Source organism: Variovorax humicola (assembly GCF_037889915.1).
In the GTDB taxonomy this organism is placed as follows: Bacteria; Pseudomonadota; Gammaproteobacteria; order Burkholderiales; family Burkholderiaceae_C; genus Variovorax; species Variovorax humicola.
Genome location: NZ_JBBKZV010000021.1, coordinates 1 through 56,773, shown reverse-complemented (window position 1 = coordinate 56,773; position 56,773 = coordinate 1). Strand labels below are relative to the sequence as shown.

Here is a 56,773-nt window from a genome sequence, read left to right as displayed (position 1 = left end):
GGGCAGCAGGTCGGCCTCCCAGACCGCCGCGGGCGCCTCGTAGCCCTCGAGCTGCGACAGCACGCCCGAGAGCGCTTCCGGCCCGCTCACGCGCGTCCCTGCGCCGACGTGCTGCCACTCGAACAGGAAGCGCATGAAGTCGCGCGGCTCGACGGGCTCGATCTCGCGGCGCAGGCGCTTGAGCGTGTAGCGATGGATGCGCGCCAGCAAATGACGCTCGCACCATTCGACGGTGTCGATGCCCGGTGTGAAGCGCCCTTGCAGCACGCTGCCTTGGGCCTGCAACGCGAGCAGCGCGGATTGCACTTCGGCGTGCGGCAGCATCAGCGCGTCGGCCAATGCCGCCACGTTGACCGGGCCGAGGCCGCCGAGCCGCGATCGCAGCAGTTCGCGCAGTGCGGTGTCAGGGTCGGCCGGGCGCTCTGCATCGAACGGGGCGGCGATGGCGGGCTGCATGCGCGCGTCGGGCGCGATGGCCTGCCACAGCGGCAACCGCTCGGCCGCCACCCACACGCCGCGTGCGCCGCGGCCCTTGCCGTCGAGCAGCAGTCGAGTCGCGCGACCAGCCTTGGCGAGCGCCGCGAGCCAGTGCTTCCAATCCGCTGCACGCGTCGCCTCGCCGTCGCTCACCGCGCCCAGCATGCCCAGCGCCTCGTGCATCTCGTCGGTGCTGCGCGGTTGCGGCCAGGCTTCCTCGCGCACGCTGGCGATGGCGTCGGCGTCGAGCTCCCCGACGTCGTCGGCGCTCTCCGGATCGGTGTAGCGGCGGTTCTGCACGGCCATGGTGCGGCGCTCTTCCAGCGGCGCATCGTCGAGGAAGGCGTAGGGGCGGGCGTTGAGCGCTTCCATGGCCAACGGCGACGGGGCGGGCAGGTCCAACGCCACCACGCGCACTTGGCCCGCCTCCATGCGCTGCAGCAAGGCGAGCCAGCCGTCGGCATCCATGGCCTCATGCAGGCAATCGTCCAGCGTCTGCGCGACCAGTGGATGCTCGGGGATCTCGCGCTCGCCGGCCAGGTTTTCCGCACACGCCACCTGGTCGGGGAACACTGCCGCGAGCAGGTCTTCCGAGCGCATGCGCTGCAACTGCGGCGCCACCTTGCGACCGCCGGTGAAGCGCGGCAGCGCGAGCGCCGTGGTCGCGTTCCAGCGCCAGCGCACGCCGAAGAGGGGCGCGTCGAGCAGTGCCTGCACCAGGATGTCCAGCGCGGTGGCGGAGTGCAGGTAACGCGCCACCTCGTCGAGCGGAAAGCTGTGGCTGGTCGAGAGCGACAGAACGATCGCGTCCTCGGTCGCCGCCGCCTGCAATTCGAAGTTGAAGGTTCGGCAAAAACGCTTGCGAAGCGCCAGGCCCCAGGCGCGGTTGAGCCGGCTGCCGAACGGCGAATGGATCACCAGCTGCATGCCGCCGGAGGCGTCGAAGAAGCGCTCCATGACGAGGGTGCGCTGCGTCGGCAGCGTGCCGAGCACCGCGGCGCCGTGCGCGAGGTGCTCGACGATCTGGCGCGCCGCTTCTTGCTGAAGGCCGATGGATTGGATCAGCCGCTTCATCGCCGCATCGCGCCCACCGGCGGCCAGCGCCTGCGCCACTTCCTCGCGCAGTCTTGCAACGCCGAAGGAGAGTTCATCGCTGCGGCCCGGCGCCTCGCCCAGCCAGAAGGGAATGTTGGGCGCGGCGCCATGCGCGTCTTCCACGCGCACGCGGCCCGGTTCGATCTTGAGGATGCGGTAGCTGGTGTTGCCGAGCTGGAACACGTCACCGGCCAGGCTCTCGACCGCGAAGTCTTCGTTGACCGTGCCGATCTTCTCGGCCTGCGGCTCCAGCATCACGGTGTAGTCACCGGTGTCGGGTATGGTGCCGCCCGAAGTCAACGCCGTCATGCGCGCGCCCTTGCGCTCGCGCAGCAGGTGGTTCACGGCGTCGCGGTGCACATAGCCGGCGCGATGTCCCTGTCGCGTAGCGAAGCCTTCCGAGACCATGCGCACGACCTCCATGAAGCGCTCGCGTGTGAGCTGCGCATAGGGCCACGCGCGGCGCACCAGCGCGCAGAGATCGTCTTCCTTCCATTCGCGGCAGGCGGTCTCGGCCACGATCTGCTGGGCCAGCACATCGAGCGGCGCGGGCAGGATGCGCAGCGTGTCGAGCTCGCCGCGGCGGATGCAGTCGAGCAGCGCGGCGCACTCGACCAGCTCGTCGCGCGACTGCGGGAAGAGCCGCGCCTTCGGCACGCCGCCCACCGCATGTCCGGAACGCCCGGCGCGTTGCAGGAAGGTCGCGATCGAGCGCGGCGAGCCGAGCTGGCAGACCAGGTCCACGTCGCCGATGTCCAACCCCAACTCCAGCGAGGCGGTCGCGACCAGCACCTTGAGCTCGCCGCGCTTCAGGCGCTGCTCGGCCGCGAGCCGCGTTTCCTTCGAAAGGCTCCCGTGGTGCGCGGCCACCGCTTCCTTGCCGAGGATCTCGCCCAGGTGCCGCGCCGCGCGCTCGGCCATGCGCCGCGTGTTCACGAAGACCAGCGTGGTGCGATGCAGCCAGACCAGTTCGGCGATACGCGAATACACCTGCGTCCACTGGTCGCCCGACATCACCGCCTCCAGCGGCGTGGGCGGCAACTCCAGCGCGAGGTCGCGCTCCTTGGCATAGCCGATGTCGACGATGTCGCATTCGGCCGTGCCATCGGACCGCAGCGCGCCTGCTCCTACAAGGAAGCGCGCCACCTCGTCGATGGGTTTTTGCGTGGCCGACAGGCCGATGCGTACGGGCCGCCCGCCCCAGCCGGACGCGCAGAGCGATTGCAGCCGCTCCAGCGAAAGCGCCAGGTGGCTGCCGCGCTTGCTGGCGGCGATGGCGTGGATCTCGTCGACGATCACGCTGCGCACGGTCGAGAGCATCTTGCGGCCCGACAGGGAGCCCAGCAGCACGTAGAGCGACTCGGGCGTCGTCACCAGGATGTGCGGTGGCTTGCGCAGGTTCTGCTGGCGTTCGCGCGGCGGCGTGTCGCCCGTGCGCACGGCGGTCCGGATTTCGACATCGCGCAGCCCAAGGGACGCCAATTCAGCCCGGATGCCGGCCAGCGGGGCGTCGAGGTTGAGGCGGATGTCGTTGGACAGGGCCTTGAGCGGCGAGACGTAGACGACAGCCGTCTCATCTGGCAGCCCGTCCGGTTCGAGTCCCTGGCGCACGAGGTCGTCGAGCGCGGCCAGGAACGCCGTGAGCGTCTTGCCCGATCCGGTCGGCGCTGCCACCAGCGTGTCCCGATGCGCGCGCATGCTCGGCCACGCGGCGGCCTGCGCCGACGTGGCGGCCGGGAAGGTCCGCTGGAACCAGCGGGAGACGGCAGGGTGGAAGGAACTGGTGGGCATGACTTCCAAAGGCCGACGCGGGGCTGGCTTCATTGGAAACCAGGGCGGCCCTGAAGACGATACATACGGCTTGATTCCCGCAGGTCAAGCGGGTTCTAATTAAACACCCCCGAAGCGCCTGCGGCGCCTCCCCCTCGAGGGGGCGCACCCAGCGGCCCGGCAAAGCCGGTTCCGCGGGTGCCCACGAGCAGACCAGGATGACTCCCCCCGAAGCGCCTGCGGCGCGTCCCCCTCCAAGGCCTCCAGGGGGCGCACCCAGCGGCCCGGCAAAGCCGGTTCCGCGGGTGCCCACGAGCAGACCAGGATGACTCCCCCCCGAAGCGCCTGCGGCGCCTCCCCCTCCAAGGCCTCCAGGGGGCGCACCCAGCGGGCCGGCAGAGCCGGTTCCGCGGGTGCCCACGAACAGACTTCGACTGCTCGTCCTGGTTTCATGCGTCGCGGATCACGCGATAGGTGATGGAAGACCGATACGAATCGACAGCTAGCGCACCTTGCCCTTGCCGTGCAGGATCTCCGCCAGCACCTGCTTGACGGTTTGCTCACGGCACTGCCCACATCCGGGTCGGACGCGGCATGAAGTTCTTCGCGTCCTTCGCAGTAGCGCGTGGTGGACGGTGAATCGGGACTATTGCAAACCAGGGGGCCTTGGCGGCGCGAATGGCCTCAAGCCGCTGGCTGGCTTGAGGCGCCGGCGAGCTGCTCCAGCACCGCGTCGCGCTTTCGGTGCAGGTGTTGCACAAGCAATTCGCGCAAGGCCGGACCGTCACGCGCCTGCAGTGCCTCGATCATGCGGGCGTGTTCCTGCAGCGCCTGGGCCCACTTGGTCTCGTCCTGGTTGGAGCGAAAGCGCAGTGCGTGCATGCGGGCGTTGAGCTGCTTCCAGGTCTCACGAAGCACCGGATTGCGTGAGGCCGTGCTCAGCACATCGTGGACGCGAGCGTTGGCCTGGTAATAGTGCGGAAGGTCGTGGCGCTTGAAGGCGGCCTGCATTTCCTGCTGCAGCTCCCGCAGTTCCGCCAGCTCGGCATCGGTGATCTGGCTGGCGGCCAACTCGGCGGCCAGGCCTTCCAGCGCGGCCAGCACGTCAAAGGTATGGGCCACATCGGCTATCGAAAACACAGGGGCGAAGGCGCCGCGGCCGGGGTCCAGCGTGATCAGGCCCTCGGCCGCCAGCAGGCGGATCGCCTCGCGCAGCGGCGTGCGCGACACACCCAGTCGCTCGCACAACTCGCGCTCATTGAGCTTGGCACCTGGCGTGAGGACGCCCTGGATCAGTAGTTCGCGCAGCCGCACCGCCACCCGTTGTTGCAGCGTGTCGCGGGCGACTTCGATTTTGTCGTTCAGAGCAGCGTCCATGATTTGTATTATGTATGCAAAACTAGGGTTTATCGCTAGGTGACTCAGTTGTTGGCGTGGCAATATTTGGTCCATTGTATTTTGTATACCAACCAAAGGAGTACCACTCGACATGCCAAACCTGAACTTCCACCCTTCCGGTCGCCACTTCCTGCAGATCCCCGGCCCCAGCCCTGTGCCTGACCGCATTCTTCGCGCCATCAGCTACCCGACCATCGATCATCGCGGCCCAGAATTCGGTGCGCTGGGCCGCCAGGTGTTGGCCGGCATCCGGAAAATCTTCAAGACAGATCAGCCGGTCATCATTTATCCGGCCTCAGGGACGGGTGCCTGGGAGGCCGCGTTGTCGAATACCCTGAGCCCTGGCGATAACGTGCTGATGTTCGAAACCGGCCACTTCGCAACACTCTGGAAGAAGATGGCCGAAAGCCTTGGCATCAAGCCCGAGTTTCTGGGGCAACCGGGCATTGAAGGCTGGCGTCGTGGAGTCCAGGCTGACAGGATCGAAGCGCGCCTGCGGGCCGATCCCCAGCACCTAATCAAGGCTGTGTGCGTCGTGCACAACGAGACCTCGACCGGCGTCACTTCGAACATCGCCGCCGTGCGCAAGGCGATCGATGCGGCCGGGCATCCGGCGCTTCTGCTCGTCGACACCATTTCGGGTCTGGCATCGGCCGACTATCAGCATGACGCGTGGGGGGTCGACGTCACCGTTTCCGGTTCCCAGAAAGGGCTGATGCTGCCGCCTGGCCTTAGCTTCAACGCGATCTCGGCCAAAGCCATTAACGCCAGCAAGAGTGCGAAGCTGCCGCGCAGTTTCTGGGACTGGACCGAAATCATCGAGATGAACAAGACCGGCTACTGGCCCTACACGCCGAGCACCAATCTGCTTTACGGCCTCGCGGAGGCGCTCGACATGATTTTTGAAGAGGGCCTGGAGAATGTGTTCTCGCGCCATCAACGGTTGGCCGAAGCATGCCGCCGCGCCGTGCGCGCCTGGGGCCTGGAAATCCAATGTGCCGATCCCGCCGTCTACAGTCCCGTGCTCACCGGCGTGATGATGCCGGACGGTATCGATGCAGATGCGGTGCGGCGGACAATCTACGAACGCTTCGACATGTCGCTCGGCGCAGGGCTTGGCAAGATGAAAGGCCGCATGTTCCGTATCGGCCATCTGGGCGACTGCAACGACCTGACGCTGATGGCGACCCTGGCCGGCTGCGAGATGGGACTGAAGCTTTCTGGCGTTCCCGTCAAGGCCAGCGGAGTCTCCGCTGCCATGGACTATCTCGCGTCACATACCGTTCCATTGGTAGTCAAGGCTGCTGCCTGACACCGCAGCGCGCGCCCGAGGCCAATCTGCAGTCCAGCATCGTTGGGCCACGGCTGGGCTTCTGCATCGGGCGCGCTTGCGAGCATCACACCTTGCACAGCGCAACAGCATCCACGTCGCACCACGAAATTTAAGGAGACATCTTGGAAACTGCCATTGAATCTGAAAAGCCTGAGAAGGCTGGAGCGGTCAGGAGTTACGAAGACGCGGTCTATAGCAAGGTCAGCTGGCGGATCATTCCTTTTCTGATGATCTGCTTTCTGATTGCCTATCTTGATCGTGTCAATGTCGGCTTCGCGAAGCTGCAGATGTCCCAGGACCTGGGCTTCAGCGAAACCATCTATGGCTTGGGTGCCGGGCTCTTTTTCATCGGCTACTTTCTGTTCGAAGTGCCAAGCAATCTGTGCCTGCACCGCTTCGGCGCGAGGATGTGGATCGGCCGCATCATGATCACCTGGGGGCTGCTGTCGGCCGGCTTTGCCTTCGTCACAACCCCCAACCAGTTCTATGTGCTGCGGTTCTTGCTGGGCTTGGCGGAAGCCGGGTTCACGCCAGGCATCGTGTACTACCTGTCGACCTGGTATCCAGCGCACCGGCGGGCCAAGATCACGGCGATCTACTGCATGGGCTCGCCGCTGTCCGGCATCGTCGGCAACCCCTTGTCAGGTTTGTTGATGGGCAGCATGGCGGGTGTGTCAGGCTGGAACGGCTGGCAATGGATGTTCATGCTCGAAGCCATTCCGGCGGTCGTGCTCGGGATCATGTGCATCTTCTATCTTGACGATGCGATCGACAAGGCCAAGTGGCTCACAAGCAGTGAGAAGCGCATCCTGAACAAGGCCAAGGAAGAAGAAAACAGATTGACCATTCCGGATGCCCGGGTCGGCAAGATTTTCACGGATCCGCGCGCCTGGCTCATCAGCCTGATCTGTTTCTGCTATGTCACCGGACAGTACGGCATCACGTTGTGGATGCCGACCTTCATCAAGTCGACGGGGGTCAGCGATCCCTTGCAGATCGGACTGTTGAGCGCGATCCCCTACATCTGCGCCATTTTCAGCATGTTCTTTTTCGCTCGCAGCGCGGACAAATACCGTGAACGGCGGTGGCACCTGATCGTTCCCTGCATGATGGGTGCGATCGGATTTCTGGCACTGCCCTGGGTTACGCAAAGCACCACGTGGTCGCTCGTTTTCCTGTCCATTGCGGCTTCCGGCATCTTGACCTGCACTCCGCTGTTCTGGTCGTTGCCAACCGCCATGTGGAGCGGAGTGGGATTGGCCGCGGCGATTGCAATGAGCAATTCGATTGGAAATCTGTCTGGCTTCACCAGTGGCTATGTGGTCGGCTACCTTCGGGATATGACCCAGAGCAGCAATGCCGCCTTCTACATGATTGCCGCCATGTTGACGGTCGGGGCGATCGCTATCTGGACCATCCCTGCCAAGCTGGTCAATCGATGACCATGGGAAACGGTGCGCCAGCACCGCACCGCTTCCCCGCAGGCCATCGGCTTGCGCGTCCATCGCGGGCCCTTGAAAGACTCCCATGAAAAGTGCATTCGAATCGAAATCGGACGGACCCGGCAGTCAGGCGCCGTTCAACTTGATGGAGGCCACCGTTGCCACTGCGCATGCGGCAATGCGTGAAGGCCGGCTGACGGCGCGGCAACTGGTCCGCGGGTATCTGGACCGGATCTGGGCCTACGATCAAAACGGTCCCCGCATCAACAGCATCCTCCGTCTCAACCCGGAGGCGCTGGCAGAGGCCGAACGTATGGACGCCCAAGCCGCAGCGAAGCCGTCGCAGGACCCGGGCCCCCTCCATGGCATTCCGGTACTGATCAAGGACAACATCGAATGCGGCGGCATCGAAACCACCGCAGGCTCACCTTGCCTCCTGGGCAATATGGCCGTCGAAGATTCCTTCGTTGTCCAGCGGCTGCGCAGGGCGGGCGCTGTCGTTCTGGCAAAGACCAACCTGCATGAACTTGCCTCCGGGGGCGAGACCGTCAGCACGGTGCATGGCCAAACCTTGAATCCCTATGACCTGACGCGAACGCCTGGAGGCTCCAGCGGAGGTACCGGGGCTGGCATAGCTGCCAATTTCGGCTTGCTCGGGATCGGAACGGACGGGGTCAACTCGATACGCTCGCCGGCCTCGGCGAACAGCCTCGTCGGCCTGCGTCCCACGATGGGCCTGGTCAGCCGCACAGGTCTCGTCCCCTGCGGCCTTACGCAGGACACTATCGGGCCGATCACGCGAACCGTCGCGGATACCGCGGTACTGCTCGACGTGATAGCAGGGCACGACCCGGCCGATCCGGTGACCAGCCAGGGCTCGCCCCATATCCCCCCGAGCTATACGGCCTTTCTCGACCCCGAAGGGCTCAAGGGCGCACGCATCGGCGTACTGCGCCGTTTCTTCGGCAATGGCCCCGAGCATCAGCCCGTCAACACCGTCATGCTGCAGGCGCTCGCCATCATCGAAGCACAAGGCGCGGAGTTGGTCGCGGTAGATGACGCCATCGACCCAGAGGAACTCCTGGCGACCACGCTGGTGCATCACTACGAGATGGCGCATGACCTCGATGCCTATCTGGTCCGGCGCGCGCGCGACGTGAAGGTGCGGTCGTTGAAAGACATCGTCGCTTCGGGAAATGTGCACGCCAGCGTGGCGGGAACGCTGACCACGGCAGTGGCGCTGGCAGGCAATGAAGCGGAATACCGCGAGCGCTTGCAACGCCAGCAGGCATTGCGCCAGCGGCTGCTGGATCTGATGGATGCGCGGCGGATCGATGCGCTGGCCTTCCCGCACCAGCGCCGCCTGGTGGCGCCGGTCGGCGCGCCACAAGCCGAACGCAACGGCGTGCTCGCATCTGCCACAGGATTTCCGGCGATCGTGATTCCGGGCGGGTTTTCTGCCGCGAACCGCGATGCGCCACAGGGCGTTCCGGTAGGACTGGAGTTCTTTGGCCGTCCCTTTTCGGAACCAGAACTGATACGGCTGGCCTATGCGGCCGAGCAGGCCCTGCGAGCGCGCCGGGCACCGCATGAGGCACCGGCGCTCGAATAGGCCGGGAGCAGATCTTCATTGCCGCACGACGACCGCCCGCCGCAAGGCTGGCGAGCAAGTTGCGGACAAGCATCAACAAACCTCAAACGAGGAGGAGACAAACATGGGCGCAGGAGTGGTAGTGCAATCATCGAGTTCCCCACAGCAGCACGAGCTCGACCGGGCAATGGATGCGATCGGGGTGACGGCTTCGCACAAGAAGATCATCTTCATGATCATGCTGGGTGTGATGTTCGACGTCTTCGAGCAGAACGCGGTCGGCTTGATCGGCCCCATGTTGCGGGAGCAATGGGGCATCTCGGTCGCGCATATCGGCTTTCTCAACACACTGACATTCAGTGCCGCCGCGCTGGGCCGCATCGGCTCGGGCTATATCGCGGATCGTTACGGCCGGCGCACCATGCTGAGCGCAAACCTGCTGCTATTCACGCTGGGTGCCCTCATCTGCGCGCTGGCGCCGAACTATTCGGTGCTGGCCGCGGGCCGCTTCATCGTCGGCATCGGCCTGGGCGGGGAGATCTCCATCGCCGTGACGATGCTGGCCGAATTGTGCTCGACCCGCTTCCGCGGCACGGCGGTAGGCTTGGTGAGCGTGGGCAGCGGCGGCCTTGGCAACATGCTGGCGCCTGCCTTCGGCCTGGCCGTATTCGCCATGTTTCCGGGACCCGACAGCTGGCGTTGGCTGTTCGCCTGCCTGGTCGTCCCCGCGTTCTTCGTCGTGTTCTATCGCCGATTCATTCCGGAGACACCACGGTACCTGTTGTCCAAGGGGCGGGTAGACGAGGCCAACCGCGTGCTGTCGGTACTGGCGTCCGGCCGCCTGGGCAAGCTGGCAGGTGAGCCGACCCCATACATCAAGGCATGGACACCGGATGCAGCGACGCACGCCAACGTGCGGCTGAGCGATGTATTCAAAGGCCGTCTGGGACGACGCACGATCGCGCTCGGCATCGCGGTCTCGATGACTTATGGGGCGCAGATTTCCGTACTGACGCTGATGCCGACGATCCTGATGTCACAGGGTTACACCATTTCCAAGAGCTTGCTCTTCACGATGGTGATGCAGAGCGGCAGCCTGTTCGGAGCGCTCGCGGCTTCGTACTTCGGCTACCACTTGCCCCGCAAGCGCGTGCTGACGGTGGGCGCCGGGCTGGCATGCACGGCTGGACTGTGCTTCGGCTTCCTGACGTACAACGTGGCCTTGGTACTGCTATTCGGAGCGGCCTTCACGTTCTGTGTCGTGTTGCTCAACACCTCGATCTGGATCTTCGCGCCGGAGCAATATCCCACCCACGTTCGCGCATTCGGTACTTCTTTGATCCTTGCACTCGGCACGCTGGCCGGAGCACTGACGCCACTGATCAGCGGCCGCGTGTTCGAAACCTATGGCGTCGGCGGCATGTTCACCATGCTGGCAGCGATGTACGCGGTTTTCGCACTGAGTGTGCAGTTTGCGCCGGAAACCTTTGGCCGCGCCATGGGTGAAACAGCGGCCGACGACGACGCCGATCTCGCGGTCGGTGGTCGTTCGGCCGGCGCAAGCGTGTCGTGAAACGGCGCGTCGCGATGCCCCACATCCTGCTGATCAATCCAAATACGTCGCGATCGACCACACAGATGATGGTCGACATCGCGCGTGCCACCCTTGGCGACGACCTGGAGATCCGCGGCCTGACGATGGCTCGCGGTGTGCCGATGATCGTTGAGGAGGCTGATCTGCGCGCCGCCGGGGACGCGGTCGTTGCCATGGATCTGCCCAGCCCCGGTCCGGCGGGTGCAGACGTTCGCGGTGTGATCGTCGGTGCTTTTGGCGATCCCGGCGCGGACGCGCTCCGGCGCAGGCTGGCCGTGCCGGTGGTGGGTATCGGCGAGGCCGCCATGCGAGAAGCGGCACAGCATGGGCGTCGATTCGGTATTGCCACGACGACGCCGCTCTTGGCGCCGTCGATAGAAGCCAACGTGCGGCGCCACGGGCTCGAAGCGAGCTTCAGCGGTGTGCGTTTCACCCGGGGCGACCCTCGCATGCTTGGTCTTGACCCGGCAGCGCTGGAAACAATGCTGGCAGATGCGGTCCAGGCCTGCGTGGACGCCGACGGAGCACAAGCCGTGGTGATCGGTGGTGGTCCACTGGGCAACGCGGCCCAGGCATTGAGCAGGCGGCTTGCCATTCCCGTCATCAGTCCGGTGCCGGCAGCGTGCCGCAGCCTGCTGCGTGTGCTTGCCGGGAGCGGGTCGCCGAGTGATTTCAACCCTCCATTCAAGGAATTTCCCGAATCATGACCTCAACCAACATCGATGCGGTCGCGCAGGCGCTTCTCTGCGCACGGCGCGAGCAGCGTTGCGCCGACGCGGAGCGCTTCGCCACCGCGCTTGACAATCCGGACCAGGCCTACGCAGTCCAGTCGGTCGTGGCCCGCTCGCTTGGCTGGAAGGAGACAGGCATCGGCTACTGGAAATCCGGTGGGCCTTCACGCGAGGCGCAACTGACGCATGCCGAGCTCCCCGCCGCCGGGGTGTGGGCCAGTCCCGCGCAGGCCGGCGACTGGCCCTTCACCTGGCGCGGCATCGAGGCCGAGATTGCGCTGCGACTCGGGCGCAGTGTGGACGCGGCGCAGGCGGCCGCCCTCGATCGTCCGGGCGCGGCCGCACTGATCGACGCGATGGCGGTTTCCATCGAGGTCGTCGACTCGCGCTGGCAGCAGTACGTCGCCGCACCCGCGTTGCTGAAGTTGGCCGACCTCCAGGCCCACGGAGCGCTCGTGCTGGGCGAGTGGCGTGACTATGAAGCGCGAGACTGGACGCTACAACACTGCCGGGTGCAAATTGGCGCGGAATCGACCGAGCGCCGTGGCACCCATGCGTTGGGCGATCCGGCCTATGGACTGGCGGACTGGCTGCGCCATGCCACGCGCGCCGGCCGAAGCGTAAAGGCCGGTACCGTCGTCACCACCGGCACCTGGGTCGGAATTCTGACTGCGTCGGCTGGAGACCTTGTGACAGCCGAATTCGAGGGCATTGGCCGGGCCTCGATCCAGTTCTGAGGATGTCCTCTGATTCGAGGGTCGAGAGGAACGAGGCCATGATGGCCGCGATCGGCATTCCCGTAGGCCCGTCCAATCGGCCGGCGCGGCCTTCCGTCTTTGCGGCAGACTTCACGCAAGGATCAGAGACTCAGGATATGACTGCGTCAGCCCGAAGGAGCGCGCTCTGCGGGATGGACAAGCCAATTGTCCTGGCAACCTTCAGGTTGACGACGAACTCAAGCTTCGTCGGCTGCTCCAACGGCAGGTCGCCGGGCTTTGCGCCATTGAGTATCTGCACCGCGAACTCTGCAACGCGACGGAACGTCGCTGCGTGGTCGGGCCGTATGACAAGACATTCAAAGCCGCGATAGTCTGCCATCACAGGCACCCGATGCGCCGCCTCGAAGGCAACCCAGGCATCCCGCAGCTTCTGGTTGATCTGGTGTCCGACGAGAAGTACTCCGTCAGCCTGATGCCTCTCGATCAATGCGATCGCCGACGAAAAATCAGCGGCCGCATTGATGTCCAGGGGGACAGGGCGATTCCAAGTGATCGCGCGCTTGCACGGTAGCTCTCGAAAGCCGATTCGATACTTGCGCTGGTAAGGCCGGTCAGCCGCCCCATGCCTATCCCGATACGTTGGGGTCAAGGAGGGCCATGGAGTCGGCTGCAATTCTGCGAAGGTGGTCGAGCATTTTGCGCAAGGTCGCAGGACTGCATCGAGCGACGCGCGCATAGTGCGCGAATGCCGGTCATGGGTGGATGATTTGGTGCAACATGTTCGACACCATGCGGGCGACATCTGGTGGATTTCTCGATGCGATTCCTGAGCTTTTTTCCGCGTAGCCGTCGCGACCTGCGCTTGTGCAGCGGTCTGGTGCTTTTCACCTATGTGGCCTTGCATCTGTTCTGTCACGCGTTGGGATTGGTTTCCTTGAGCGCAGCGGAGGAAGCATTGCGATTCACGGTGATCTTCTGGCACAGCTTGCCCGGCACAGTCCTCCTTTACTCGGCTGCGGCGGTTCACGTATCGCTGGCGCTTTTCGCTGTCTACGAGAGGCGAACCATGCGCATGCCACCAGTCCAGTTGCTGCGTATTGCGCTCGGGCTTGCGATGCCCATTGGATTGATCGGGCACTTTGTCGCGACCCGCTATGCGTTCGAGAAGTTCGGCCTTCCGGCCGAATACTCGCGGATTGCGGCCGGTATCTGGGAAAAGGGCGCGTCTGGTCTGTCGCTTGGCCTTTTGGCGCCCGGCTGGATTCACGGCTGCCTTGGGCTGCGATTCGCGTTCGGGCACCGGGTCGCCTCGCAGCGCATCAAGCTCGCAATATTTGGAGCCGCGCTACTGCTCCCGGTTTTGGCCGCGGTGGGCTTCGTCACCATGGGCAGGGAGCTGTCCGCCCAGCAGGCTCAACGCCTCGTCCCGGTTCAAGTCGGGCAACCCGCTCAAGAAGCTCAACTGGCTCGGTCGCAGGATGACGCACAGTTGACCTATGCGGCCGTATTGATCCTGATCGTGCTTGGCCGCGTGGCGCGAACCTTGAACGAGCGCAGGCGCAAGTCGGTGGTCTGGATCTCGTATCCGGGGCGGACCGTCAGCGTGCCGCGCGGCTGGACAGTGCTCGAAGCGAGCCGCAGCTTTGGCGTTCCACATCAGGCGATGTGCGGCGGCCGGGCCCGTTGCACGACATGCCGGGTTCGAGTTGTTGAAGGGGCATCGCATTGTCCGGAACCGCAAGTCGACGAAGCGCGGGCATTGAGCCGACTCGCCTCATCAAAAGGAGTCGTACGGCTCGCATGCCAGTTGCGGCCAACCGGCGATGTGCAGGTGGAGCCGATCCTGCGCGGCCCGGTGGTGGGACGACCGGTGGTCCTGCGAGCGTCGGATGCGACGGAACTCGACGCGGTTCTGCTGCTGCTGGATGTTCGGATAGACGCTGGCGTCGGGGCGCAGAGCGCGTCCGCACACGACACGATCTACGCGCTGGGCCGCTACCTGGCCATCGCGGAGGCAGCGGCGATTTCCCGCGCAGAAGTCTTCAAGCACTCCGCTTCCAGCTGGATTCTCCTGTTCCGGGGAGGCAACGATCGGCTCTATGGCAGTGCGGTATCTGTCGCTCGCAAGATCGATCATGAGGCAGCGAGCTTGTGCACCACGCTTGCCAGCGACTTGGGACTGCACGCAGCATCGTCGCTGGTCATGCACGCCGGCAAGGTGGTGGTCGGAACCATCGGCGCAGGAACGATGGCGGTTGTCGGTGGACCGGTCGAGGACCTTGAACTCGTTCGCAAGAGATTGCCCGCGATCGGCGCCAGCTTCATCGTTTCCAGGAGTGCCGCCATCGCCGGAGCCGTATCAGACGAAGGCCTTCTCTGGGAATCTGCGCAGCCTGGGGACAGTGTGCAAGCGCACGGCGAGGCGTGGGCCGCAGCCCGGCTGCCGGCAGCGGTCGCGCAGTCTGGTGTTGTCCGGGGGTAAGCTGGTCGTCAGACGGTAGGCACTCTCCGACACGCGTTGGCGGCCCAGACCGCCGCGGCCGTGACCTGGGCCGTGCAGACTGGCCTCCATTCGCAGCAACGGAGAGAGAACATGTCTTTTGCCCTCTACATGATCGGGTTCCTGATCTTCCTGGCTGGCCTCATCTGGGGCGCTTCAGTCGCGGGCGTACCGACGCTCTACATCGGCATCGGGACGCTGGTCGTGCTGGGTATCGGGATTTTCAGCGCGGTGGGGCGTACGCGCGGCAAGGATCCATCCTGAACGCAGCCGCGCGCGGCGCGAGCGGCATTGCGCTCAGCCTGCACATGCCGCGCCACCCCTGGCTGAGCGCCCCGGGGCGCGCCGTCCTCGAATCCCAACATGACTTTCGTCCCATTGGCGTCCTGGTGAACGACGCCGGCTATTGAGCGAGACAGACCGGGCCAAGGGAGGAGTAGCCTGCCTCCTCGAACACGACGGCCTTGCCGAGAGGCCGAGGCCGCCCAGCGCATGCAGCCCGATTTCATTCATGCGAAATCGGGCTACCGGTTGGCCCATCTGCATGCACCTCGTAGGTGAATCTGCAGACGGTAAGTCTCCCGGGACACTCGGTCAATCGCTGCCTGGGCAGCAAGCCTTTGCGCGCCAGAAGCGCATTGACCATGCTCGAGGATGTGAATCGGCAGCATCGCGCTTTTTCGAGGAGTGCCGGAAGCTCAGGATCGTTGTCTCATCGGACAGTGGATCGCTCAGCTTCAGCGGCCGCGATTGGCGTCCGCTACTTCGATGGCCGTCAAGAAATGCCGGCGTCGGACCCAGGCTGGCCAAACAGAAGCCTCGGCTGAAACGGACTTCGTTGGAAAATCGTCCAAAGAAGGTCACGAGGGTGTTCACGCCGACTGTGGGGGTTTGCAGACCCCGCGCAGCGCGAGTACTGTGCGGGCTTCCTTCGTGCCTTCGACGTCTGGATCGCCCCCAACTACCCCACGACCATGACCGACTCCATCCAACCCGACCTGAAAGCTGGCGTTCCGCTCGAACACGTTGCCGACGGCGCGATGCTGTCCGGGCAGATCGACGGCGAGGACGCGCTCCTGCTGCGCCAAGGCAATGCGTTCTACGCGATCGGCGCGCAGTGCACGCACTACCACGCGGCGCTGGCCGACGGCCTGATCTGCGGCCATTCGCTGCACTGCCCGATGCATCACTCGCAGTTCGACATCCGCAGCGGCTCGGCGCTTTGCGCGCCGGCACTCGACGACCTGCCCACCTGGCGCGTCGAGCAGGTCGACGGACGGGTGTTCGCCCGCGAACGCATCGTTGCTGCACCGCGTTCGCGCAAGAACGCGCCGTTGGACGACGTGGTCATCATCGGTGGCGGTGGGGCCGGCTTGGCCGCCGCCGACAGGTTGCGGCGCGAAGGGTACGAAGGCCGCCTCACGATGCTCAGCGCCGACGTCGATCCGCCGTATGACCGGCCGAACCTGTCGAAAGACTTCCTCGCCGGCACGGCGCAAGCCGACTGGATGCCGCTGAAGCCGGGCGACTGGTACAGCGAGCAGCGCATCGACCTGCGGCTGAACACGCGTGTCGAGGCGATCGACGTAGCCGCACGCCAGTTGCGCGTGGCCGACGGCCCGGCATGCGTGTTCGGGGCGCTGCTGCTCGCCACGGGCGCCGACCCGGTGCAGTTCGTGGTGCCCGGCGCAGCGATGGGCCAGGTGCTGAGCCTGCGCAACTTCGCCGACAGCCGTGCAATCGTTGCTCGGGCGGCATCGGCCCGCTCGGCGCTCGTGATCGGTGCGAGCTTCATCGGCCTCGAGGTCGCGGCATCCCTGCGCGGTCGCGGTCTCGAGGTTCACGTCGTGGCCCCCGACGCGGTGCCGATGCAGCGCGTGCTCGGCCCGGAACTCGGCACATTCGTGCGCGACCTGCATACGTCGCACGGTGTGATCTTTCATCTGGGCACGACAGTGACGCGCGTGGATCGCGAGCGCGCCAGCCTGGCCGACGGCACCGTGATCGAGGCCGACCTGATTGTCGCGGGCGTCGGCGTGCAGCCGTCGGTCGTGCTGGCCGAGCAAGCCGGGCTCGCGGTCGACCGCGGCGTCAGCGTCGATGCCTACCTGCAGACCAGCGCGCCGGGCATCTTCGCGGCCGGCGACATCGCGCGCTGGCCCGATCCGCATTCCGGTGAACGCATTCGCGTCGAACATTGGGCGCTTGCGCAGCGCCAGGGCCAGGTCGCCGCGCTGAACATGCTCGGTCGGCGCCAGCCCTTCGACATCAGCCCGTTCTTCTGGAGTCAGCACTACGACGTGACCATCCAGTACGTGGGCCATGCCGAACGCTGGAATGCGATCGAGATGGATGGATCGCTGTCGGCGCGCGACTGCAGTGTGCGCTACAGCCAGGGCGACCACGTGCTCGCCGTCGCGACGATCGGCCGTGACCTGGCCAGCCTGCGTGCCGAGCGCGAACTCGAGAACGCTCTGGCACCGGGCCAGCCGTGATGCAGCAACCTGCCGATACTCGTTGGGTCAGGATGCAAATGATCAGACCGGCAAGGGCGCTGCAATACGAATCGAGCACGACGGGCTGGGATCGCTGGCACGATCAAGCGGCCTTGCTCACCGCCTTCGCCCACCCATGACTTCAAACTTGGACGGCGCCAACTGGTTGAGCGCGTCATGTCTCCACGACGCAGAACCGGTCGTCGATTTCGAGATCTTCGCCGCACCTTCCGCACGCTTGGGCACGGTAATCCGCGCGTACCCGTCGACCATCGGCGCCTTGGCAAACTGAACCGTTGCCTCAACTACGCGTTGGCGCGTTGCGCGCCTGCCCACGACATCGAGTGCGATGGAAATCTTCTCGGTCTGGCAGCCCCTGCCGGCCGCAATGTCTTCGAGCCGCGAGCGACCAGGTCGCCAGGGATCTTGCCAGAATGCCGTTCTCTGTGTAGAAGGTCATGGAGCAGCATAGCGATCCACAGGAGGCGCATGTGGCATCCGCGCCAATGGAAATCAGACGGCATCGCGTCGTGAGTCTGATTGACTATGTTTGGGGTGCCATCCTGCTGGTGCCAGCCCTGTCGACCTTCTGGTCCACGCACGTGTGGGATCTCGGGGCCACCTATCTCGTTGCTGCAACCGCAGCGTTCTTTGGCTTGCTTCGGGCGATCCTGGGGCTTCGAGTATTCCTGGTGCTGACGTATGTCCCGGCGCTATTCGGCGTTCTAGCCGTGGGAGCCGATCGTCTACGCGATGTCAACCTTCTCGAGGCGGCCTTGATTCGGCCGGACCCCCACGAAGCGTGGCCAGTCATTCAGCCTTATGCCCAGTGGATAGCCCTGGCCGCGGTCCTGTTCGCCGCGCCGATCTGGGTGTTGTTCCGCATGCCATCGACCCGGACGGCGCGCCGGAAGTGGCCTTTGGCTGCCCTCGCGACAGTCACCGTCGCCTCGGTCATATTCGGCGCGATCTTTCGTGACACCGTGCTGAGGGCGTGGCCGCTGAATGTGATTTCCGTGGCCGCGGCTTCTGCGATCGGCCGTGACGACTTCATCTCGACGGTGTCGCCCTATGCGGCCATCAACCCCCGGTCGGCGTCCGCGAGTTGGGGCGCCTCGCGGTTGCCGGGCCTTCACCCGCAGAACGAGACATACATCCTCATCATCGGGGAAACAGTGCGTGCCGACCGGCTCGGCGCATGCGGCGGCCAAAAGCAGGTCGGCATCAGCCAACTCGACGCGATCATCTATTGCGACGTCACGTCCGGCTCCAGCAGCACGCATACGTCGGTCCCTCTGCTCGTCTCGCGCGAAATGCCTGGCGGTGCATTTCGGGTCAGCAAGGACGCAACGTTCATGAAGGCTTTCGAGGAGGCTGGATTTCACACCTACTGGCTTGCCGTCCAGGAAAGAGGCATAGCGTGGCCTGACGCCAACACCGACATGTTCGTATCAATAAAGAGGACCGATCGAGAAAGCCTTCTGCCATCGCTCAGATTGATGCTCGCGCAGAACGCGCCCAAGAAATTGATCGTGGTGCATGTCTACGGCGCACACTTTTCCTACTGCGATCGCTATGACCCCGCAACAGCTGCCTTCCAGGCCGACTGCTCGAAGCTTTCTGAACTCCCGGATGATTCCACGCTGCCGGATTTCCTCCGCGCCTTCGACAACGCCGTAGCCGAATCCCTCCGATTCGTCGATGCCGTGATCTCGGAGGCAGCGCAGGCGGGCGGCTCGTCCTTCGTGATGTACACGGCTGACCATGGCGAGAACCTGCTTGACGACGGGCGAAAGCTCTTTCAGCACGCGCTGAAAGACCCGACGCAATGGGACACGAGAGTCCCGGCCGTCATGTGGGCGAGTGATGAATGGCGCGCCAACAACTCCGCGCGATGGGAACGGCTTCGCGCCAACCATGAAGCGAAGGTGATGCATGCCGACCTTGTGCCCACCCTGCTCAATTCAGCAGCCATCAGGTATGTAGACGAGCGGCAAGCCGCTGTCGATCTCGGAGCGATGTCACCGGCTGCCGATAGAACCCGGTGGGTGATGCGACGTCTCGGTGAGAAGGTAGATGGCGATCAACTGCGCCGAGTAGAGCCCGGCAAGCAATAGGCGTGGGGCTGGAACAAGTCCCTCGGCCGCAGCGGTGAAGGAGTCCGGAAGAGATCGACCCGTCGACCGAAGTCAAAGAGGAAGCACATGGAATCGCCACTCGCACGATTTGGCCTGCAAGACCTCGGGCTCTCGAGACTACCGGATCTCGCGGGCACTATTACCGCGCGTCAACTCGATGCCGCGACCGCGGCGCTATTGTCAGTCTCGAGGTCGAGCTTCAACGCTTTGCTGACCGCGGGCACTCCGAGCAGTTGCGCCGAAGATCCTCGACTGGTTTCATCTCGGTATGAAGCTGCATGCGGTGAAGGGACCATCTTCGCGCGGTGGTACTTCCTACCGAACGCCCATCCACCGTTGATGACCCGATGCGAGCGGCTATGAAAGAAGATCCGCAATGCGCTGGTGGAGGGCAGGGGAGAAGGCGCCATTGAGATGACACGAACACTGGCGATGGCGCCGCAGCATCACGCACGTCTGGACGCGGGGTTGAATGTGCGCGTAGTCAGTGGTTATGCGCCCTGTCTGTTCATGGGAGAGGCGGCTGTTCCGCGCATGCACGGGAAGACGCGCCGACGCCAGGCGGGCGGTCCAAACACAACGAATGGCGTGCCCTTGCCTTCTCGTAATGCAAAGAGACTGGAAAATCGTCGGGGCCTGATGGCCCATCATCCGTGAACCATCCCGCGAGCCACGCATACGCGAGCACCGCCACCGAGACCGCCATGAACGCGCCGATTAGTCGAATTACGAGGTTCATTGAGTCACTTTTTTCGACAGTGCGGCGACCCCGCGGGCGGACGACCGACGGCTCAATCGCGCAACTGGCAGTGCCGATTTTGTCTGAAAATGTGACTATTTGTTACGTAAATTCCGAGCGCCGGAGGCGGGGTGATCTCGGTTTTCGTGAATTTTGAGGCGCTTGAACCGATTAACCTCAACCAAATCAATGAGTTGTCAGACGCTCTGATTGGCGGCAGGGTGGGTCTCGTGTATTTTTTGGCGCTGTGGAATTGCCGAGTCGCGAAAAGTATCCGCCGTTCCGGGCTCGCCGGTACGGGTTAATGACTTGCTCGGGCCTCTGGTAGAAAAGCTGCGTGCGGGCGGGCGTCGCCACGGTAGCCGAGGACTGCGAGCAGGTTGCTCTTGGAGTTGACGCCGAAGGGATGCTTCACCTTCCGGCAGTTGACGGCGCTGCCCGACAAGAGCGAGCCACGCCGCTTGCGCGACCTCATCTACAGCGAGGCGCTCCCGGGTCGCCGCGTAGAACGTTTAAGCCGAGCAAACGAATCCGGCAATGCGGTGGCAAAGTTGTGGGCTTCGACTGTGCCCAAGTCTCCGAGACCTTGCCGAGCGCAAGTAGTATCTGCCGCCGGGCATGGCCTTCCCGCAGGGCATCGAGCGCGCGACGATCAAGCGGGTGTCGCACAAGGCGATTCATGCGGGATGGGACGAGTTGCTGCGCGTGGTGGCGTCGATTCGCGTGGGCAAGATCGGCGCCGAGCTTGCGCCGCGCCTGCCGGGAAGCGTCGCACTCTGGAACCCACTTGGGCGTGCAAGGCATTCGCCGAAGCCATGCAATAGGTGAAATGCCTGCCGCCCATCTTCCTGAACAACTGTCAACGCGTCTTCATATACGCAGCGTAGAGCGAGGGCTGAAGATCCCGCAGCACCTTGCGTCGCGCAATGATGTCAGCGTGACGGCCCTGTCGCTCCAGGCCAAGCAGCTCGACCATGAGACGCATTGCCTGCTCTGGTGCGCCATGCTGCGAAGCCTGTGCGAGCGCCATTTGTTCACGAAGCGCGGGGCGTTCGATGAGCACCCAAGTCGCAAACCAGCTCAGGTCACCACCATCAGCGGTCGCGTCGGAACTGGCACTGAAGTTTGCCTCGAAGCTGCGGATCAACTGGGGCAGGAGTGGGTCGGGCGAGCGGTGCGCGAGATCTTCCAGCAGCGTTGGCGACAGCCATCCCAGTTCCGCGAGCAGCGGCCAGGTCGCGCGCAGGCCGAGCAGGTGCAAGCGAGCCTCGGCCATCCAGCAAAGCGGCGTTGGTATGCGGCGCCACGATTCGATGGAAGCAACGGCCTCAGCGACGTTCCCCCAGTCGCCCGCACGTAGCCAAAGCGCGGCGGCATGGTCTTGTGGACACTTTGCATGGAAGGGCAGCGCGCCGGCGCGCCGCGCCAGGTCCTGCCAACTCGCCTGAAGCCAACGGATTGCACCGCACGGGTCGAAGATGCGCTGAGCAGCAGGGCAGATGGTCAGCTCCAGCATCTGCCGCGCCGCGCGCAAGGCTTGGTGGTCGCCAAAGGGCTGTGGCCGGCCGAGGTCGTCTGCTTCGATCGACCTTGTGAGAGTCTGTAGCGCGGGCAGGCTGTCGTCGGCGGGATACTCCTGCGCCAAGCGGTCGCAAGCCGATCGAGCGCCGAGCGCGTCGCGCTGCTCGAGCGCGTGTGCGACGTCATTCCTGAGCATCACGTCGCGGCTGTTTTCAAAGATGTCGAGTTGCATCCGATCAAGCAAGTCAAAGTTGTCTTCGGGTCTACCCACCCTCGATTGGCGTCAAGCGTCGCGCCTCCCCACCGACGGCACGTCGAGCTGGCCTGCGGCTGCCACCGGGTGTTGCCATAGGATACTTCGCTTGAGGAACGGTCTGATCAGGTCGTCCAGCGCGTCTTGATTGCGAACAGTGGCGGCGACTCGGTCACCTCGCTGCAGAAGAATCCCGGTGATTTGCGGCCGAAGCCGCTGCGGGTGCCAGTGACAAGCCATGTCCTAGACACGACGGTTTCCGTTCAGTGAGCCTGCGACCGCGGCTTGATTTCAAGCCAATTCGACAGGTCGGCTCACGCGGCGGATGTGCTGCGCATATCCAGTCCAGCCAACGCCATCCTGAGCGCGGCCACTCTCGGCGTTCCATTCAATGCTTCCATCCGGCGTTGCGCTTGCAGCCAAAGCGGGACGGCTTGGCGAAGGCGTCGTTGCCCCGCCTGCGTGAGCTCCACCAGGCGCATGCGGCCATCAGTGGGCGCAGGGCCAATCTGAACCAGGCCATCCCGCTCCAGAACGGAGGCCATCTTTCCCATGCCGTCCGCTCGGTGACGAGGCGCCCAGCAAGGGTGTTCATGGGCGCACTCCTGACCTCTTCGAGCAACGCCAGAATCAGAATTGCGATATCCGAAGCCCGGTAGGCTGAAGATGCGCGTCGTGAAACCTTGCCGCCTGCCGGGCCGCCTTCTTGATGGCAAAGCAGCTGCAATCCTCGACCCGTGGGGGCGCGTCGACCATGGGCATACCAGGCTCCTGGATTCCGAGATGGACTCAGCCCTTCAGACAAACGCATCGCGGTTCTTCGCGATGAAGTCCGCAACGGATAGCGCCGGCTCACCCGTCGCCTGCTCCACTGCATCGTTTGTGCCCGCGAACACTCCGTTCTGATAGTCCTGGGCCACCTCGACCGGGTGTTGAACGAGAAATGGGTTGAACTTGTATGTGTGCTGCATCTCATGCCGGAATTCTTCGATGGAGAGCGGGGCATATTCGATCTGCGCGCCAAGTACGTCACTCATGGCAGCGGCAATCTGATCGTGATTCATCTCGACCGGGCCATGAAGGGTGTAGGTCTTGCCCCCGTGTGCAGAAGGTTTGTCCAGGATGTGCGCAATGACACGACCCTGGTCGTCGGTCCCGATGGGCGCGTGACGGCCGTCTCCGAACGGGAACTGAATGCGCTTCTTCGCCCAAATCTCATGCGCGAACTGGGGATAGACGAGCCAGTCGGCAAAGAAGGTGGGACGCAGGTGGGTCGTCGCCACGCCTGACCAATCGAAAACGCGTTCTGCAACCCAGTGGTCTTGCGCGGCATGGCTCTTCGAGTCCCGCCGCGCCGAAATCTGCGACATGTTGACGATGGCGGTGACACCTGCCTCCTTTGCGGCCTGCGCGAAGAATGCGCTCGCGTGTCTCGGTCGTACTTCAGGCCGCGCTTCCTGCCAAGGAACTCAGAGAACCACCAGGTCCGGTGCAAGTGGTTCTTCATCGTCTCCGAGTGCACTCGATGCACCAGCGAGACGGCCTTGCGAGCAAGCTGCGTGTCCGGCGCTGTGATTCCTCTGACTGCGACAAGTGAGCTCATTTTGGAATGCCTCGGATTTGGTTGACTTGGGCTCAAGTCTAGAAATCAGAAGGTTGGCACAAAAGACAATATTCAGACGATTTGTGCCAAAATGGGTTTTGGTCTCTTCGAGACTGGAGGCCCGATGAAAAAGCGTACGAAGCTTGGAAGCACCCCGACCGGGCCCGCTCAAAAGCGGGTGGTCATCTTGGGGCTGGCACCGGTAGACGCCCTGGATGTCATAGGGCCGGCAGAGGTTTTTGCCTTGGCCAACAGAATGCACGCAGGTGAAACCGCGCCCTACGTGCTCGAATTGGTGAGTGCAGGGACAGACGTGTACGTGGAGAGCGAGACGGGTATCGGTCTCAGAGGGCACCGGACGTTGGCCGATGAGCGCCGTGCGAGCAGACCGATCGACACGCTCATCGTTGCCACTGGCACGGGCTCACTCGAGCACTTGGACGGCACTGCTATCGATTGGCTGCGAGTCCGAGCCAAGACCGCAAGACGGGTTTGTTCGATATGTGTTGGCGCGTTTGCGCTGGCAGAGGCCGGGCTGCTGGACGGCCGCCGAGCGACAACGCATTGGGCCATGGCGAATCGGCTTGCCGAGCGCTACCCTGCAGTCCAGGTTGACCCGAATCCGATTTGGGTGAAGCACGGAAACCTCTATACGTCCGCGGGAATCACGGCTGGAATCGACCTCGCCCTCGCATTGGTTGGAGAAGACTTGGGCAACTCCGTTGCGTTGGAGCTCGCCAAGGGCTTGGTCTTGTTTCTTCGACGACCAGGAGGACAAGCTCAGTTCAGCGTATCACTCCAGGCCCAGAAGCGGATGAGCCCTGCCCTCGATGCCCTGCGTCTCTGGGTAAACGAACACCTGGGCGCGGAGATAACGGTCGAGATGCTTGCTGACGTCGCAAACACCAGTGTCAGAACGTTGGTGCGGATGTTTCAACGAGAGATGAAGACCACGCCCGCGAAGTACGTTGAGGAGGTACGGCTCGAAGCAGTTTGCCAGGCTCTCGAGCTTGGCGGACGGTCACTGGAATCGATTGCGCGCCGATACGGCTACCAGAGCGTGGACGTCTTGAGGAGGGCGTTTGTCCGGCGCCTCGGGGTGACGCCTAAAGAGTACGCACAACGGTTCGGGACTGCTGCCACCGGACCTGACGAAATCGAAGTCTCTCAGAGTGGCAGAGCGTCGGTGCAAAGGGCGTACGTTCCGTGAACCCACGCCTGTGTGAACTGACCTATCCAATCGAAACGGGCCGCAGCGATTGCGCAAATCAAGAGTTTCAACTTCTGAAGGAGACAAGGGTATTGGTCATGTTGACGGTCATGCTCGATGGTCCAGCTCCGTAGCTGGTCACACGAAAGCGCGCTTTCGCCGCGCGCATCAAGCTGGCGGCGTGCCAGGGGCGGCCGTGTCGTTGACTGTCACTACAAGGCGGCCGTCCCGCACATCCACGGGCAACTTCGTGAGGCACAAGCCCCCTGCGCCGGGCATGCAACCCGTGGTCACGTCGAAACGCAGCCCGTGTGCGGGGCAGTGAATGATGCGTCCATCGAGCCGGCCGCTTGCCAGTGATGCGCCGTTGTGAGGGCATGAGTTTTCGATGGCATGGACCGTGCCATCGATGTTGAAGAGAACGATGCTGCGGCCGCCCGCGAAGGCGAGCTTGCGCCCGCCTAGCGGGAGTTCGTCGATCGAGCCGACCGGAACGTCATGCAACATGGCGCGTATCCTCGCTGATGCAATAGCCGCCGCTCACTCGGGCTTGAATCCGATCTCGCGCAGCACCACCCCCATTCGCTCGTAGCCGGCGGCGTCGAAGCCGATCTCCTGCAGTTGCGCGCTGTCACCCGGCTGCCGGCACTTCCGCGTTGACCCACAAGCCCATCCACGCGACCACGTGACCGCGACAACCGTCGACTGCGGATCCCCAGCTTCGCGAGAGTCGGGCACCTCGGCAGCAACGGCGACCGCTTGGGCGTGCTGACAGCGCAGGCATTGATCCTATCGGCTTTGACCAGCGAAAGCGAGGCCGGCATCCCGTCGAACATCACCGGCGCTTGCCCGCCCTTTGACATCGCTCAGCGCCGGCGTGGAGCCATTGAAGCCCATCGTCGACGGCCGGATCGGGCCGATGATCTCAGCAGACCCGACGCGATGAACGACGGCAACGCAGGGCGGACCAGGTCAGGAGCAACGCCGACCATTCGTCATCGGGCTGCCTATCCCATTGCCACGGTGCGACCTCGAAGTGTTCGCCCAAAAGCCGGGACGCGTTGACCGAATCTCGGCCCATCACCGCATCCATCAGGTGCGATGCCCATCTTTGGTGTTCCGACGGGCCGACTCTGTTCCGTGCCGAAAGTGATGAGGAGTTCATCCCGGATGTAGCGCAGGTACGAGAAGATCGAAATCCGGCAGATCCGCGCGACGGTTCCGAGCACCACGACGATGAACAGCACGCAGGTGCCATACACGGCGATGATCAGCTTGCCGTAGGAGGCCAGGGAGCCCACGCCGTACTTGCCGATGGTGAACGCGATGGCGCCGAACGCACCGATCGGAGCGAGCACCATCACCATCTTCACGATGCCGAACAAGCCGTTCAGGAACAGGTCGATCATGTCGATGAAGGGCTTCGCACGCGCGCCCATCTTCGACAAGGCGGCACCGAGCAGGACAGCGAAGAAGATGATCTGAAGCACGTTGCCATCCGCGAAGGAGCCGACGATGGTCCTCGGGATGACGTTCATGATGAAGTCGACGGCGCCTGCGTGCTGCGTTTCCGCGGCGCTGGTGTAAGCCGAGATCGCCTTGCCGTCGAGCGTCGCGGCGTCCACGTTCATGCCGACGCCGGGCTTGAGGATGTTCACGACCAGCAATCCGACCACCAGGGCGATCGTCGACAGCACCTCGAAGTACAGAAGCGCCTTGGCGCCCACCTTGCCGACTTCCTTCAGGTCGCCCATGCGGGCGATGCCGACCACGATGGTGCCGAAGATCACCGGCGCCAGCAGCATCTTGATGAGCTTGATGAAGCCGTCGCCGAGCGGCTTCATGTCGGCGCCCACGGTCGGATGGAAGTGCCCGAGCGCCACGCCGACAAGGATGCCGATGAGAACCTGGATATACAGGCGCCGCAGGAGTGGCACCTTCGGGGATGTGGATGAAGTGAGTGTCATGTTGTCTCCTTGTTGATGGCGAGCGCCATCCACGGCTGCGCCACCGATGGCTGAAATGTCGAAACTGAAATGGTTGAGGCGCGCTGCGCCTTGTGGAATCCGGCGGCGACGAGCTGTCGGCGCTGCGCCGGCGGGTCGGGCCTGTCTTCCGACCATCCCGATCGAAGGCCCCGGGCTCTATCGGCCCGGTGCGCCGCTAAGTGATTTCAGTCCGCGTACTCGCCCGCGTCCTTGATCACCTTCGACCAGCGCGCCTTTTCGGCTTCCAGGTGCTTCCTGTGGCCGGCTGGCTCGAGGCGCTCGTCGCTGACGACGGTAAGTCCAAGGGCCTCTTCACGCTTGATGAGGTCGGGGTCCTTCAATGCGACGCGCAGCGCGGCATTGAGCTTGGCCAGCACCGCGGGCGGCGTGCCGCGCGGCGCGTACAGGCCGTGCCAGACCTGGACGTTGAAGTCCGCCAGCCCGGCCTCCGACAAGGTCGGTGCATCCTTCAACGACGGCAGAGGCAGGCGCTTCAGGCTGGTGATCCCGTAGACCTTGACCTTCTTCCCCTCGATCTGCGGCACCGCATTGGTTGCCTGCTCGCACATCAGGTCGACCTGCCCACCGATGAGGTCGGTCATCGCGGGCGCAGTGCCCTTGTAAGGCACTGGGGTCATGCTGGTCTTCAGTGCGCTCTGGAACATGAGGCCGCAGAGATGCGACGCGGAACCGAGGCCCGCATGAGCAAGGTTCACCTTGCCGCCGTTCGACGCGATCCATTGCCGCAGTTCGGCGAAGTTGTTCGCCGCCAGCATTGGTTTGCCGATCACGACCGAAGGCGCCTCGTTGATGAGCCCCAGCGTCTCGAAGTCCTCGGGCACCTTGTAGCTCAGCTTGCGGTACAGCGCCGGCGCCGTCGCCATGCCGATGTGGTGCAGGAGCAGCGTGTAGCCATCCGGTGCCGCCCTTGCCACCTTGGTCGAGCCGATCGTGCCGCCCGCGCCGGCGGCGTTTTCGACGATGACAGTCTGGCCCAGCGGCTTGCGCAGCGCCTCGGCCAGGTCGCGGGCAATCTTGTCGCTCGGGCCGCCCGCCGCGAAGGGTACGACCAGCGTGACCGGCTTGTCCGGAAACTCCGCAAAGGCCAGCGAGGCCGATGCGAGCAGGGCAAGGCCGGCGCCGCAGCGCCAGAACTTGTTCATGGTTCTTGTCTCCTTGGAGTCTCGGCAGCGTCAGGCTGACAGTGCCTGCATCTCGCGATACAAATCGGCCTTGCCCTCGAAGCCGATGCCGGGGAGGTCGGGCAGCGTCACGTAGCTGTTTTCGACCTTCACGCCGTCCGGGAATCCGCCGAAGGGCTGGAACAGGTCGGGGTACGACTCATTGCCACCGAGGCCCAGGCCCGCCGCAATGTTGAGCGACATCTGGTGGCCGCCGTGCGGGATGCAACGGCTGGCCGACCAGCCGTGTTCCTTGAGCATGTCGAGCGTCTTCAGGTATTCCACCAGGCCGTAGCTGAGGGCGCAGTCGAACTGCAGCCAGTCGCGGTCGGGGCGCATGCCGCCGTAGCGGATCAGGTTGCGCGCGTCCTGCATCGAGAACAGGTCCTCGCCGGTGGCCATCGGGTTCTTGTAGAAGTTGCGCAGCGCGGCTTGCAGTTCGAAATCCAGCGGGTCCCCCGGCTCCTCGTACCAGAACAGGTCGTATTGCGACAGGGCCTTGGCATAGGCGATCGCGGTCTCCAGGTCGAAGCGGCCGTTGGCATCGACGCACAGCTTCTGGCCGTCCTGCAGCACTTCCATGATCGAGTCGATGCGGCGCAGGTCTTCGTCGAGCGAGGCACCGCCGATCTTCTTCTTCACGACCGTGTAGCCGCGGTCGATGTAGCTGCGCATCTCGTCCTGCAGCTTCTTGTGATCCTGGCCTGGGTAGTAGTAGCCGCCGGCCGCGTAGACGAAGATCTTGCGGTTGGGCTTGCCGTCGCCGTAGCGGTCGGCCAGCAACTGGAACAGCGGCTTGCCTTCGATCTTGGCCACCGCGTCCCAGACCGCCATGTCGATGGTGCCGATGGCCACCGAGCGTTCGCCGTGGCCGCCCGGCTTCTCGTTCGTGAACATCGTGTTCCAGATCTTGTGCGGGTCGAGATTGCTGCCGCTGTCGTCGACCAGCGAGGCCGGATCGGCTTCCATGATGCGCGGGATGAAGCGTTCGCGCATCAGCTTGCCCTGGCCGTAGCGGCCGTTCGAATTGAAGCCATAGCCGACCACCGGCTTGCCGTCGCGGATCACGTCGGTGATCACGGCGACAAGGCTCAGCGTCATCTTGCTGAAGTCGATGTAGGCATTGCGGATGGGTGAGCTGATGGGGAGGGTTTTCTCGCGGATTTCGACGATCTTCATGGGTTGTCTCCAGGTGGGTTTGAATGGGAGACTGAATGGTCGGACACGCCGGCTTTTTCGGCCAATGTTCAATTTCTCAACTTCTATGCGCTGGACGAACCGCACATGAATCTGATCTGGCTCGATGACTTCCTCGCGCTGGCTGCCACAGGGAATTTCTCTCGCGCGGCGGACGATCGGCACACGTCCCAGCCCGCCTTCAGCCGGCGCATTCGCGCGCTGGAGGAGTGGATCGGTGCCGACCTGTTCGATCGAAGCTCGCAGCCTGCCCAACTGACCGAAGTCGGCAAGTGGTTTGCCGGCGTGGCGCAGGAGTTGATCGCGCGCGTCGCGCGGGTGCCGGGCGATGCGAAGAAGGTTGCCGAAGCCAGTTCGGTCACCCTGCGCATCGCGTCCACGCATGCGCTGTCCTTTACCTTCCTGCCGCGCTGGCTGCGAAGCCTCGAATCCAACACCACGCTCGGCCCTGTGCAACTGATGTCCGACGTGCTGCAGCGATGCGAGGCGATGATGCTGCAGAGCAAGGTCCAGTTCGTCTTGAGCCACACGCACCCGATGGCACGAGGGGCGCTGGATGCGGAGCCGTACAAGTCGGCACGGATAGGCGAGGACCTGCTCGTCGCGGTGTGCGCGCCGGACGGTGAAGGTAAGGCGCTCCATTCACTCGCGCGTCGCGGCGGGCCGCCGTTGCCGGTGCTGCAATACACCGAGGAATCCGGGCTGGGACGCATCATGCGCACCGTGCTCGGCCGCAGGTTGGAGGCATTGCCGGTCCAGATGGCCTTCACGGCGCACCTGGCATCCGTCCTGCGGACCATGGCGCTGGACGGCAGGGGCATTGCCTGGCTGCCGCAAACCCTTGTGGAGGAGGACCTGGGGCAGGGACGACTTGTCGCCGCGGCGAGCAGCGATTGGAGCGTGCCCTTGGAAATCAGGCTCTATCGCGACAGCGAGCTGTTGGGGAAGGCTGCCAATGCATTCTGGAGTACGGCGATCGGCGAGTGACTTGTTCGACAGTCGTTGGCTCCTTGGTCGACGGCGTTGGATGGTCTGTAAAGGCGGCGGGCCGTGACCGCTTCGCCACTCATTGCAGTCACTCAACTTCGTGATGGGGAGGACTGCAACGGGCCCTGAACACCATTTCGCGACATAGCGAAGCAGCCATGCAAAAGCGACGTGGTCCTGGTCGTTGGCAGCAACGTCAGGCGAAGGTCAAGTTCCAAAGTAGTCCAGCCGGTCGCGAAGGAAAGCGCGAACGTCAGGTATCTGCGGCCTCTGCCGTTCGGCAGCGAAAATTGACTGGCTGCAACCAGTCCTCAGCACGCTTTCGAGGCTGAATCGCGAGTTGATCTTGTGGCCGCGGCGCGTCAGTAGCTCTCGGCGATGGCACCTACTGCATCACGTCGACATCGCGCGACTCGGGCAGCATCCACATCGCCGCTACGCTGATGGCGCACATTGCAACCACGTACCAGGCTGGCGCCATCGGGTTGTGCGTCACGGCGATGAGCCACGTCACGACGAACTGGGTGGTGCCGCCGAACACCGAAGTGCCGATCGCGTAGACCAGTGACAGGCCCGTGCTTCGCACGGCGATGGGCAGGAGCTCCGGCACTGCCACCAGTCCTGCCGCGCCGAACATCGCGGTGAGGGCGGCCAGGATGGCGGACACCGTCAGCAGGGTCGTTGCACCGGGTGCGCCCGACAGCCACATGAAAAGCGGAACGATCGACAGCATCAGCACGATACGCGGGAACTGGTTGGTGATCTTGCGGCCGAAACGGTCGCACAAGATACCGCCTGCCAGGGCGAAGACGAATGTCATGACGCCGCCCATCAGCACGCTGCCTTGTGCAAGCGCCGGCGGCAACTTCAACACCTGGACCGCGTAGGTCACCATGTAGTTGCCGACTTGCGATGCCACGGCAGTGGCTGCGGTAAGCAGAACGCCCAGCACCAGGATGCGGCGATGGTTTCTGAACACGGCGCCGACGATCTGCGCGCCGCTGCGTTCGCTGGTGCCTTCGTGGGTCTCGGGAAGACTGCGGCGAATGTAGAGCGCGATCGGGATCAGCACGAGGCTGAACAGAAAAGGCACACGCCAGCCCCAGGCCGCAAGCTGCTCCTGCGTGAGCATGACTGACAGCGCCACACCAAAGGTGCCCCCTGCGGCAACGGCCAACCCCTGGCTCGCGATCTGCCAGCTCGAATAGAAGCCGCGCCGGCCGGGTGGCGCCGCTTCCAGCAGCAGCGCGGTCGCCGGGCCCACTTCGCCGCCGAGCGCAAGGCCCTGGAGCAGGCGGCAGAACACGACGATGATCGGCGCCGCGATGCCAATGCTTGCATAGCTCGGCGTCGCTGCGAGGCCCAGAGTGCCGACAGTGATCAGCGCCACCGTGAGGATCATGGCCGGCTTGCGCCCGACCCGGTCGGCAAAGGCGCCGATCAATACGCCGCCGAGTGGACGCGTGAAGAATCCGACGCCGAAGGTGGCCACGGCCACCAGCAGGCTGCCGAACTCTCCGCTCACCGGGAAGAAGGTGCGGCCGATGTACACCGCGAAGTAGGCGTAGATGACGAAGTCGTAGAACTCGAGGGCGTTGCCCGCGACGGCAGCAGCCACGGCCTTGCGGCTGATGGTGGTGGTGTTGCTGGTGGTGGTTGGTAGGGCATGCGCGTTGCGGGCAGCCGTGGCGGCATCGGGCATGCGCGCGGAGTTCATGGTGGTCGTGTTCATGGAATGCTCCGTCGTTCGTTATGCCGGCATCGCCTGGGGCGCGTCTTCTTGCAGGCCTTCGAGCGCACGCAGGCAGGCCTGCGAGCCCTGTTGCCATACCGCGAGCTTCCAGTCGGCGGCATCGGGGTAGAAAGCATCCTTGAGTTCCTGCCGGATCGCGACGGACTGGGCCGTATCGCCATGCCCGTGCCGGTGCAGGCAATGCTCCGCGCGCAGTGCGGCGGTGACCCGCTCGCTCGGGTAGGTCCCGTATTCAAGGCATATGCCCACGTGCTGCGCTTGGGCGCACTCATCGGTGATGGCCGTCTGGATGGGTCCGGTCAGTGGAATGCTGGTCGATGTCCCGGCGGTGACCGAGGTCAGTTCGCCCCACCAATCCTTGGCGCGTGCAAGCACGGCAGGGTCTTCATCGAAGCTCGCGAAGATGCGCTCGCCGACGCCATAGGGGCCGAGGCCGGTATGGATGTCGATCGATGCCAGTTGGCGCACCTGCGGCGCATGGCGCTGCAGGATCCGGCGGAAGGTGTCGTTGCTCCAGGTCGGCCCATGGCCGCCGAAGAACATGCCGTCGGCGAAGGCATGCTGGCCGAGGCCGATGGCGCGTTGCAGGCCGCGTGCCCCATGGCGCTCGCGATACGCAGCCAGCGCGGCCTCGACGTCTTCTTGCGGCGGCCATTCCTTGGGCAGCAACAACTCGTGAATCTCTGCGTAGCCCGAGTTCACCGGCAGCGGCTTCGAGAAGTCGACGAAGTTGCGGTTGAGGTCCACGTTCTCCTGCGTGACGCGGCGCAGGTGCGAAAAGCCAAAGGGGTTGATCGCATGCACATGCAGCACGGCGGTGTCGCGCAGTTCGCCTGGCCGGTCGGCGGCATCCAGAAGCAGCATGCCCGTCTGCACTGCCGAGCCGCAGAAGCCCTCGACCCCGTGCACGCCACTGATGACCAGCAGCATCTTCGACGCATCGGCAGGGCCGTCCAGCACCACGTCGGTGGCCAGCGTTTCGCCGTGGGCGCCGGGCATCTTCAGCACGTGCGACTCCACGGGCAGGCCGCGCCGCGACGCGGCATTCAGGAATTTCTGGCGCGCTTCTGCGTAGCTCTGGCTGAAGAGCGCGTTGATCCAGGTGTCGTTGTCCATATGTCTCCTTTAGTTGTGGATGTATCAGGCGAAGGCGCGCCGCCGCTGCCGCTGTCGCGCTCTGCAGGCATCGCCGAAAGCCTCGAAGATGGCGCGTGCGAATGCGCTGTCGTCGACGCGCATCTCGGGATGCCATTGCACGGCCAGCGTGAACTGGGAAGCGCTGGCGATAGAGAACGCCTCCACCAGTCCGTCGGGCGCCATGGCTTCGACGCGCAAGCCGGCACCCAGGCGATCGATGCCCTGGTGGTGCAAGGAATTGACCTGCGTCCGCGTGGCGCCGGCCAATCGCGCCAGCAGGCTGCCCTCGACGAGGTGGACGTCGTGGCTGTCGTCGTACCAGCGTTCGATCGGGCGATCGTGATCGCCTTCGCGGTGGTCAAGCCTGCCCGACTGCTCATGCACGGCCGGCTCCAGCGTGCCGCCCCAGGCGACGTTGACTTCCTGGAAGCCGCGGCATACCGCCAGCAGGGGCACGCCGGCCGCGACCAGCGTCGGCAGCAGGGGGAGGATCGCGGCATCGCGGTGGGGGTCGAGCAGCATCTCGCGGTGCGGCGAAGGCGAACCGTAGCGCTGCGGCGAGACGTTCGACGGACTGCCCGTGAGGACGATGCCGTCGATCGACGCCGCCAGCGTGTCGGCATGCAGGCCTTCGGCCAGGGCAGGCAGCACCAGCGGCAAGGCTTGCGAAATCTCGCTGGTGGCGCGGACGTAGCCGTGCAGCGCCGCATGCGCCGGATGGCCGTGCCGCTCGATCCGATCGGACGAGATGGCGACGACGGGTCGCAGGTTTGCGCAGTGGTTCGGGTGCAGGGCGTTCATGGCGGGTTCCGGGCTGTGGGAGGCAGTCTAGGAATTCGCCGCGATTGCGTAAATTGCATAATATTCAGCAATGACTTGCAGAATCTGCAAATGAAAGGGCGGCGTGAACATCCGTCAGCTGAAGCACTTCCTGGCCGTCATCGACCTCGGCTCGCTTGCCGCCGCAGCCGAGGTGGTGCACCTGAGCCAGCCTGCGCTGTCGCGCAGCCTGCGCGCACTCGAGAACGTCTTGCGGGTGCCACTGTTCGACAGGCAGGACCGGCGCCTGCGCCCGACGCCCTATGCACTGGCTTATGTCGAGCGCGCGCGCCGCATGGTGTTCGACGAGAACGAAGGGGCGCGTTCGCTGGCGCTCATGCGCGACGGCGAGCTCGGCTCGCTGGCCTTCGGCATGGGCTCATCGATCGCGAAGTTCCTGCTCGCACCGCTGATGCTGGAGATGCTCGACAGGGCACCGGGCCTGCGCATGAGTGCCATGGTTCAGAGCACCGACATGCTCCACGCCGCCTTGCTGAAGGAGCAACTTGATTTCTTCATCGGCGATGTCCGCATCGCGCAACACGATCCCGACATGGTGATCGAGGCGCTTTACCCCTGCACATTCGGCTGGTTCGCGCGCGCGGAGCACCCGTTAGCGGCAAAGCGCAACGTCACGATGACTCACCTTTCTGCGTATCCACTGATCTCCGGGGGCTACGCCGACGAGTCTGTCGAGCGCAGGATTGCAGACCTCTATGGACTCGGCATACCGATCAGCCAGCACTTCTCCCTCAGCACCAGTGATCTCTCCACGATGCACGCCTTGCTCGCATCGAGCGACGCCGTTACGCCATCGACGGCCATCGCGGTGCTCGATCCGCTGAAAGCCGGCGTCGTGGTACCGCTGGACGTCGCGCCGCCGCTGGATCTGGACCTGACGCTCGGGATCATCCACCGTGCCGGCCGCACGTTGGCACCGGCAAGCTCGCGCGCGTTCGAATTCATCCGGGCGAGCTTTGCAAATGCGGCCGCCGAGCTCTCGCGGCTGCATGGACGCCGGGCGGGTTTGGGTGCGGCGCCGTCTCTCAAGAAGCGAGCAATCAAGACCAGACGTTGAAGCGCCTGGCGGCGGCACACATGGCCAAGGCGAGCAAGCCAAGGCAGCGGTGAATGCGAACCACATTTCCCGGTCGAAATAGCGATCGAAGAGGCCTGGCGCAATGTGCCGGCAGCGCGTTGGTCAGCCAGCCAGCTTTCGAAAGCTGCACTATGAGTTTCGGCCGGGAGGTGAAAACAGGGCGAGCGCGTAGACATGAAAACATACTAACGGATAAGGCACTGATACTGGGGGCCGAGTTTGCTCGACGTTTTCTTCTGGACACAGACTCGTGGCATGTGGTGGGAAGTTAACGTCCGTTAGTTTAATTTTTGGGACAAGCTAAGGTCTCTCAAAGAACGCGACGGGCTACGATATCGGTATCCATCACGCATTCCGATCTGGGCCGAGGTGCCCGGCAGCCCGGGCAAGACGAACTTGGGAGCGAAAAGCCTCCCGCGGCCGCCCCACGAAAAGTACTGCCCCGCAGTCCAATGAGACTCCACCGAGGTTGACAGCACTCAGCAAATTGCCCAAAGCTACGGTGCGAAATACCGCCAGCAGGCGGTGGGCTGTCGGCGAGGTACCTATCGATGCCATGGTGCTCCTGGAGATAGCAGCCAACAACGACCGGCACAGTGCAAGGACCTTCCGTTTTGAGTCACTTTCGTCCAACGATCGCATTGCGCAAGGAGATCTCATGAAGACAGCCGTGTTCAGTACGCGGAGCTACGACAAGACATTCCTGACCGCGGCGAACGCCGAGGCGGGGCATGAACTGATGTTCCTGCAGGACCGATTGACCGCCCATACGGCATCGCTGGCGGCCGGCTGCGAGGCTGTCTGTGTTTTTGTGAACGACAACGTCGATGCCGAAGTGCTGGCCATCCTGGCTGCGCAGGGAACACGGCTGGTGGCTACCCGTTCCACCGGCTACAACCAGATCGACGCTATGGCCGCCGCAGGGCTGGGCATCGAGGTCGTGCGCGTCACGGGCTACTCGCCGTATTCGGTGGCCGAGTTCGCCGTCGGCTTGCTGCTGGCGGTGAACCGCAAGATCGCGCGGGCCAGCGTGCGCACGCGCGATGGCAACTTCGAACTCGACGGCCTGATGGGCTTCGACCTGCACGGCAAGACTGTGGGTGTCATCGGCACCGGCAAGATCGGCACCATCTTCGCGCGCATCATGCTCGGCTTCGGGTGCACGGTGCTGGGCTATGACCAGTACCGCAACCCTGCCTTCGAGGCCATGGGCGGGCGCTATGCGAGCACGGCGGAGCTGGTGCCCGGCTGCGACGTCCTCTCGTTGCATTGCCCCCTGACGCAGGAGACAAGGCACATCGTGAACTCCGAGTCATTGGCGCGCGCCAAGCGCGGGGCCATCCTCATCAACACCAGTCGTGGCGGCCTGGTGGACACCGAGGCCGCGATCGCCGCGCTGAAGACCGGACAGCTCGGTGGACTGGCGATCGACGTCTACGAGCAAGAGGCCAGCCTGTTCTTCCAGGACCTATCGTCGACGATCATCGAGGACGATGTGATCCAGCGGCTTGTGTCGTTCCACAACGTGATCGTGACGGGCCACCAGGCCTTCTTCACTCAGGAGGCAATCGGGCAGATCATGCAGACCACCATCGAGAGCATCAGTGCCTTCGAGGCGGGGGCCGGGTTGGTCAACCGTGTTCCGGTCTCCTGACCACTTTGACAGGCGCTGACGGCAGCGAAGGAGACCTGCGCCGCCATTTGGCCTTGATGGATACGCCAGTCCGCCCGCGGGCACTCCCCCAAATTTTGTCCGCTCCCATCATTTGTTGGCTTGGCTAGCGGCCTTGAATGACCTCGACAGCAGGCGCGGAGTGAATCGGCAAGAGCAGTGCGACATGCTGCCACGTCGCCCGACCATTCTTTAGAAGGCCACGCCGATCGAGGTGACCAGGACCTGATCCTTCGATCCTGGATTGAACCAGAAGCCGCCGATCGTCATTCGGCGCCAAGTCACTTGCGCGAACGGGCCGCGCTGGATGTCGCGCGCGCCGCCATAAACCCGGGTCCGCTGCGCGGCAAGGCCGACGCGCAGCCACTCGAAGGGCCGGAAGCCGAGCTCGCTCCACGCGTAGAAGTAGCTGCTGCTCTGGTCATTCCTGTTGTTGACGTATTCGGCCTCGACATAGAAGTCGAGCCGCCGCCATGCGGCGCTCGCCTCCAGGCCGGGCACAAAGCCCTTGGTCGTGCCCCAGGCAGTGCCAAGCAGAGGCGTCAACTCCCACTTGATTTCGTCGCCGCCGGAGAAAGTCCAGCCGACAAATGCCGAACGTGCACCGACCGACTCATAATTTGCCCTCGCCTCGAGGTGCAGGGAGCCACGGTCGGCTACCGCGATTCCCGAAACAAAGTTCTCGCCGCCGCGAACGATCGTCGGAATTGCCGTGACCGAGAACTCCCATGAGGCGCTGTCAGGCGGAAAGGCGCGCCGCCCGCTGCCTTCCATCTCATTGGCGAGTGCGGTCACGGCGGCCATGGCCCCGAGCGCCGTGAGGGCCCAACGTGCGATTCTCATCCGGCCAGCGCGTTGATCGCGACCACGAGCACGGTGCCCAGCGCTGCAATACCGAAGCCGGCCTTCCAGCCGCCGTAGCCTGAATGGCGCCCGAACGCCAGCCCGCCGATGAACAGCATCACCAACGCAATGACGCGCGACAACACGGCCCCTACAAAGCTGGTTGCGATGAGAACGCCGAAGAGCAGTTCCGAGGTGCGATCTCTGGGACTAAGCACGGGCTCCCGGGGTGCTTCAGCGGCGGTCGTCATTTCGCGCATTGCCATCCTCGTCGTTTGTTCGTCTCGCGCATCGAGACCTCACAGCTGCCTTTCGGATTTGGATTGGATGTTATGTTGACATTTGCTGGCCGTCTATCTGATGTGGGCGTGTAGGCCAAGCACGCACATTGCAGTAGCGCCAGTATCGGACTCGGCACCAACGGCACGGTTCGCACGCCACAGGTTCGCGACGTGGTGACCATCGATAAGCGGGGCCATGCGTTTCCCGGCACCGTTGGCAGGGTGTCCTGGCACCCAAGGCGACTCCCCGGCGATCATCGATCTCTCCAACGCAGGCTAGCATCCCTGGTCTCGCGATTTTCCGGCGTTGCCCGGTGGTTCGATCGTTCTCGCAAGGTCGATCCGTCAATACCTTGCGACCGCTTGCATCGACGCACATGTTCACTTGGTATGCAATCGCGGGCTCTGCGGCACCGACCACTGCGAGGCAGAACAATAGACGAAAGGTTTCATACGACGAATCCCGGCATTGGGTTGCGATCCGTCCGTTGCGGTAGCTCGGTTCAGCCGCCCGTCGCGGGCGACTCCAAGGTGTCCGGCTGAAAGTGGGCTTATTCCCTCGTCGACCTAGAAGGCATGCCGGATACCGACGTCATAGCCGCGAGAGGTCTTGCCAGACATCGCGACGTTTCCGACAGCTGTGACCATGGCGGGGCCGCCCACCGTGATGTCCAGATCGTTCTCGTCCTGGATGTAGGCGTAGGTCGCATACAGGGCGGTGCGCTTGGACAGGTTGTGCACGTAGCCGACAGCCAGCTTCTGGGCCGCCGGCGCAGCGGTCTGCGCAACCGCTGGATTGAGAGGCCATCCTTGATTTGCGCGAGAACCGGCAGGAAATCCGCGTGCACCAGCGCGATCTCGGCGTCGGAATCGTTGAGCGTGTAGACGATCTGCTGCGGCGACAGGCGCACGTTCACCGTGAACAGCGTGGCCCCCATCATGGGAATGCCGAAGTAGCTTTCCAGGTAGCGGTGGCTGTCCCAGTCCATGACGGCCACCGTCGTGCCATGGCGCGCGCCCAGCGTGCTCAATGCCGACGCGAGCTGACCGATACGCTGGCGAAACTCGCGGAAGGTGTAGCGCGTCTCGCCGCGGTAGTTGATCTCCTGGTCGCCATACAGGTTCAACGAGTTGACCAGCAGTTGCTTGTTGAGCAGCGGGTAGGCGTATGCCGAAGGCGTCGAGGTGGTGAGATTGGCTTTCATTCTTGTCTCCGATTTCGTCGGTATTGGTTCTGTTCAGACGGCGTGGCGCGACGGCCGGCTCATGCGGCCGCCTGCAGCGTCGTGTGGGCGGGCGTGAACACCGCGTTCATGCGCCGTTCGATCAAGACAAGCACCTGGGCCTTTTGCGGCTCAGTCATCCGAGGCCAGCCGCCGATCTCCAGCGCGGTCCTCTTGCAACCCTGGCAGAACATCCCGTCCTGATCCATTCGGCAAATGTTGATGCAGGGGTCTGCAATGGGAGTGTTCTGGCACATTCGCGGTCTGCGGAAAAAGGGGTTGGCGAAGTGGTGCGCAGGGAACGGCGTGCTCAGGCCATGGCGCGCACTGGCACGCCGCGCTGGCCCTGAGCGCGGTTGGGCGGCATGCCCAGGCGCGCCAGCGTCTCGTCGGTGTCGCTCCAGGACTGGCCGATGCCGAAGATGCTGCGTGCCTCTTCACCCGTGGCCACTTCACGGCGCAACTCGCGCGCCTGGCGCACCACCATCTCGATCTGCTGCACCGAGCTCATGCGCTCGCCGTGCGGCCCGAACAGCGTGTCCTCGATGCCCACGCGCACATGCATGCCCAGCGCGATGGCCATCGTGTTCATCGGGTAGATGTGGCGGTTCAGCGTCTCCAGCGTGAGCACCGCGCCGTCGGGCGTGCGGCGTGCGAACTCCAGCATGTCGGCTGGATGCAGCCCGGCCGAGCCGCCGCCGATGGCCACGTAGTTCAGGTTCAGCGGCCCGGAGTACACGCCGCGGCGCACCATGCGCAGCACGCTCTCCAGGCCTGTGAGGTTGCCTAGCATGAAGTGCGGCTGGATGCCCTTGGCCACTAGGCGGCGGATGTGCTCCTCGTGCCACGACGGGTTGGACGGCACGATCATGTCGCGGTAGGCCGCCTGCACCACCGGGTTGGCCAGCGAGGTGCCCGCCACGTCGGCCGCGGTCATCAGCTCCATCACGTTCATCTGCTGGGTGTTGACGGCCACCGTGACCTGGTCGGGGCGCGGGTCGAGCTCGGCCAGCATGTGGCGCGTGTCGTCGCTCATCCACTTGGCGGCTTGGCCGTCGCTCTCGGGGGCGAAGGAGATCGACCCGCCGACTTGCAGGATCATCTGCGGCACCGCTTCGCGCAGGCGCGCCAGCATCTCGTTGAACTTGGACAGGCGCTTGCTGCCCTTGCCGTCGTCTTCGCGCACGTGCACGTGCAGCACGGTGGCGCCGGCGTTCCAGCAGTCCACGGCCTTCTGGACCTGCTGGTCCATCGTGACGGGGATGTCGTCGGAATCGCCAGCGGCCCATTGGGGCCCGTAGGGGGCGACCTGGATCACGAGCTTTTGCTGGTTTTCGGGGAGGAGGGAGTCGTCGAGGAAGTGCATGGTTGTCTCCGGAAAGAGTTCAGGTGGGGGCAGGGTTCGGGGTGGGGGGTTAGCTGGCGCTCGCGGCGTTGCGCTGGGCGTGTGCGGTGGCTTCTTCGAGCAGGATCGGTGCGCCCAGGCTCATCGTGTGGATGCCCAGAACGCTCACGCACTGCAGCACCGCGTTGATCTCTTCCTTGGTGGCACCGAGTTCGAGAGCCTTGCGGATGTGGCGGCGTACGCCCGGCGCGTACATGTGGGTGCACGAGGCGTCCACGGCGATGGCGAGGAATTCGATGGTCTTGGCATCGAGCAGGCCCGAGACCATCGGCGCGGTGCCCATGGCCATGAACTTCTCGGTCCACGCCGCGTCGAGCGTGGCAAAGGAATCCCAGTCGGGATTCCAGTTGCTGCTGTTGCGCATGCGGTCGCACACCGGGGTGCTGGAGGGGGGGTTGTCGCGTTGATTCATGGGTCTTGTCTCCTGAAATTTGTCGCCGCGGCATCCGGGCCGACAGCTGTATCGAATGCCTTGATTGTTCCGGCAGAGGGCATACGCCGCTTGACCACCGGTGACATTCGTTTAACCTTCGGGGACACCACGTACCCAGCCATGACGAATCTCGTCCGAAGTGCCAGCCTGACCAACTTCGCCGTGATCGCGCGTTCGGCGGGCCTCGATCCGCTGGCCCTGCTCGCCGATGCCGACCTCGATCCGGTCTGCCTGCACGATCCCGACCTGCGGATTCCGAGCGACACGGTACGGCGCCTGCTCGAGGCCGCTGCAACTGCCAGCAAAATGGACAATTTCGGCTTGCGCATGGCCGAGACACGGCAGCTGTCGAACCTCGGGGCGGTCGCTCTGGTGGTGCGGGAAGAGCCCACGGTGCGCCGCGTGGTCCGGGCCTGGATGCGCTACAGCCACCTCATGAACCAATCGCTTTTCATGAAGCTCGAGGAAGAGGATGGCATCGCCGTGATCCGCGAGCAGCTTGTCGGGCAGCGCGGTCCGTCGCGGCAAGGCACGGAGTTGCTGGTCGGCGTGATGTTCCGCAGTCTCAAGTTTTTCCTGGGTCCGGCATGGCATCCATTGCGGGTCTGCTTCATGCACTCACCGCCGCGCGACCCCGCGGTCCACATCCGGCTGTTCGGCTATGACGTGGCCTTCGGACAGGACTTCAACGGGCTCGTCTGCAAGTCGAGCGACATGGATGCACCGAACCCGACGGCCGATCCGGTGATGGCGCGCTATGCGCGGCAGGTCCTCGACGCCGGCGCCGGGGAGGGGCGCATGAGCACGGTCGACAGCGTGCGCAACATCCTGCTCGTGCTGTTGGCTTCGGGACAGTGTTCGATCGACATGGTGGCGCAACAGCTCGGCGTCGACCGGCGCACAATCCATCGGCGCCTGTTGCGCGAGGGCACCACGTTCAGCGAGGTGGTGAACGTCATACGGCGCGAAATGGCCGCGCGCTACATCGAGGACGGGTCGCGTCCGCTGTCGCAGGTGGCCGAGTTGCTGGGCTTCTCGGCGCTGAGCGCCTTCTCGCGCTGGTACAAGCAGCAGTTCGGCGAGCTGGCCGGGCGCCGCCGCCGTTCGCGCCTGCAAGCCTAGCGAGCGAGCCGGCGGCTCGGCTCGCTGCGTGCCATTCGAATCGCAGTCACTTCACCATCACATACTCGCCCGGCGCCGCGCACAGAGGACGATGGGCGAGAGAGCCGGCCTTGCCTGGCGCAGCGATCGATTCGCCTGATCGTTGGTGCACCCACGCACGCCAGTGCGGCCACCAGCTTCCTTCCTGGCGCACCGCCGTGCGGGCCCATTCGTCTGGATCGGCCGCGCGGCTGGGCGCGCTCGAGAAGAAAGCCTTGGGCGCGCCGGGCGGGTTGATCAGGCTTTGCAGATGCCCCGCATTGGCCAGCACGAAGGTGGTGTCGTCGCCGAACACGCGCGCCGTTGCATGGCAGCTCTTCCACGGCGTGATGTGGTCGGTGATGCCGCCGATCACATAGGCGCCGATGTCCACCTTCGACAGGTCGACCGGAACGCCCAGGATGGTCATCGTGGCCGCGTTGACGTAGGGGTTCTTCCCCATGATGTCGAGCAGGTCGGAGTGGAACCGACGTCGTGGATCGTTCCGCCGAGGAAGACGCCCGCCTCCTGGCTGCTCAGGCCGAGCAGGGTGCTGATCGGATAGAGCACCATCGCCAGCGTCGACAGCGTGCTCACGCCGATGACCGTGAAGATGGTGGCGCGCTCCTTCAGCTTGTCGTCGGCGTGCACCGGGATGACTGCTGCGATTGCCATCGCCGCCGATGCGCCGCAGATGCCCACAGCGCCGCCCGTCAGCACGCCCAACCTGCTTCGATAGCCCATGAGGCGCGCCAGCCCGACGCCGAAGCCGATCGTGAGCGCGACCGACAGCACCGCCATCGCGATGGGCACTGCGCCGAGCGCCGCAATCTGCCCGAAGGTGATGCGCACGCCGAGCAGCGCCACGCCGATGCGCAGCAGCGTGCTCGCGGAGAACTGGATGCCCGGCATGCAGCGGCCTTCGGTCGACAGGAAGTTCAGTGCCATGCCGAGCAGCAAGGCGAACAGCACCGACGAGATGTGATAGTGATCGGCAGCGAGATGGCGGCCACCGCGACCACCAGCGACATCAGGACGCCGTGGAAGTTCGTGCGCGCCGGTTTGCGCCAGCCGGCAAGTGTCAGGGATGCATTCATAGGTGACTCGACTTGAGGCGTGTCGACGATGCGTGCCGTTTGCGTTCAGGCCGCTTCCGGCGTGCCCCTGGCCCGAGTGCGAGCCGCGTCGGCCTCGTAGTTGTGCGAGGCGAGGACGAAGAAGACCGCCGCTGCGAGCGCGAGCGCCGGCGTCAGCGTCAGTGCGAGCTTCAGCCCGATGACGTCCGACAGCACGCCCACGATCAGCGGGCCCGGTGCGAGGCCGATCAGGTTGTTGGCCAGGGCGACCGTCGCCGTCACCGTGGCGCGCACGCCGGGGTGCGTGACGTCGCAGATGATGGCACCGGAGCAGCCTCCGTGCGCGGCTGCGAACAAGGCGCCGAGGAAGATCAGGCCGAGTCCCAACGGGCCGGGCGGCAGGGCGAACGCGGTGGACAGGACCAGCGCCGAGATCACGGAGTAGGCAGCAGGTACCAGGGTACGGCGCCGCGGATGATTGCGGCTGAGCCTGTCCGCCAGGCCACCGCCGAAGATCATGCCGATGCCCGAGGCGAGGACCGCCACGCCGGCCATCATCCCGGCCTTCTTCACGTCCACGTCGTGGTAGCGGCTGAAGTAGGTCGGCAGCCAGGCTATGAGCATGGCGGGCATCGCCATCTGGAGTCCGCTTGCGAGGTAGGTGAAATTGCCCGAGCGCGCCGCGAACACTTCACGCGCGATTTGTGCCAGCCGCAGGCGCTTGGGTGCGGCGCCGCTGCGCGGAACATCGGGCGTCAACTCGACCGTCTTGTAGTCACGCACCACGAAGGGGTAGATCAGGGCCAGCAGCAGGCCCGGTGCGCCCACGACGAAGAAGGCCATGCGCCAGCCGGAATGAGCCGCGACGGCGCCTCCGAGGACCACGCCGAGCACCGAACCGAACAGGCTCGCCGAGAGGAAGGCGCCCAGCACGGCGGCGCGTTGCCTGGCCGGGAACACATGTGCGAGCAACGCGGCACCCGCGGCACCGTACGCCGCCTCGCCAAGGCCCACAAAGGCCCGTGCCCAGAGCAGTTGCCCGTGGGTTTGCGCCAGGCCGCAGGCGATGGTCGCCAGGCACCACACGAAAGCCATGAGCGTGATGCTCTTGACCCGACCCCAGCGGTCGGCGACCAGCGACATCGGCACCGTCAGGATGCCGACGACGAGCGAGACCACGCTCACGAGCATCGCGAGTTGCGAGTCCAGCAATCCCCAGTCGGCCTTGAGCGCGGGGATGACGGCGCCGATGACTTGTCGCGACAAGTAGTCGGACAGCATCAGGCCGAAGGTGAGTGCGAAGACCACCCACGCATAGGCGCGCGGCAAGCGGGCGGGCGATGCTGGAAGGGCAGCAGTGGCTGGCATGGAGAAGGTCATGGTGTTGTCTCTTGCGTGTGTATTGGGCGCGATATAGGACGCGATACGTCGGAGGATTCAGTGTCCGTGCGGAAGGCAAACCTCGATTGACGGCAGGGGACACCGAATTACCCTTTCGGGACAACGCGCCTTCGGGTCCTGAAGGGCATCAGAGGCTTCGAGCGCGACCGGCCACGCGCGCAGGCCCGAGGATCTGCAGGACAGCCGGACGGGCCGAAACCCCGACACATGTCCGCTCGCAGGGGCATCGAGGGTTATCAATTCGTCCACGCTGCAACTCACCCCACGAACTGAAGGGACACGAAGATGAAAACCGCCTGTGCACTGCTGCGCCTTGCGCTTGTCTTCTTCCTGTCCGGAAGCCTTGCGTTCGCTCAGGAGGATTGCTCGAAGAAAAGGGCTGAAGGGACCTGACAATCGATCTGGCGCACGCGAAGCCGTGGACCGGCAACCTCGATGGCATGGTCGAGCGTCGAGTGATCCGCGTGCTGACGATCAACAGCAAGACCTTATTTTTCGTCGACAAGGGCGTGAGCCGCGGTCGTCGTGGACCAATTCCGGCTCTTGGAAGACGAGCCCAACAAGAAGCTTGCAGCGGAAGGCAAGCTCAACCTTGTTGAAGCTGCGGCGCTGCGCTGAGGTCTAGCCAGACATCTCGGCGTCCAGGGACTTGTATCGGCTGCGATATGCGCCAGGGCTCAGACCCATGCGCTCTCGGAACAAGCGCGAAAAGGAACTGGCGTCGCTGTAGCCCACCTGCATCGCGATCTGGTCGACGCCGAGATCGCTGGCTTCCAGCAGGGCACGGGCCGAGTCGATGCGCAGGTGCTGCAGGTAGGTCAGCGGAGACTGATCGAGGACGACGTTGAACCGTCGGACCAGCGTTCTTTCGCTCACCGCCAGTTCGCCCGCGAGCTCGGCAATGCGGATCGGCCGGGCCATGTTCGTGTGCAACCAGTGCTGGGCACGATGAACGACCGCGTCGGTGTGGGTGATGTCTGCGAGCAAGGGCAGATAGGGTGTCTGGCTTGTCTGGCTCACATCGATGAGCATGCTCTTGGCGCATTGCGACGCGATTGCCGGCCCGCAGAATCGTTCGACCACGCGAATGGCCTGAAGCAGATAGGACGCCGAGGCGCCGGCGCACAGCAGCCGATCGACTTCTGTGAGCACGGGCCGCAGTTGTAGATCGACCTGCGGAAAGCGCGTGCGGAACTGCCGTTCCAGCCACCAGGTCGTGGTGGCAATGCGCCCATCCAGAAGACCTGTTTGTGCCAGGATGAAGGTGCCCGTGCAGTTGGCTGCCAGCCAAGCGCCGCGACGCCACTGCGATGCGAGCCACGCGCATGCAGCCGGCTGAGATTGGAGCAGCTGGTCGAACTTCTTGTGGCCGGCGTAGTGCAGACTGGGTATGAAGACGAGGTCGAAATGCTCGCGCGCGCCGATCTTGTGTATCTGCAGTTGCAGGCCGTTGCTGGCCGCGACGGGCTCGCCCGTGAGCGACACAAAGCGCCATTCGAAGAGTTCCGCAGACGCACCCTGCTGTCTGCGCAGATGGGAATTCGCCACTTGCAGTATGTCGGCGAATCCACCCAGGCTGGAGGCGTAGCAGCCGTCAAAGGCAAGGATTGCGGCACGCGGCATGGACTGTCCGATCTCGCATGGAAAACGTCACTTTCGCCAATGTACCCCACCTGCCTCAATACCTAGACTTGGTCTCACATTCAACGGGCGAGCAACGCCCACCCGCCACAGGAACGCGAGACATGAACGCCAGAGACAACACCATTGCATTGAGCCCACAGGCGCCTGAGCGCCATCAGCCGAAGCTCTATCACGACCTGCTCACGACCGCAGAAACGCTGGCCATCCGCGACGAGGTCCGCCGCTTCGCCGACGAACACGTTGCGCCGGTGGCGTGGGAGATCGGGCACCGCGAAGAGTCGGTCGAGAACTTCCCGCGCGAACTCTTTCGCAAGATGGCCGATGCGGGGCTGTTCCGCATTCCCTTCGCGGCCGAGGTGGGCGGTCGCGGCTTGAAGTATCCGGCCTGCGCGACTGCCGCGCTCATCGAGGAACTTGCCTACCACTCGAACTCCGTCGCGGCGGTCGTCGACGTGCATTGCATCCTGGCAGGCCACGCGCTGGAGCATGCGTCGCCCGAGTTGCAGGCGCGATACCTCACGCCACTGCTGGCCGGCGAGAAGATCGGCAGCTTCGCCACCACCGAACCCGATGCCAGCACGGACCTCAGCATCAAGACGATGCAGACCTTCGCCAACCGCGAGGGCGGGGGCTATGTGATCAATGGCCGCAAGCGATTCATCACGAACGCGCCGGTCGCCGACTTCGTCGTGCTGCTGTGCGCCGAGGAAGGGCGCATGACGGAGATCGTGATCGACCTCGATGCACCGGGCGTGCGCGTGGGCGCACCGGACCGCAAGATGGGCAACCACGGCCAGCTGACGGCCGACATCTATTTCGACAACGTGCAGGTACCTGCGCAGAACGTGGTCGGCACAGTGGGCGGCGGCCTCAAGATCGCCTTGCAGACCTTGACCTATGGGCGCATCGGCATCGCGGCCAGCGGCGTCGGCATGGCGCAGGCGACCTTCGACCACAGCGTCGAGCGCCTGAAAACGCGCCAGGCGTTCGGCAAAAAGATTGCGCAGTTCCAGCACTGGCAGTTCAAGCTGGCCGAGCGCGCCACCGAGATCGAGAACGCACGCAACCTGTACATGAAGGCGGCGCTGCGCATGGATTCGGGGGAGGCCTTTCCGGAGCCCGAGGCTGCGATGGCGAAGTGGTACGCGACCAACCTCGCGGCCGAGTTCGCACGCGATGGGGTGCAGATCTTTGGCGGCTATGGCTTCATGGCGGAGTTGGCGGCCGATGGCTCGCACTACCGGGTGGAGGAGATCTACCGTGATTGCAAGATCGCAGAGATCTACGAAGGCACCAACGAGATCCAGAAACTCGTGATCGCCCGCGCCATCTTCGGCAAAGACATCACGGGCTGAGAGCATGAAGGTCTTCGTCGTTCACGCTCACCCTGAGCCCCGGTCGTTCAGCGCCGCCCTGAAGTCGGCGGCGGTCGAGGAGCTCGATCGCCAAGGCCACGAAGTGCAGGTCTCGGACCTGTACGCCATGCACTTTGATCCCGTTGCGTCGCCTGAAGACTTCGGCGAGCGGGCCAATCCCGACTACTGCGCGTATGCGTTGGAGCAACGGCATGGAATGCAGACGGGCACGATCGCCCGTGACATTCAGGCCGAACTCGACAAGCTGCTTTGGTGCGAACTTCTCATCCTGAACTTTCCAGTGTTCTGGTTCTCAACCCCGTCGATCCTGAAGGGCTGGATTGATCGAGTGCTGGTTTCGGGGACGGTGTATGGCGGAAAGCGCTTCTACGACCGTGGGGGTCTGAGCGGCAAGCGTGCGCTTGTGAGCGTGACGCTGGGCGGACGGGAACACATGTTCGGCGAGAGCGGCATCCACGGCCCGTTGAAAGGCATGCTCAGGCATCTGCTGCAAGGCACGCTCGCCTATACCGGCATGGGCGTGCTCGAGCCCTTTGTCGGCTGGTACGTTCCCTATGTTTCCGACGATGAGCGACGGCTGGTGCTCCAGGCTTGGCGCACTCGTTTGCAGTCCTTGAACGACAAAGAGACGTTGCTCAAGTTTCCGCGACTGTCCGAATACGATGAGCGTCTGCATCCACGACCGAGCTACGAACTCCCTGCGAAAGCCTGGTTGGCGCACAAGACGTAGATATCGCCATGAAGCCGCGCGCGGCCCGGGCTCGCGAATTTCGGCAAGGGTGGTACTCGGATTGTCCCCATAGGCCAAATACGTGTCACTGCCGGTCAATCGACATTGCACCGATTCGGAACAATGAATGCCCGATGCAAGCGTAAGCGTGACCTCGCGCCAGGGAAAGGAAGGGCAACTTGACCACGCCTGTACAAGCACTGCCCCATCGCCAGACAGACGCGCGAAGCGCGCCGGGAGCATCGACGTCTCCAGCGACCTATGGCGACAAGCACATCAGGCATGACCCTGGGGAGACGACCATCCAGGATTCTTTAAGGCTGTGGGTATGTGGTCGACGGGTGCAGCGGTGTAGCGCGGCCGCGCAGCGGCGCGTAATCCACGGTCGCAACCGGTGTGCGCCGCAGACGCATCGTGCTCATGTTCCCTGCCGGGCGCGAAGCGCCCGGCCCCCTCGGCTTCGACGGTTTTTGGCGACCGCCTCAGACTTGAGGTCCGGAGCGGAGGTTCGGCGTCGGACCCAGCGGTGTTGTTGCGGCACGAGGATGCCCCAGCCCAGCCACAGCCACAGCCACCCCACAGCGCCGCCCATAGTTCCGTGCCGCTGCGCGATGTCTTCGCCGCTCGCGTCAGCGGCGTGGCGCGTTCAAGCCTTCTCGGACGCGCTCAAGGCTTCGCTTGCGTGACCGTAGAGACGTAACGCGCCAGCGCGGCGACCTGGTCGTCCGTAAGTGCGGTGAATGCAGGCATGGGACCCATTCCGCTTCGAATGACCCGGGCGATGCGGGCCGTATCAGGCTTGAGTTCGTCCAGGTTCGGCCCGATCTGTCCGGCTGATCCGGCATCCTTCAGGGTGTGGCAAAGCGCGCAGGCCGGTGCGGATGCTGCGCCGCTGTTGAAGATTTGGCGCCCTTCCATGAGTGCCGGATCGGCCGCGAAACACGGCGCAGCGAACGCCATCCATGCCAACGCCAAAGCCACCGGCGCGGCAAGCCTTCCGGATTGAACAGTCACCCGGCTCATGCGACGCTCACCGTGACGGCGTGGTCACGCCAGCTGGTGTTGAGATAGCCGGCCTTGTTCTCGATGCGCGTCTCCGGCTGCGTGCGTCCCTTGACGTCGGTCACGCGGCTGGCCAACTGGTGGCTGCCAGAAGTCAGGTCAACAGTGGCTGCGAATTCGCGCCACGCAAATCGACCCAGATCGGGACCCACAAGCGCTGCCACCTTCCACGTCGCGCCCCCATCCGTCGAGACCTCGACCTGCTTGACCGCGTTCGTTCCTCCAAACGCGACGCCCTTGATGACCGCTGCGCCCGCGCGCAGCGTACCGCCTTCAGGCAGCGGCGAATTGATCCAGGACTTGGGCGGCATCTGCCACACCGAAGGATCCGCGGGATTCATGGTCTTGGCATCCGGAGCGCTCATCCTGTAGTCGGCCTGCTGGATCGACGAGTCGGACTCCGCATGCGTGAACCCGACGCGCTTCACGTACTTGATGCTGTTGACGCCGGTGAAGCCGGGCACGATCAGACGCAGGGGTCCGCCATGGGCCAGGGGGATCGGCTGACCATTGAGTTCCCACGCCAGGAGCGCGTCCTCCATCGCGGCGACGGGTACGCTGCGCTCGATGCGTGTCTTTGGATCGAGTCCTGCCGGGATGACCTCGCCGCCTGTACCGGTCAGGAACTTTGCGCCGACCTCCATGCCGCCGAGTTCATGCACCAACTCACGTACCGGCACGCCAGTCCACATGACGCAGCCCGCGGCGCCCACCTGCCAGGGCGTGCCGGAAGGCTTGGAAGGGAACATCCCCCGACCGTTGCCACTGCACTGCAGAACCATCGTCACCGTCTCGGTCGGCATCTTCTTCAGGTCGGCCAGCTTGAAGGCGCGCGGGCGGCGCACGCCGTCGATCTGCACTTCCCATGCGTCCCTGTCGTTCAGGATGTCGGCGCTCGGCGGCGCAATGTTGTTGCGCACGTAGAGGTGTTTGGCCGGGGTGATCACGCCGTCGCCCATGGCGCCGCGGCGCAGCTCGATGGTGTTCGGGCTGTGCACGATCATGGCGCCCGCGTCCTTCCACGCCGCGAAGGCGGGCAACGGCCGAACTTGCTGTGCGAGCGCCGATCTCCAGGGACCGAGACTGGCCATCGCTGCGGCGGATGCCGACGCGCCCAGCAGGGCACGGCGCACGGGATTGACTGCGAAATGAGGAGGCATTCGAATTACCGAGAGTTGATGAAGACGCGTCGAAATGAGCAAGGCGCCGTTGTCGCCGCCGCGATAGCGCGGTGTCGGGGGGCCACGGAGATCGCTGTCGCGATTCATCCGTTGGCGTACCTGCTCGACGTTGCCTTTTCTTGCGAAGGAACCACCGATGCTGCACTTGGGCGAGCCACATCACCCCCTTCTCAAAGGAGGGGGTGGTCAAGATGTGGTCCAGGTGGTACGTACCGGAAAGGAGTTGGGCCTCGCAACTATCTCTTGCCGCCGCTGGTGGCCAGCTATCTGGATGCATGGCCTGCCGCGGGCGTCGATGTGCGGATCGGCAACACCCGCGAAGTCGCGGGATCGGTGGCGCGGCTGGAAGTCCACATGGGTCTGATCGAAGGCCCCTGCCGCGAAGCGGAAGTTCGCGTGATGCCATGGCGGGAAGACGATCTGGTGATCGTGTGCGCGCCGACGCACCCGCTGGCACAAGACGGGGCGCAACGGGTGCCGCTCAAAGCCCTGCGGCAAACGCGATCGCGGTTCAAGCGGGCGCATTGCCATCGTCCTTCAATGGGCGCCTGGAAGACGAACAGGAATCGCAACCGAATCAAGAACTTGCAAACGAGGGCCGGCGCCAGCACTGGCTCTGCGCACCGTCAGTCTGTGCATCGAAAACGACTAGACCCCATTGCGCACCAGCGCCCGGAACCGGCTGTGCATTGGCCGTTGACTGCAGGTCAATTCCGGTTTAGTGTAAATTCAAATGAAAATCCGGCAATACACGATGCGAGCACGCGCGGCTTCCGCCGAAGCGACGGGTCGGCGCATTCTCGATGTGACTGCACGCATGCTGACGGAACGCTTCCGCTCCGAGATTCGGCTTGAGGAGGTGGCGGCAGGCGCCCAGGTTAGCGTCCAGACCGTGCTCAACGTGTACGGCAGCCGCGCGGCGCTGCTGGATCTCGCGTTCGCGGCGATGCGCGCCGAACTTCGGGCGCAGCGCCTTCGCGCCGAACCGGGCGACGTGGCAGGTGCCATCGAAGCGCTGATCGATCACTACGAGCGGTTCGGTGACATGGTCTGCAGGAACCTCGCGGAGCAGGCGGACCTCGAACTGATCGAACAGGGTCGGTCGGGCCACAGGCAATGGGTGCGCCGTCAGTTTGCGCCTCATCTGGTCGACCTGGATCCGACGCGCCGCCGAGTCGTTGTCGATGCGCTCGTCTGCGCCTGCGATGTCTACACATGGAAGCTGTTGCGGCGCGACATGGTCCGCTCGCGTGCTGAGACTGAATCCACGATGCGCCAGATGGTCGAGTCGCTCTTGCGCCGTGCATGATATGGCTCGGTTCGCATTCCTTACCTGGGACGGAGCCGGCAACCAGCCGCCGGCCGTCGGCATGGCGCAGGCGTTGATCGAACGCGGACATCGCGTGGTCTTCGCGGGGTACGGGAGCCAGCAGGCGTACTTCGCAGCGCGCGACCTGCGCCTCGTGCTCCTGCGCGGTGCGGCCGGGCGATGGCAGCAGCTGTCGCTCCCGGAGATGTTCGGCGTGAAAGTGCGCGCGACTTGGGCGGCGGCGGAACACCTGCTCGACGTACCGAGCCTGCTGTCTGAGGAACGGCCCGACGCGGTCGTCGTGGACTGCATGATGTTCGGCGCGCTCGCCGCGCTTGAGTCCGCCGACGTGCCGACAATGGTCCTTGTTCACAGCGCACCGGGTGCCTTGTTCCCGCCCGGCGGAGCGTTCGAGGCACGACTGCTCGACGCAGTCAATGGCGTGCGGGACGCGGCTGGCAGGCCGCCGCTCGAATCGCTCTGGGACGCATGGCGTCCGTTTCCGACGATCTGCACGACCGTGCGCGAACTCGATCCGCTCGGTGCATCCATACCGCCATCCTTCGACTATGTCGGCCCCATCGCCGAACGAGAAACCAAGAGCGCATGGCATTCTCCATGGGACGCCGATGATCGGCGACCGCTGGTGCTCGTCAGCTTCTCGACCGGGCCGTATTGGGATCAGCGTTCGCGAATCGAACGAACCTTGCTGGCGCTGGCCAACCGGCCCTATCGCGTGCTGGTGACACCCGGAAAAGCGGACGTGTCGGGGATGGCGACTGTTGCCAACGCTTCGTTCTCAGTCGGGCTTTCGCATTCGCTGGTCTTGCCCTTTGCGGCGATCACCGTCACGCACGCGGGGCACGGGACGGTGGCGGCTTCGCTGCTGCACGGCGTGCCGCTGGTGTGTCTGCCAAATCAGGCCGGTGATCAGCCGGCTTTGGGCGCTCAAGTGCAGGCATTGGGGGCCGGTCTATCGCTCGATGGCGAGACGGCCACGCCTTATGCCATCGCGCATGCGGTGGAACTCGTCTTGAGCCGGCCGTCCCATGTCGCGAGTGCGCGCGCGCTTGCATCGGTCATTGCGAAAGCTCCGGGCGTTGCAGCCGCGGTGGATCGATTGGAGTCGCTCGGCCGGTGAGCGGGTGGCGCCCACGCAGAAGTCCGCAACTGCCCCGTGTTTGCGCGCAGGGGCAGCGATTGCGGGATCGTCAGGCCCAGCGCTCTGGCGGTTTTCAAGTTGATGACCAGGTCGAACTGGGTCGCCTGTTCGGCCGACCGGGCGATCATGCCGAAGGCCAGTGGCCTGGCACGGCCGCGAATTGGTGCTTGCGGTCAGGAAGCGACCCTCGCTCCATTCGTCGCCTGCCACACACGACGCTCAGTGCCGGTGGCCGCTTGCGCGCGCGAGGCGGTAGTGTTCACCGAGCACGTCGCGCCCCCAGTCACCCTCGAAATCGCGCCACACGTTGTGAACGTGATTGCCGCCCGAGTTGTCCCATTCGATCAAGAAATGCGCGCCCTGGATGCGCCAGTAGTGCGGCCGGCCGCGCTCGGTGGCACCGGCCCATCCGAAGCGGATGCTCTCCAGCCCGCCCGCCCGCACGCGTTCTAACCGCTGCTGCGCCAACGACGGGTCGGCCACCGAGGCCAACGACTCGATGATGCGCAGCAGCAAGGCCTGCTGCGATGCGTCCATGGCGCTGAAGGCCACGCCCACAGGTGCCAATGGGTCCAGCTGGGCCGCATTGCGCGTGACGATGTCACCGAATGGCTGGGCACTGAAGATGGCCTGCTGGCGCTGCGTCGGCGAGAGCGCGGCCAGCAGCGCATAGGCGCGGTCTTCCTCCTCGCCCAGCGCGCGCTGGCCCTTGCGTGGGGCTCCGTTGGCGATGTCGCGCGGCACCTGCGCCGGATTGGCCCCGAGGAACTGCGGCAGAGTGGCCACCACCTGGCCGTCGGCCAGCGTGAAATGCAGCGAGAGATGGTGTCCTTCAATCCGCCAGCCCCAGGGCGCAGTGGCCTCCGGCGTACCGAAAATCACAAAAGCATAGTTCTCCGGATCGCGCGAGGGGCCGAAGGATTCGATCTCGCGCAGCGCGATCTCCAAGGCGATGATGTCCTGCACCTTGACCAGCCCCGGCTCCGACAAGGACGCGGCCAGCAAATTCTGCGCTGCCTTGCGTTGGGCATCCTCCATGGTCTTGAACGCAATGCCGGGCCGGCTACGCGGCGTGTAGTTCCAGTCGCGACGCGCCTGCAGCGTGAACGGCCGCAGCAGTTCTGGCCGCTGCCCCGCCGGCGTCGCATCGACCAACGCGCGCGCCGCGGCCGTCATCGCCTGCGCCGCGCGGCCGGTGTCGGCCGCGGCGGCTGGCAGGGGCACTACGGCGAGAAAAGCCCAGCAGGACATCCAGGCGGAGAGCGTGCGCAGCAGCATGGTTGGTCTATCTATGTGAAATGACCAATGATCAGGTGCAAGAATGCCTGAGTTGGGGTGGCGAGTCGAGTTGGGGATCGTGGCACTTGCGACGCACGTGGCGGAAGGGTAGCCGCCGCGATGAGGATCCGACAAGCAGCGTGGCTGTGGTGCAAATTTTCGCTGGGGCCGAACAACCGCGCGAGTGCGTTGCGCCGGTCAGGCCGAAAGCACCGCGTTCCAGATCGCGGGCGCGGAGTGGCCTTGAAGGTGCAGCCGGCGAAGATTGAAATGGGTTCTGTCGCAGTCGTCGAACAAGACCATCGGGCCGTCAAACGCATCGTGCGGCCGATGCTCGGATTCAAGTCATTCCGAAGGGTCAACCAGCAGGGTCGCTTAGATGCGCAGATCAAGCAACCATCGGATCGATTTGTAGTAAAAACTTGTGCGTCCCCGCGGACAACGAGGAACCGCCATGCCGAAACCGAAGATCCTGGTCTACGTTGACGCCGGCACCTTTGACGGAACCTCCCGCGTGATACGCGCGATCGCCCAGCAGCTCGTTCCCGCTGCCTATGAGGTCCGCGCGGTCATCGCCGACGACCTCGCGCACGACGCGGCACTCTTCGACGACGCTGTCATGTTCGTCATGCCTGGGGGTGCCGATCTTCCCTTCTGCGAGGCGTTGAACGGCGCCCCTAACCAGCGCATCCGGCGCTTCACCGAGGCAGGCGGCGTCTACCTGGGCATTTGCGCGGGCGCGTATTACGCCTGCAGGGAGATCGCCTTCCATGCCGGAACCGACGGCGCGATCTGCGGCGCACGCGAACTGCGCTTCGTCGATGCGGTCGCGGTAGGTTCATTGCCCCCGCTGACGGGTGGCGTCGCCTATGACGCAACGCCAAGGAGTGCGGCGGCCGTCGAGATCCGGACGACCGATTACCTGACCTCCGCCCCGGTCAGACTCTATGCGCACTACCACGGCGGCTGTCGCTTCGATTTCGGCGACGCGACTGGCCACGACACACAGATCCTCGCCGTCTACACGGGCCTAGTCGGCGCTCCGCCTGCGATCGTGAGCTCAAGCGTGGGGGAGGGGCGCGCGATCCTGACCGGCGTGCATCTGGAAATGTCTGGACGGGAATGCAAGGACACGCTGCGCGGCCACAGCGACATGGCCGAGCATGTGCACGTCTGCCACAGACTGTCGGAGACCGGAACGGCTCGCCTGGAAGTTTTCCGCTGCTTGCTGGCCCACGCCGGCCTCACGCTGCGTTGACCGGTCAGGGCGTCCAGTACCGGAAGGCGGCGAATCGGGCGGCTGAAGTTTCTTCCGACAACAAAGCCGACAAGGCTGGAAAGCGTTACCAGCAAAGCTGCCAACAGCAAGGACCCCGCCAGGGACCTCCCGCCGACGATGACGAGCATGAGCGTCGAAAGAATCGGCGTTGCGTTGGAGAGCACCCCGATCATCCGTGCATCGCCTCGGCGCATGGCAAAGCTCCAAAGGTAGAACGCGCCACCTGTTGGACCGATGCCCAACGCCAACATCAAGGCCCATTGTGTCGTTTCGAGCGATACCGCTGGCTCGAAGATCCCATGGCCGGCGAGCGCAAGAAGACCGAACAGCATGCACGCCGGCCCCACATCCACAGGCGAGGAAGAGTGCTCCGCGCTTCGACGACCGAATAGCTCGCCCAGACGAACGCGGCCGCAAGCGCATAGCCGTAACCCGCATGCCATCGAAACGAAAGGTCCGCGGCCTCACTTGCCGCCAGAATGACGCCCGAAATTGCTGCCATCGCCGCGATGAAGATGGACCCCGCGCAGCTTCATGCCTTTGCCAGCGAATGGCGACATCAGCAAGATCAACGACGGCCAAGCGTAGTGAACCAGATTCGCGTTCGCTGGAGGGGCGCAGCGCAAGGCAACGATGTACAGCACGTGATACGCGAGCTGGCCGTATGTTCCAACCGCAAGCGCTCTCCCGTTGAGCGACCAACTGCGCACCCAGGGAATGGAGAGCGCTCCCCCGATGAACAGGCTCAGGCCCGTCAGAAAGAGAGGGGGAATACCGGCGAGCGACACCGTCAACGTCGCCAGGGACGACCACATCAGAATGGCCGCCAGCGCTGCAAGCAAGGGCACGTTCAATGCTCCTGCTGCAAATCCAGATGCAGAGTCTGAATCTCGAGGAATTCTTCTATCCCGTGACTTGATCCCTCGCGCCCGAGCCCGGACTCCTTCACACCGCCGAAAGGCGCGACAGCTGTGGAGATCGCGCCAGTGTTCATGCCGACCGTGCCGCATTCAAGCGCTTCACTGACCCTGAAGAGCCTGCTCACGTCGTTGGAAAAAAACGTATGCCGCGCGTCCATACGGCGTGTCATTGGCTCGGCGCACGGCCTCTTCCTCGGTCGAGAAACGGAAGAGGGCGGCGACCGGCCCGAAGATTTCTTCATTCGCCAGCACCATGTCATCCTTTGCATCGGTCAACACCGTGGGCTCGAAGAACTGCGCTCCTTCTGCATTCGACTGTCCTCCCAGTGCGATTCAGGCGCCCTTGGCGAGCGCGTCCCTCACGTGCGTTTCCACTTTCCGCAACGACGCCTGATTGATCAATGGCCCGATCGTGACGCCGGGCGAGGTGCCCACGCCGACACTGAGCTTTCCGACCTCGGCCACGAGGCGGTCAGCCCCCGATGGCCACGTCAAACTGCTCCACCTGTGGCCACCCAAACTGCTCCAGGCAGGACGGGCGGATTATGCAGTGACGGGGGTTAATGCGATGCGTGCAGCGGCCTCCTT

At 64.3% G+C, this 56,773-nt stretch carries 48 protein-coding genes and 6 pseudogenes (1 of these 54 cut by a window edge); 24 read left to right on the top strand and 30 right to left on the bottom strand.

The annotated features are described in order from the left end of the window. Together WKW80_RS25480 and WKW80_RS25475 are read right to left on the bottom strand one after the other, a co-directional pair. Positions 1-3,363: the 5' portion of a DEAD/DEAH box helicase gene (locus WKW80_RS25480; protein ID WP_340366367.1), read on the bottom strand. It extends 1,020 nt beyond the left edge of the window; only the first 3,363 of its 4,383 coding nucleotides appear in the window; the start codon lies at positions 3,361-3,363; its stop codon lies beyond the left edge, outside the window. 663 nt (positions 3,364-4,026) lie between these two features. Then, positions 4,027-4,719, bottom strand: coding sequence for a GntR family transcriptional regulator (locus WKW80_RS25475; protein ID WP_340366366.1), 693 nt, complete (start codon positions 4,717-4,719; stop codon positions 4,027-4,029). A gap of 112 nt (positions 4,720-4,831) precedes the next feature. Between WKW80_RS25475 and WKW80_RS25470 the strand changes: the two genes are divergently transcribed. The 6 genes from WKW80_RS25470 (at position 4,832) to WKW80_RS25445 (ending at position 12,168) form a co-directional block, all read left to right on the top strand. Beyond that, positions 4,832-6,052, top strand: coding sequence for a pyridoxal-phosphate-dependent aminotransferase family protein (locus WKW80_RS25470; protein WP_340366364.1), 1,221 nt, complete (start codon positions 4,832-4,834; stop codon positions 6,050-6,052). A gap of 155 nt (positions 6,053-6,207) precedes the next feature. Continuing rightward, the gene (locus WKW80_RS25465) at positions 6,208-7,515 is read left to right on the top strand and encodes an MFS transporter (RefSeq protein ID WP_340366426.1); all 1,308 of its coding nucleotides are present in this window, start codon (positions 6,208-6,210) and stop codon (positions 7,513-7,515) included. A gap of 85 nt (positions 7,516-7,600) precedes the next feature. Then, entirely contained in the window at positions 7,601-9,127 is a 1,527-nt protein-coding gene (locus WKW80_RS25460; protein ID WP_340366363.1) for an amidase family protein, read from the top strand. A gap of 103 nt (positions 9,128-9,230) precedes the next feature. Further along, entirely contained in the window at positions 9,231-10,679 is a 1,449-nt protein-coding gene (locus WKW80_RS25455; RefSeq protein ID WP_340366425.1) for an MFS transporter, read from the top strand. Positions 10,680-10,693: 14 nt separating this feature from the next. Beyond that, complete coding sequence (locus WKW80_RS25450; RefSeq protein ID WP_340366362.1) at positions 10,694-11,407, top strand: aspartate/glutamate racemase family protein; 714 nt, start codon at positions 10,694-10,696, stop codon at positions 11,405-11,407. Then, on the top strand, positions 11,404-12,168 hold the full coding sequence (locus WKW80_RS25445) for a fumarylacetoacetate hydrolase family protein (protein WP_340366361.1): 765 nt from the start codon (positions 11,404-11,406) through the stop codon (positions 12,166-12,168). The genes WKW80_RS25450 and WKW80_RS25445 overlap by 4 nt, the downstream gene beginning before the upstream one ends. 130 nt (positions 12,169-12,298) lie before the next feature. On the opposite strand, the gene WKW80_RS25440 is transcribed toward WKW80_RS25445, so the two are convergent. Continuing rightward, positions 12,299-12,637, bottom strand: coding sequence for an ABC transporter substrate binding protein (locus WKW80_RS25440; RefSeq protein WP_340366360.1), 339 nt, complete (start codon positions 12,635-12,637; stop codon positions 12,299-12,301). Between the two features lie 330 nt (positions 12,638-12,967). Here WKW80_RS25440 and WKW80_RS25435 point away from each other — a divergent pair, with 330 nt between their 5' ends. The 6 genes from WKW80_RS25435 (at position 12,968) to WKW80_RS25410 (ending at position 20,850) form a co-directional block, all read left to right on the top strand. Next, on the top strand, positions 12,968-14,632 hold the full coding sequence (locus WKW80_RS25435) for a 2Fe-2S iron-sulfur cluster-binding protein (protein WP_340366359.1): 1,665 nt from the start codon (positions 12,968-12,970) through the stop codon (positions 14,630-14,632). 111 nt (positions 14,633-14,743) lie between these two features. Then, positions 14,744-14,914, top strand: coding sequence for a hypothetical protein (locus tag WKW80_RS25430; RefSeq protein ID WP_340366358.1), 171 nt, complete (start codon positions 14,744-14,746; stop codon positions 14,912-14,914). A gap of 710 nt (positions 14,915-15,624) precedes the next feature. Continuing rightward, entirely contained in the window at positions 15,625-17,145 is a 1,521-nt protein-coding gene (locus tag WKW80_RS25425) for an FAD-dependent oxidoreductase (RefSeq protein ID WP_340366357.1), read from the top strand. A gap of 136 nt (positions 17,146-17,281) precedes the next feature. Beyond that, positions 17,282-17,437, top strand: a complete 156-nt coding sequence (locus tag WKW80_RS25420) for a hypothetical protein (RefSeq protein WP_340366356.1) — start codon at positions 17,282-17,284, stop codon at positions 17,435-17,437. A gap of 238 nt (positions 17,438-17,675) precedes the next feature. After that, positions 17,676-19,262, top strand: a complete 1,587-nt coding sequence (locus WKW80_RS25415; RefSeq protein WP_340366355.1) for a sulfatase-like hydrolase/transferase — start codon at positions 17,676-17,678, stop codon at positions 19,260-19,262. 1,378 nt (positions 19,263-20,640) lie between these two features. Beyond that, positions 20,641-20,850: a Tn3 family transposase gene (locus tag WKW80_RS25410; protein ID WP_422822961.1), complete on the top strand. Its 210-nt coding sequence runs from the start codon at positions 20,641-20,643 to the stop codon at positions 20,848-20,850. 31 nt (positions 20,851-20,881) lie between these two features. On the opposite strand, the gene WKW80_RS25405 is transcribed toward WKW80_RS25410, so the two are convergent. From WKW80_RS25405 to WKW80_RS25395, 3 genes and pseudogenes are all read right to left on the bottom strand, one after another. Then, entirely contained in the window at positions 20,882-21,775 is an 894-nt protein-coding gene (locus tag WKW80_RS25405; protein ID WP_340366354.1) for a hypothetical protein, read from the bottom strand. A 146-nt stretch (positions 21,776-21,921) separates the two neighbouring features. Next, on the bottom strand, positions 21,922-22,047 hold the full coding sequence (locus WKW80_RS25400; RefSeq protein WP_340366353.1) for a hypothetical protein: 126 nt from the start codon (positions 22,045-22,047) through the stop codon (positions 21,922-21,924). A 546-nt stretch (positions 22,048-22,593) separates the two neighbouring features. Beyond that, a pseudogene (locus WKW80_RS25395) lies at positions 22,594-23,223 on the bottom strand (NmrA family NAD(P)-binding protein); the annotation flags it as partial. Positions 23,224-23,523: 300 nt separating this feature from the next. Here WKW80_RS25395 and WKW80_RS25390 point away from each other — a divergent pair. Then, a complete protein-coding gene (locus tag WKW80_RS25390) occupies positions 23,524-24,609 on the top strand; it encodes a GlxA family transcriptional regulator (RefSeq protein ID WP_340366352.1) in 1,086 nt (361 codons plus the stop codon). 168 nt (positions 24,610-24,777) lie between these two features. Here the strand turns inward: WKW80_RS25390 and WKW80_RS25385 are convergent, their stop codons facing one another. The 4 genes from WKW80_RS25385 to WKW80_RS25370 all read right to left on the bottom strand — a co-directional run bounded on the left by WKW80_RS25385 (position 24,778) and on the right by WKW80_RS25370 (position 28,957). Next, on the bottom strand, positions 24,778-25,116 hold the full coding sequence (locus tag WKW80_RS25385) for a Rieske (2Fe-2S) protein (RefSeq protein WP_340366351.1): 339 nt from the start codon (positions 25,114-25,116) through the stop codon (positions 24,778-24,780). 500 nt (positions 25,117-25,616) lie between these two features. Next, positions 25,617-26,576, bottom strand: a complete 960-nt coding sequence (locus WKW80_RS25380) for a cation:dicarboxylate symporter family transporter (RefSeq protein ID WP_340366350.1) — start codon at positions 26,574-26,576, stop codon at positions 25,617-25,619. Between the two features lie 206 nt (positions 26,577-26,782). Continuing rightward, positions 26,783-27,760 carry a tripartite tricarboxylate transporter substrate binding protein BugD gene (locus tag WKW80_RS25375; RefSeq protein WP_340366349.1) on the bottom strand — a complete coding sequence of 326 codons (978 nt, stop codon included), beginning with the start codon at positions 27,758-27,760 and terminating at the stop codon, positions 26,783-26,785. A 30-nt stretch (positions 27,761-27,790) separates the two neighbouring features. Next, positions 27,791-28,957, bottom strand: coding sequence for a mandelate racemase/muconate lactonizing enzyme family protein (locus tag WKW80_RS25370; protein WP_340366348.1), 1,167 nt, complete (start codon positions 28,955-28,957; stop codon positions 27,791-27,793). Between the two features lie 105 nt (positions 28,958-29,062). Here WKW80_RS25370 and WKW80_RS25365 point away from each other — a divergent pair, with 105 nt between their 5' ends. After that, positions 29,063-29,962 (top strand): LysR substrate-binding domain-containing protein, encoded by a 900-nt coding sequence (locus WKW80_RS25365; protein ID WP_340366347.1) that lies wholly within the window; start codon positions 29,063-29,065, stop codon positions 29,960-29,962. Between the two features lie 385 nt (positions 29,963-30,347). Here WKW80_RS25365 and WKW80_RS25360 read toward each other — a convergent pair whose 3' ends face one another. Genes WKW80_RS25360 through WKW80_RS25350 form a run of 3 tightly spaced genes read right to left on the bottom strand, consistent with a single transcriptional unit; the run spans position 30,348 to position 33,653 of the window. Continuing rightward, complete coding sequence (locus WKW80_RS25360) at positions 30,348-31,694, bottom strand: MFS transporter (protein ID WP_340366346.1); 1,347 nt, start codon at positions 31,692-31,694, stop codon at positions 30,348-30,350. 18 nt (positions 31,695-31,712) lie between these two features. Beyond that, positions 31,713-32,831, bottom strand: a complete 1,119-nt coding sequence (locus tag WKW80_RS25355) for a M14 family metallopeptidase (RefSeq protein WP_340366345.1) — start codon at positions 32,829-32,831, stop codon at positions 31,713-31,715. A 24-nt stretch (positions 32,832-32,855) separates the two neighbouring features. Next, complete coding sequence (locus WKW80_RS25350) at positions 32,856-33,653, bottom strand: gamma-glutamyl-gamma-aminobutyrate hydrolase family protein (RefSeq protein ID WP_340366344.1); 798 nt, start codon at positions 33,651-33,653, stop codon at positions 32,856-32,858. A gap of 103 nt (positions 33,654-33,756) precedes the next feature. On the opposite strand from WKW80_RS25350, the gene WKW80_RS25345 reads away from it, so the two are divergent. Then, entirely contained in the window at positions 33,757-34,749 is a 993-nt protein-coding gene (locus tag WKW80_RS25345) for a LysR family transcriptional regulator (protein ID WP_340366343.1), read from the top strand. A gap of 679 nt (positions 34,750-35,428) precedes the next feature. Next, entirely contained in the window at positions 35,429-36,424 is a 996-nt protein-coding gene (locus WKW80_RS25340) for a 2-hydroxyacid dehydrogenase (RefSeq protein WP_340366342.1), read from the top strand. Between the two features lie 210 nt (positions 36,425-36,634). On the opposite strand, the gene WKW80_RS25335 is transcribed toward WKW80_RS25340, so the two are convergent. The 7 genes and pseudogenes from WKW80_RS25335 to WKW80_RS25310 all read right to left on the bottom strand — a co-directional run bounded on the left by WKW80_RS25335 (position 36,635) and on the right by WKW80_RS25310 (position 40,606). Next, positions 36,635-37,285 carry a hypothetical protein gene (locus WKW80_RS25335; RefSeq protein ID WP_340366341.1) on the bottom strand — a complete coding sequence of 217 codons (651 nt, stop codon included), beginning with the start codon at positions 37,283-37,285 and terminating at the stop codon, positions 36,635-36,637. After that, entirely contained in the window at positions 37,282-37,503 is a 222-nt protein-coding gene (locus WKW80_RS25330) for a hypothetical protein (RefSeq protein ID WP_340366340.1), read from the bottom strand. The genes WKW80_RS25335 and WKW80_RS25330 overlap by 4 nt, the downstream gene beginning before the upstream one ends. A 630-nt stretch (positions 37,504-38,133) precedes the next feature. Beyond that, positions 38,134-38,337, bottom strand: a pseudogene (locus tag WKW80_RS37715) (porin); the annotation flags it as partial. Between the two features lie 17 nt (positions 38,338-38,354). Continuing rightward, positions 38,355-38,771 (bottom strand): annotated as a pseudogene (locus WKW80_RS25325) (AMP-binding protein); the annotation flags it as partial. Positions 38,772-38,830: 59 nt separating this feature from the next. Further along, the gene (locus WKW80_RS25320; RefSeq protein WP_340366339.1) at positions 38,831-39,046 is read right to left on the bottom strand and encodes a DUF1289 domain-containing protein; all 216 of its coding nucleotides are present in this window, start codon (positions 39,044-39,046) and stop codon (positions 38,831-38,833) included. Positions 39,047-39,099: 53 nt separating this feature from the next. After that, the gene (locus WKW80_RS25315; RefSeq protein ID WP_340366338.1) at positions 39,100-40,155 is read right to left on the bottom strand and encodes a beta-keto acid cleavage family enzyme; all 1,056 of its coding nucleotides are present in this window, start codon (positions 40,153-40,155) and stop codon (positions 39,100-39,102) included. A gap of 49 nt (positions 40,156-40,204) precedes the next feature. Further along, a complete protein-coding gene (locus tag WKW80_RS25310) occupies positions 40,205-40,606 on the bottom strand; it encodes a carboxymuconolactone decarboxylase family protein (RefSeq protein WP_340366337.1) in 402 nt (133 codons plus the stop codon). Between the two features lie 141 nt (positions 40,607-40,747). On the opposite strand from WKW80_RS25310, the gene WKW80_RS25305 reads away from it, so the two are divergent. Beyond that, the gene (locus WKW80_RS25305) at positions 40,748-41,749 is read left to right on the top strand and encodes an AraC family transcriptional regulator (protein ID WP_340366336.1); all 1,002 of its coding nucleotides are present in this window, start codon (positions 40,748-40,750) and stop codon (positions 41,747-41,749) included. A 46-nt stretch (positions 41,750-41,795) separates the two neighbouring features. Here WKW80_RS25305 and WKW80_RS25300 read toward each other — a convergent pair whose 3' ends face one another. The 4 genes from WKW80_RS25300 to WKW80_RS25285 form a co-directional block, all read right to left on the bottom strand. Next, complete coding sequence (locus WKW80_RS25300) at positions 41,796-42,230, bottom strand: hypothetical protein (protein ID WP_340366335.1); 435 nt, start codon at positions 42,228-42,230, stop codon at positions 41,796-41,798. Further along, positions 42,194-42,739 carry a YeiH family protein gene (locus WKW80_RS25295; protein WP_340366334.1) on the bottom strand — a complete coding sequence of 182 codons (546 nt, stop codon included), beginning with the start codon at positions 42,737-42,739 and terminating at the stop codon, positions 42,194-42,196. The genes WKW80_RS25300 and WKW80_RS25295 overlap by 37 nt, the downstream gene beginning before the upstream one ends. Positions 42,740-42,909: 170 nt before the next feature. Next, on the bottom strand, positions 42,910-44,223 hold the full coding sequence (locus WKW80_RS25290) for an MFS transporter (protein ID WP_340366333.1): 1,314 nt from the start codon (positions 44,221-44,223) through the stop codon (positions 42,910-42,912). 642 nt (positions 44,224-44,865) lie between these two features. Next, on the bottom strand, positions 44,866-45,867 hold the full coding sequence (locus tag WKW80_RS25285) for a GlxA family transcriptional regulator (RefSeq protein WP_340366332.1): 1,002 nt from the start codon (positions 45,865-45,867) through the stop codon (positions 44,866-44,868). A gap of 122 nt (positions 45,868-45,989) precedes the next feature. On the opposite strand from WKW80_RS25285, the gene WKW80_RS25280 reads away from it, so the two are divergent. Both WKW80_RS25280 and WKW80_RS25275 read left to right on the top strand, forming a co-directional pair. Continuing rightward, entirely contained in the window at positions 45,990-47,243 is a 1,254-nt protein-coding gene (locus WKW80_RS25280) for an acyl-CoA dehydrogenase family protein (RefSeq protein WP_340366331.1), read from the top strand. A 4-nt stretch (positions 47,244-47,247) separates the two neighbouring features. Further along, entirely contained in the window at positions 47,248-47,994 is a 747-nt protein-coding gene (locus tag WKW80_RS25275; protein WP_340366330.1) for an NAD(P)H-dependent oxidoreductase, read from the top strand. Between the two features lie 666 nt (positions 47,995-48,660). On the opposite strand, the gene sorU is transcribed toward WKW80_RS25275, so the two are convergent. Both sorU and sorT read right to left on the bottom strand, forming a co-directional pair. After that, a complete protein-coding gene (sorU, locus tag WKW80_RS25270) occupies positions 48,661-49,017 on the bottom strand; it encodes a SorU family sulfite dehydrogenase c-type cytochrome subunit (protein WP_340366329.1) in 357 nt (118 codons plus the stop codon). Next, entirely contained in the window at positions 49,014-50,216 is a 1,203-nt protein-coding gene (sorT, locus tag WKW80_RS25265) for a SorT family sulfite dehydrogenase catalytic subunit (protein ID WP_340366328.1), read from the bottom strand. The genes sorU and sorT overlap by 4 nt, the downstream gene beginning before the upstream one ends. Here sorT and WKW80_RS25260 point away from each other — a divergent pair. The 3 genes from WKW80_RS25260 to WKW80_RS25250 are packed head-to-tail and all read left to right on the top strand — an operon-like array spanning position 50,205 to position 52,687. After that, the gene (locus tag WKW80_RS25260) at positions 50,205-51,092 is read left to right on the top strand and encodes a LysR substrate-binding domain-containing protein (protein ID WP_340366327.1); all 888 of its coding nucleotides are present in this window, start codon (positions 50,205-50,207) and stop codon (positions 51,090-51,092) included. The two genes, sorT and WKW80_RS25260, sit on opposite strands and share 12 nt — an antisense overlap. Beyond that, positions 51,055-51,546: a hypothetical protein gene (locus WKW80_RS25255; RefSeq protein ID WP_340366326.1), complete on the top strand. Its 492-nt coding sequence runs from the start codon at positions 51,055-51,057 to the stop codon at positions 51,544-51,546. Before WKW80_RS25260 ends, WKW80_RS25255 begins: the two co-directional genes overlap by 38 nt. Before the next feature lies 1 nt (position 51,547). Next, positions 51,548-52,687 (top strand): nucleotide disphospho-sugar-binding domain-containing protein, encoded by a 1,140-nt coding sequence (locus WKW80_RS25250; RefSeq protein WP_340366325.1) that lies wholly within the window; start codon positions 51,548-51,550, stop codon positions 52,685-52,687. 240 nt (positions 52,688-52,927) lie between these two features. Here WKW80_RS25250 and WKW80_RS25245 read toward each other — a convergent pair whose 3' ends face one another. Then, positions 52,928-53,986: a DUF3500 domain-containing protein gene (locus WKW80_RS25245; protein ID WP_340366324.1), complete on the bottom strand. Its 1,059-nt coding sequence runs from the start codon at positions 53,984-53,986 to the stop codon at positions 52,928-52,930. Positions 53,987-54,241: 255 nt separating this feature from the next. Here WKW80_RS25245 and WKW80_RS37430 point away from each other — a divergent pair. Both WKW80_RS37430 and WKW80_RS25235 read left to right on the top strand, forming a co-directional pair. Then, positions 54,242-54,472: pseudogene (locus WKW80_RS37430) on the top strand (hypothetical protein); the annotation flags it as partial. Further along, positions 54,441-55,244, top strand: a complete 804-nt coding sequence (locus WKW80_RS25235) for a BPL-N domain-containing protein (protein WP_340366323.1) — start codon at positions 54,441-54,443, stop codon at positions 55,242-55,244. The pseudogene WKW80_RS37430 and the gene WKW80_RS25235, both read left to right, overlap by 32 nt. A gap of 83 nt (positions 55,245-55,327) precedes the next feature. Here the strand turns inward: WKW80_RS25235 and WKW80_RS37425 are convergent. The 3 genes and pseudogenes from WKW80_RS37425 to WKW80_RS37420 form a co-directional block, all read right to left on the bottom strand. After that, a pseudogene (locus WKW80_RS37425) lies at positions 55,328-55,708 on the bottom strand (EamA family transporter); the annotation flags it as partial. 21 nt (positions 55,709-55,729) lie between these two features. Beyond that, on the bottom strand, positions 55,730-56,113 hold the full coding sequence (locus tag WKW80_RS25230) for a hypothetical protein (protein ID WP_340366322.1): 384 nt from the start codon (positions 56,111-56,113) through the stop codon (positions 55,730-55,732). Between the two features lie 2 nt (positions 56,114-56,115). Further along, positions 56,116-56,662, bottom strand: a pseudogene (locus tag WKW80_RS37420) (aldehyde dehydrogenase family protein); the annotation flags it as partial. Positions 56,663-56,773 lie beyond the last annotated feature (111 nt).

Coding starts and splice junctions, on each gene's coding strand:
- WKW80_RS25420 (WP_340366356.1), top strand. CDS start 17,282: ATGACTTCAAACTTGGACGGCGCCAACTGGTTGAGCGCGTCATGTCTC.
- WKW80_RS25365 (WP_340366347.1), top strand. CDS start 29,063: ATGAATCTGATCTGGCTCGATGACTTCCTCGCGCTGGCTGCCACAGGG.
- WKW80_RS25390 (WP_340366352.1), top strand. CDS start 23,524: ATGAAAAAGCGTACGAAGCTTGGAAGCACCCCGACCGGGCCCGCTCAA.
- WKW80_RS25245 (WP_340366324.1), bottom strand. CDS start 53,986: ATGCTGCTGCGCACGCTCTCCGCCTGGATGTCCTGCTGGGCTTTTCTC.
- WKW80_RS25315 (WP_340366338.1), bottom strand. CDS start 40,155: ATGCACTTCCTCGACGACTCCCTCCTCCCCGAAAACCAGCAAAAGCTC.
- WKW80_RS25385 (WP_340366351.1), bottom strand. CDS start 25,116: ATGTTGCATGACGTTCCGGTCGGCTCGATCGACGAACTCCCGCTAGGC.
- WKW80_RS25470 (WP_340366364.1), top strand. CDS start 4,832: ATGCCAAACCTGAACTTCCACCCTTCCGGTCGCCACTTCCTGCAGATC.
- WKW80_RS25370 (WP_340366348.1), bottom strand. CDS start 28,957: ATGAAGATCGTCGAAATCCGCGAGAAAACCCTCCCCATCAGCTCACCC.
- WKW80_RS25235 (WP_340366323.1), top strand. CDS start 54,441: ATGCCGAAACCGAAGATCCTGGTCTACGTTGACGCCGGCACCTTTGAC.
- WKW80_RS25305 (WP_340366336.1), top strand. CDS start 40,748: ATGACGAATCTCGTCCGAAGTGCCAGCCTGACCAACTTCGCCGTGATC.
- WKW80_RS25355 (WP_340366345.1), bottom strand. CDS start 32,831: ATGGACAACGACACCTGGATCAACGCGCTCTTCAGCCAGAGCTACGCA.
- WKW80_RS25410 (WP_422822961.1), top strand. CDS start 20,641: ATGGCCTTCCCGCAGGGCATCGAGCGCGCGACGATCAAGCGGGTGTCG.
- WKW80_RS25375 (WP_340366349.1), bottom strand. CDS start 27,760: ATGAACAAGTTCTGGCGCTGCGGCGCCGGCCTTGCCCTGCTCGCATCG.
- WKW80_RS25425 (WP_340366357.1), top strand. CDS start 15,625: ATGACCGACTCCATCCAACCCGACCTGAAAGCTGGCGTTCCGCTCGAA.
- WKW80_RS25285 (WP_340366332.1), bottom strand. CDS start 45,867: ATGCCGCGTGCCGCAATCCTTGCCTTTGACGGCTGCTACGCCTCCAGC.
- sorT (WP_340366328.1), bottom strand. CDS start 50,216: ATGCCTCCTCATTTCGCAGTCAATCCCGTGCGCCGTGCCCTGCTGGGC.
- WKW80_RS25460 (WP_340366363.1), top strand. CDS start 7,601: ATGAAAAGTGCATTCGAATCGAAATCGGACGGACCCGGCAGTCAGGCG.
- WKW80_RS25275 (WP_340366330.1), top strand. CDS start 47,248: ATGAAGGTCTTCGTCGTTCACGCTCACCCTGAGCCCCGGTCGTTCAGC.
- WKW80_RS25310 (WP_340366337.1), bottom strand. CDS start 40,606: ATGAATCAACGCGACAACCCCCCCTCCAGCACCCCGGTGTGCGACCGC.
- WKW80_RS25450 (WP_340366362.1), top strand. CDS start 10,694: ATGCCCCACATCCTGCTGATCAATCCAAATACGTCGCGATCGACCACA.
- WKW80_RS25405 (WP_340366354.1), bottom strand. CDS start 21,775: ATGCAACTCGACATCTTTGAAAACAGCCGCGACGTGATGCTCAGGAAT.
- WKW80_RS25320 (WP_340366339.1), bottom strand. CDS start 39,046: ATGTGCCAGAACACTCCCATTGCAGACCCCTGCATCAACATTTGCCGA.
- sorU (WP_340366329.1), bottom strand. CDS start 49,017: ATGAGCCGGGTGACTGTTCAATCCGGAAGGCTTGCCGCGCCGGTGGCT.
- WKW80_RS25255 (WP_340366326.1), top strand. CDS start 51,055: ATGCTGACGGAACGCTTCCGCTCCGAGATTCGGCTTGAGGAGGTGGCG.
- WKW80_RS25340 (WP_340366342.1), top strand. CDS start 35,429: ATGAAGACAGCCGTGTTCAGTACGCGGAGCTACGACAAGACATTCCTG.
- WKW80_RS25380 (WP_340366350.1), bottom strand. CDS start 26,576: ATGACACTCACTTCATCCACATCCCCGAAGGTGCCACTCCTGCGGCGC.
- WKW80_RS25360 (WP_340366346.1), bottom strand. CDS start 31,694: ATGAACACGACCACCATGAACTCCGCGCGCATGCCCGATGCCGCCACG.
- WKW80_RS25300 (WP_340366335.1), bottom strand. CDS start 42,230: ATGGGGAAGAACCCCTACGTCAACGCGGCCACGATGACCATCCTGGGC.
- WKW80_RS25445 (WP_340366361.1), top strand. CDS start 11,404: ATGACCTCAACCAACATCGATGCGGTCGCGCAGGCGCTTCTCTGCGCA.
- WKW80_RS25250 (WP_340366325.1), top strand. CDS start 51,548: ATGGCTCGGTTCGCATTCCTTACCTGGGACGGAGCCGGCAACCAGCCG.
- WKW80_RS25290 (WP_340366333.1), bottom strand. CDS start 44,223: ATGACCTTCTCCATGCCAGCCACTGCTGCCCTTCCAGCATCGCCCGCC.
- WKW80_RS25430 (WP_340366358.1), top strand. CDS start 14,744: ATGTCTTTTGCCCTCTACATGATCGGGTTCCTGATCTTCCTGGCTGGC.
- WKW80_RS25350 (WP_340366344.1), bottom strand. CDS start 33,653: ATGAACGCCCTGCACCCGAACCACTGCGCAAACCTGCGACCCGTCGTC.
- WKW80_RS25260 (WP_340366327.1), top strand. CDS start 50,205: ATGAGGAGGCATTCGAATTACCGAGAGTTGATGAAGACGCGTCGAAAT.
- WKW80_RS25335 (WP_340366341.1), bottom strand. CDS start 37,285: ATGAGAATCGCACGTTGGGCCCTCACGGCGCTCGGGGCCATGGCCGCC.
- WKW80_RS25475 (WP_340366366.1), bottom strand. CDS start 4,719: ATGGACGCTGCTCTGAACGACAAAATCGAAGTCGCCCGCGACACGCTG.
- WKW80_RS25435 (WP_340366359.1), top strand. CDS start 12,968: ATGCGATTCCTGAGCTTTTTTCCGCGTAGCCGTCGCGACCTGCGCTTG.
- WKW80_RS25280 (WP_340366331.1), top strand. CDS start 45,990: ATGAACGCCAGAGACAACACCATTGCATTGAGCCCACAGGCGCCTGAG.
- WKW80_RS25455 (WP_340366425.1), top strand. CDS start 9,231: ATGGGCGCAGGAGTGGTAGTGCAATCATCGAGTTCCCCACAGCAGCAC.